Annotated in this window: 80 protein-coding genes and 3 tRNA genes (1 of these 83 running past the window's edge); 1 reads left to right on the forward strand and 82 read right to left on the reverse strand. The window is 63.2% G+C overall.

The window, feature by feature from the left end:
• The 5 genes from QP045_RS01715 to QP045_RS01735 form a co-directional block, all read right to left on the reverse strand.
• Positions 1-1,484: the start of a MobA/MobL family protein gene (locus QP045_RS01715; RefSeq protein WP_422513224.1), read on the reverse strand. 1,966 nt of this gene lie to the left of the window's left edge; the window shows 1,484 of its 3,450 coding nt (coding positions 1-1,484); the start codon lies at positions 1,482-1,484; the stop codon falls past the left edge of the window.
• 186 nt (positions 1,485-1,670) lie between these two features.
• Positions 1,671-2,624, reverse strand: coding sequence for a hypothetical protein (locus tag QP045_RS01720; RefSeq protein ID WP_422513225.1), 954 nt, complete (start codon positions 2,622-2,624; stop codon positions 1,671-1,673).
• Between the two features lie 159 nt (positions 2,625-2,783).
• Positions 2,784-4,637, reverse strand: coding sequence for an RNB domain-containing ribonuclease (locus tag QP045_RS01725; protein ID WP_422513226.1), 1,854 nt, complete (start codon positions 4,635-4,637; stop codon positions 2,784-2,786).
• 1,300 nt (positions 4,638-5,937) lie between these two features.
• A complete protein-coding gene (locus tag QP045_RS01730; RefSeq protein WP_422513227.1) occupies positions 5,938-6,435 on the reverse strand; it encodes a DUF2726 domain-containing protein in 498 nt (165 codons plus the stop codon).
• Entirely contained in the window at positions 6,435-6,827 is a 393-nt protein-coding gene (locus QP045_RS01735) for a hypothetical protein (protein ID WP_422513228.1), read from the reverse strand. The genes QP045_RS01730 and QP045_RS01735 overlap by 1 nt, the downstream gene beginning before the upstream one ends.
• Before the next feature lie 979 nt (positions 6,828-7,806).
• Here QP045_RS01735 and QP045_RS01740 point away from each other — a divergent pair.
• Positions 7,807-8,985 carry a hypothetical protein gene (locus tag QP045_RS01740; protein ID WP_422513229.1) on the forward strand — a complete coding sequence of 393 codons (1,179 nt, stop codon included), beginning with the start codon at positions 7,807-7,809 and terminating at the stop codon, positions 8,983-8,985.
• Between the two features lie 77 nt (positions 8,986-9,062).
• Here the strand turns inward: QP045_RS01740 and QP045_RS01745 are convergent, their stop codons facing one another.
• From QP045_RS01745 to QP045_RS02125, 77 genes are all read right to left on the reverse strand, one after another.
• Positions 9,063-9,344: a hypothetical protein gene (locus QP045_RS01745; protein WP_422513230.1), complete on the reverse strand. Its 282-nt coding sequence runs from the start codon at positions 9,342-9,344 to the stop codon at positions 9,063-9,065.
• A gap of 81 nt (positions 9,345-9,425) precedes the next feature.
• Positions 9,426-9,731 (reverse strand): hypothetical protein, encoded by a 306-nt coding sequence (locus QP045_RS01750; protein WP_422513231.1) that lies wholly within the window; start codon positions 9,729-9,731, stop codon positions 9,426-9,428.
• A 238-nt stretch (positions 9,732-9,969) separates the two neighbouring features.
• Complete coding sequence (locus tag QP045_RS01755) at positions 9,970-10,461, reverse strand: hypothetical protein (RefSeq protein ID WP_422513232.1); 492 nt, start codon at positions 10,459-10,461, stop codon at positions 9,970-9,972.
• Positions 10,462-10,500: 39 nt separating this feature from the next.
• Entirely contained in the window at positions 10,501-10,983 is a 483-nt protein-coding gene (locus tag QP045_RS01760) for a hypothetical protein (RefSeq protein WP_422513233.1), read from the reverse strand.
• Between the two features lie 54 nt (positions 10,984-11,037).
• On the reverse strand, positions 11,038-11,430 hold the full coding sequence (locus QP045_RS01765) for a hypothetical protein (protein WP_422513234.1): 393 nt from the start codon (positions 11,428-11,430) through the stop codon (positions 11,038-11,040).
• A 50-nt stretch (positions 11,431-11,480) separates the two neighbouring features.
• On the reverse strand, positions 11,481-11,780 hold the full coding sequence (locus QP045_RS01770; protein WP_422513235.1) for a hypothetical protein: 300 nt from the start codon (positions 11,778-11,780) through the stop codon (positions 11,481-11,483).
• Between the two features lie 197 nt (positions 11,781-11,977).
• Positions 11,978-12,289 carry a hypothetical protein gene (locus tag QP045_RS01775; RefSeq protein ID WP_422513236.1) on the reverse strand — a complete coding sequence of 104 codons (312 nt, stop codon included), beginning with the start codon at positions 12,287-12,289 and terminating at the stop codon, positions 11,978-11,980.
• A gap of 168 nt (positions 12,290-12,457) precedes the next feature.
• Positions 12,458-13,252 carry a hypothetical protein gene (locus tag QP045_RS01780; RefSeq protein WP_422513237.1) on the reverse strand — a complete coding sequence of 265 codons (795 nt, stop codon included), beginning with the start codon at positions 13,250-13,252 and terminating at the stop codon, positions 12,458-12,460.
• Positions 13,253-13,362: 110 nt separating this feature from the next.
• Positions 13,363-13,761 (reverse strand): hypothetical protein, encoded by a 399-nt coding sequence (locus QP045_RS01785; protein ID WP_422513238.1) that lies wholly within the window; start codon positions 13,759-13,761, stop codon positions 13,363-13,365.
• Positions 13,762-13,804: 43 nt separating this feature from the next.
• Positions 13,805-14,656 carry a metallophosphoesterase gene (locus QP045_RS01790; protein ID WP_422513239.1) on the reverse strand — a complete coding sequence of 284 codons (852 nt, stop codon included), beginning with the start codon at positions 14,654-14,656 and terminating at the stop codon, positions 13,805-13,807.
• 32 nt (positions 14,657-14,688) lie between these two features.
• Positions 14,689-14,952, reverse strand: a complete 264-nt coding sequence (locus QP045_RS01795; RefSeq protein ID WP_422513240.1) for a hypothetical protein — start codon at positions 14,950-14,952, stop codon at positions 14,689-14,691.
• A gap of 247 nt (positions 14,953-15,199) precedes the next feature.
• Positions 15,200-15,622 carry a hypothetical protein gene (locus QP045_RS01800; protein ID WP_422513241.1) on the reverse strand — a complete coding sequence of 141 codons (423 nt, stop codon included), beginning with the start codon at positions 15,620-15,622 and terminating at the stop codon, positions 15,200-15,202.
• A gap of 92 nt (positions 15,623-15,714) precedes the next feature.
• Positions 15,715-16,056: a hypothetical protein gene (locus QP045_RS01805; protein WP_422513242.1), complete on the reverse strand. Its 342-nt coding sequence runs from the start codon at positions 16,054-16,056 to the stop codon at positions 15,715-15,717.
• A gap of 295 nt (positions 16,057-16,351) precedes the next feature.
• Complete coding sequence (locus QP045_RS01810) at positions 16,352-16,621, reverse strand: hypothetical protein (protein WP_422513243.1); 270 nt, start codon at positions 16,619-16,621, stop codon at positions 16,352-16,354.
• A gap of 229 nt (positions 16,622-16,850) precedes the next feature.
• Positions 16,851-17,201, reverse strand: coding sequence for a hypothetical protein (locus QP045_RS01815; RefSeq protein WP_422513244.1), 351 nt, complete (start codon positions 17,199-17,201; stop codon positions 16,851-16,853).
• A gap of 44 nt (positions 17,202-17,245) precedes the next feature.
• Complete coding sequence (locus tag QP045_RS01820) at positions 17,246-17,428, reverse strand: hypothetical protein (protein WP_422513245.1); 183 nt, start codon at positions 17,426-17,428, stop codon at positions 17,246-17,248.
• Between the two features lie 15 nt (positions 17,429-17,443).
• The gene (locus tag QP045_RS01825) at positions 17,444-17,614 is read right to left on the reverse strand and encodes a hypothetical protein (RefSeq protein WP_422513246.1); all 171 of its coding nucleotides are present in this window, start codon (positions 17,612-17,614) and stop codon (positions 17,444-17,446) included.
• Position 17,615: 1 nt separating this feature from the next.
• Positions 17,616-17,867, reverse strand: a complete 252-nt coding sequence (locus QP045_RS01830) for a hypothetical protein (RefSeq protein ID WP_422513247.1) — start codon at positions 17,865-17,867, stop codon at positions 17,616-17,618.
• 62 nt (positions 17,868-17,929) lie between these two features.
• Positions 17,930-18,202: a hypothetical protein gene (locus QP045_RS01835; protein ID WP_422513248.1), complete on the reverse strand. Its 273-nt coding sequence runs from the start codon at positions 18,200-18,202 to the stop codon at positions 17,930-17,932.
• 128 nt (positions 18,203-18,330) lie between these two features.
• Entirely contained in the window at positions 18,331-18,495 is a 165-nt protein-coding gene (locus QP045_RS01840) for a hypothetical protein (protein WP_422513249.1), read from the reverse strand.
• A gap of 29 nt (positions 18,496-18,524) precedes the next feature.
• Positions 18,525-18,785, reverse strand: coding sequence for a hypothetical protein (locus QP045_RS01845; protein ID WP_422513250.1), 261 nt, complete (start codon positions 18,783-18,785; stop codon positions 18,525-18,527).
• Between the two features lie 112 nt (positions 18,786-18,897).
• The gene (locus tag QP045_RS01850) at positions 18,898-19,488 is read right to left on the reverse strand and encodes a hypothetical protein (RefSeq protein ID WP_422513251.1); all 591 of its coding nucleotides are present in this window, start codon (positions 19,486-19,488) and stop codon (positions 18,898-18,900) included.
• Positions 19,489-19,585: 97 nt separating this feature from the next.
• Positions 19,586-20,053, reverse strand: coding sequence for a hypothetical protein (locus QP045_RS01855; protein ID WP_422513252.1), 468 nt, complete (start codon positions 20,051-20,053; stop codon positions 19,586-19,588).
• A 46-nt stretch (positions 20,054-20,099) separates the two neighbouring features.
• Positions 20,100-20,546: a thermonuclease family protein gene (locus QP045_RS01860; RefSeq protein WP_422513253.1), complete on the reverse strand. Its 447-nt coding sequence runs from the start codon at positions 20,544-20,546 to the stop codon at positions 20,100-20,102.
• Between the two features lie 133 nt (positions 20,547-20,679).
• Positions 20,680-20,757, reverse strand: a tRNA-Ile gene (locus QP045_RS01865).
• Positions 20,758-20,765: 8 nt separating this feature from the next.
• Positions 20,766-21,086, reverse strand: a complete 321-nt coding sequence (locus QP045_RS01870; RefSeq protein WP_422513254.1) for a hypothetical protein — start codon at positions 21,084-21,086, stop codon at positions 20,766-20,768.
• Positions 21,087-21,143: 57 nt separating this feature from the next.
• Positions 21,144-21,299 carry a hypothetical protein gene (locus tag QP045_RS01875; protein ID WP_422513255.1) on the reverse strand — a complete coding sequence of 52 codons (156 nt, stop codon included), beginning with the start codon at positions 21,297-21,299 and terminating at the stop codon, positions 21,144-21,146.
• A 53-nt stretch (positions 21,300-21,352) separates the two neighbouring features.
• Positions 21,353-21,574, reverse strand: coding sequence for a hypothetical protein (locus QP045_RS01880; RefSeq protein ID WP_422513256.1), 222 nt, complete (start codon positions 21,572-21,574; stop codon positions 21,353-21,355).
• 23 nt (positions 21,575-21,597) lie between these two features.
• Positions 21,598-22,008, reverse strand: a complete 411-nt coding sequence (locus tag QP045_RS01885) for a hypothetical protein (RefSeq protein WP_422513257.1) — start codon at positions 22,006-22,008, stop codon at positions 21,598-21,600.
• Positions 22,005-22,394, reverse strand: a complete 390-nt coding sequence (locus tag QP045_RS01890) for a hypothetical protein (protein WP_422513258.1) — start codon at positions 22,392-22,394, stop codon at positions 22,005-22,007. Before QP045_RS01890 ends, QP045_RS01885 begins: the two co-directional genes overlap by 4 nt.
• Before the next feature lie 49 nt (positions 22,395-22,443).
• Positions 22,444-23,091: a hypothetical protein gene (locus QP045_RS01895; protein ID WP_422513259.1), complete on the reverse strand. Its 648-nt coding sequence runs from the start codon at positions 23,089-23,091 to the stop codon at positions 22,444-22,446.
• 50 nt (positions 23,092-23,141) lie between these two features.
• Positions 23,142-23,381: a hypothetical protein gene (locus tag QP045_RS01900; protein WP_422513260.1), complete on the reverse strand. Its 240-nt coding sequence runs from the start codon at positions 23,379-23,381 to the stop codon at positions 23,142-23,144.
• Positions 23,382-23,393: 12 nt separating this feature from the next.
• Positions 23,394-23,696: a hypothetical protein gene (locus QP045_RS01905; protein WP_422513261.1), complete on the reverse strand. Its 303-nt coding sequence runs from the start codon at positions 23,694-23,696 to the stop codon at positions 23,394-23,396.
• 10 nt (positions 23,697-23,706) lie between these two features.
• Positions 23,707-24,156, reverse strand: a complete 450-nt coding sequence (locus QP045_RS01910; RefSeq protein ID WP_422513262.1) for a hypothetical protein — start codon at positions 24,154-24,156, stop codon at positions 23,707-23,709.
• Positions 24,157-24,195: 39 nt separating this feature from the next.
• Positions 24,196-24,486 (reverse strand): hypothetical protein, encoded by a 291-nt coding sequence (locus tag QP045_RS01915; RefSeq protein ID WP_422513263.1) that lies wholly within the window; start codon positions 24,484-24,486, stop codon positions 24,196-24,198.
• Positions 24,487-24,558: 72 nt separating this feature from the next.
• Positions 24,559-24,876, reverse strand: a complete 318-nt coding sequence (locus QP045_RS01920) for a hypothetical protein (RefSeq protein WP_422513264.1) — start codon at positions 24,874-24,876, stop codon at positions 24,559-24,561.
• 29 nt (positions 24,877-24,905) lie between these two features.
• Positions 24,906-25,931 (reverse strand): hypothetical protein, encoded by a 1,026-nt coding sequence (locus QP045_RS01925; protein WP_422513265.1) that lies wholly within the window; start codon positions 25,929-25,931, stop codon positions 24,906-24,908.
• 28 nt (positions 25,932-25,959) lie between these two features.
• Positions 25,960-26,343: a hypothetical protein gene (locus QP045_RS01930; RefSeq protein ID WP_422513266.1), complete on the reverse strand. Its 384-nt coding sequence runs from the start codon at positions 26,341-26,343 to the stop codon at positions 25,960-25,962.
• An 82-nt stretch (positions 26,344-26,425) separates the two neighbouring features.
• On the reverse strand, positions 26,426-27,310 hold the full coding sequence (locus QP045_RS01935) for a hypothetical protein (RefSeq protein WP_422513267.1): 885 nt from the start codon (positions 27,308-27,310) through the stop codon (positions 26,426-26,428).
• A 52-nt stretch (positions 27,311-27,362) separates the two neighbouring features.
• Positions 27,363-27,842 (reverse strand): hypothetical protein, encoded by a 480-nt coding sequence (locus QP045_RS01940; protein WP_422513268.1) that lies wholly within the window; start codon positions 27,840-27,842, stop codon positions 27,363-27,365.
• Positions 27,843-27,854: 12 nt separating this feature from the next.
• On the reverse strand, positions 27,855-28,319 hold the full coding sequence (locus QP045_RS01945) for a hypothetical protein (RefSeq protein WP_422513269.1): 465 nt from the start codon (positions 28,317-28,319) through the stop codon (positions 27,855-27,857).
• 356 nt (positions 28,320-28,675) lie between these two features.
• Complete coding sequence (locus QP045_RS01950) at positions 28,676-29,053, reverse strand: hypothetical protein (RefSeq protein ID WP_422513270.1); 378 nt, start codon at positions 29,051-29,053, stop codon at positions 28,676-28,678.
• Between the two features lie 187 nt (positions 29,054-29,240).
• Positions 29,241-29,618, reverse strand: coding sequence for a hypothetical protein (locus QP045_RS01955; RefSeq protein WP_422513271.1), 378 nt, complete (start codon positions 29,616-29,618; stop codon positions 29,241-29,243).
• A 109-nt stretch (positions 29,619-29,727) separates the two neighbouring features.
• A complete protein-coding gene (locus QP045_RS01960) occupies positions 29,728-30,087 on the reverse strand; it encodes a hypothetical protein (protein ID WP_422513272.1) in 360 nt (119 codons plus the stop codon).
• Positions 30,088-30,157: 70 nt separating this feature from the next.
• Positions 30,158-30,580: a hypothetical protein gene (locus QP045_RS01965; protein ID WP_422513273.1), complete on the reverse strand. Its 423-nt coding sequence runs from the start codon at positions 30,578-30,580 to the stop codon at positions 30,158-30,160.
• A gap of 44 nt (positions 30,581-30,624) precedes the next feature.
• Positions 30,625-31,047, reverse strand: coding sequence for a hypothetical protein (locus tag QP045_RS01970; RefSeq protein ID WP_422513273.1), 423 nt, complete (start codon positions 31,045-31,047; stop codon positions 30,625-30,627).
• A 52-nt stretch (positions 31,048-31,099) separates the two neighbouring features.
• Entirely contained in the window at positions 31,100-31,468 is a 369-nt protein-coding gene (locus tag QP045_RS01975; RefSeq protein ID WP_422513274.1) for a hypothetical protein, read from the reverse strand.
• A gap of 56 nt (positions 31,469-31,524) precedes the next feature.
• Positions 31,525-32,238: a hypothetical protein gene (locus tag QP045_RS01980; protein ID WP_422513275.1), complete on the reverse strand. Its 714-nt coding sequence runs from the start codon at positions 32,236-32,238 to the stop codon at positions 31,525-31,527.
• A gap of 87 nt (positions 32,239-32,325) precedes the next feature.
• The gene (locus QP045_RS01985; RefSeq protein WP_422513276.1) at positions 32,326-32,556 is read right to left on the reverse strand and encodes a hypothetical protein; all 231 of its coding nucleotides are present in this window, start codon (positions 32,554-32,556) and stop codon (positions 32,326-32,328) included.
• Complete coding sequence (locus QP045_RS01990; RefSeq protein ID WP_422513277.1) at positions 32,553-32,951, reverse strand: hypothetical protein; 399 nt, start codon at positions 32,949-32,951, stop codon at positions 32,553-32,555. The genes QP045_RS01985 and QP045_RS01990 overlap by 4 nt, the downstream gene beginning before the upstream one ends.
• A 403-nt stretch (positions 32,952-33,354) precedes the next feature.
• Positions 33,355-33,798 carry a hypothetical protein gene (locus QP045_RS01995; RefSeq protein WP_422513278.1) on the reverse strand — a complete coding sequence of 148 codons (444 nt, stop codon included), beginning with the start codon at positions 33,796-33,798 and terminating at the stop codon, positions 33,355-33,357.
• Complete coding sequence (locus QP045_RS02000; RefSeq protein WP_422513279.1) at positions 33,789-34,241, reverse strand: hypothetical protein; 453 nt, start codon at positions 34,239-34,241, stop codon at positions 33,789-33,791. Before QP045_RS02000 ends, QP045_RS01995 begins: the two co-directional genes overlap by 10 nt.
• Positions 34,242-34,346: 105 nt before the next feature.
• Complete coding sequence (gene arfA, locus QP045_RS02005) at positions 34,347-34,499, reverse strand: alternative ribosome rescue factor ArfA (protein ID WP_422513280.1); 153 nt, start codon at positions 34,497-34,499, stop codon at positions 34,347-34,349.
• Between the two features lie 275 nt (positions 34,500-34,774).
• Positions 34,775-35,038, reverse strand: coding sequence for a hypothetical protein (locus QP045_RS02010; protein WP_422513281.1), 264 nt, complete (start codon positions 35,036-35,038; stop codon positions 34,775-34,777).
• A 101-nt stretch (positions 35,039-35,139) separates the two neighbouring features.
• Positions 35,140-36,168 (reverse strand): ATP-grasp domain-containing protein, encoded by a 1,029-nt coding sequence (locus QP045_RS02015; RefSeq protein ID WP_422513282.1) that lies wholly within the window; start codon positions 36,166-36,168, stop codon positions 35,140-35,142.
• A gap of 109 nt (positions 36,169-36,277) precedes the next feature.
• Entirely contained in the window at positions 36,278-36,760 is a 483-nt protein-coding gene (locus tag QP045_RS02020; protein WP_422513283.1) for a hypothetical protein, read from the reverse strand.
• Positions 36,761-36,921: 161 nt separating this feature from the next.
• Complete coding sequence (locus QP045_RS02025; protein ID WP_422513284.1) at positions 36,922-37,332, reverse strand: hypothetical protein; 411 nt, start codon at positions 37,330-37,332, stop codon at positions 36,922-36,924.
• A gap of 120 nt (positions 37,333-37,452) precedes the next feature.
• Positions 37,453-39,015: a DNA cytosine methyltransferase gene (locus QP045_RS02030; RefSeq protein ID WP_422513285.1), complete on the reverse strand. Its 1,563-nt coding sequence runs from the start codon at positions 39,013-39,015 to the stop codon at positions 37,453-37,455.
• 279 nt (positions 39,016-39,294) lie between these two features.
• Positions 39,295-39,492, reverse strand: coding sequence for a hypothetical protein (locus tag QP045_RS02035; protein WP_422513286.1), 198 nt, complete (start codon positions 39,490-39,492; stop codon positions 39,295-39,297).
• A gap of 96 nt (positions 39,493-39,588) precedes the next feature.
• Positions 39,589-39,792, reverse strand: a complete 204-nt coding sequence (locus tag QP045_RS02040; RefSeq protein ID WP_422513287.1) for a hypothetical protein — start codon at positions 39,790-39,792, stop codon at positions 39,589-39,591.
• A gap of 85 nt (positions 39,793-39,877) precedes the next feature.
• Positions 39,878-40,396, reverse strand: a complete 519-nt coding sequence (locus QP045_RS02045) for a hypothetical protein (protein WP_422513288.1) — start codon at positions 40,394-40,396, stop codon at positions 39,878-39,880.
• Between the two features lie 78 nt (positions 40,397-40,474).
• Positions 40,475-41,272: a hypothetical protein gene (locus QP045_RS02050; protein ID WP_422513289.1), complete on the reverse strand. Its 798-nt coding sequence runs from the start codon at positions 41,270-41,272 to the stop codon at positions 40,475-40,477.
• A 113-nt stretch (positions 41,273-41,385) separates the two neighbouring features.
• A complete protein-coding gene (locus tag QP045_RS02055; protein WP_422513290.1) occupies positions 41,386-41,607 on the reverse strand; it encodes a hypothetical protein in 222 nt (73 codons plus the stop codon).
• Positions 41,604-41,900, reverse strand: coding sequence for a hypothetical protein (locus QP045_RS02060; RefSeq protein ID WP_422513291.1), 297 nt, complete (start codon positions 41,898-41,900; stop codon positions 41,604-41,606). Before QP045_RS02060 ends, QP045_RS02055 begins: the two co-directional genes overlap by 4 nt.
• Positions 41,901-42,610: 710 nt before the next feature.
• The gene (locus QP045_RS02065; protein WP_422513292.1) at positions 42,611-42,901 is read right to left on the reverse strand and encodes a hypothetical protein; all 291 of its coding nucleotides are present in this window, start codon (positions 42,899-42,901) and stop codon (positions 42,611-42,613) included.
• Positions 42,902-42,912: 11 nt separating this feature from the next.
• A complete protein-coding gene (locus QP045_RS02070; RefSeq protein WP_422513293.1) occupies positions 42,913-43,122 on the reverse strand; it encodes a hypothetical protein in 210 nt (69 codons plus the stop codon).
• A gap of 46 nt (positions 43,123-43,168) precedes the next feature.
• Complete coding sequence (locus QP045_RS02075) at positions 43,169-43,765, reverse strand: hypothetical protein (protein WP_422513294.1); 597 nt, start codon at positions 43,763-43,765, stop codon at positions 43,169-43,171.
• 56 nt (positions 43,766-43,821) lie between these two features.
• Positions 43,822-44,106, reverse strand: a complete 285-nt coding sequence (locus QP045_RS02080; RefSeq protein WP_422513295.1) for a hypothetical protein — start codon at positions 44,104-44,106, stop codon at positions 43,822-43,824.
• A gap of 44 nt (positions 44,107-44,150) precedes the next feature.
• Positions 44,151-44,576 (reverse strand): hypothetical protein, encoded by a 426-nt coding sequence (locus QP045_RS02085; RefSeq protein ID WP_422513296.1) that lies wholly within the window; start codon positions 44,574-44,576, stop codon positions 44,151-44,153.
• 86 nt (positions 44,577-44,662) lie between these two features.
• The gene (locus tag QP045_RS02090; RefSeq protein ID WP_422513297.1) at positions 44,663-45,046 is read right to left on the reverse strand and encodes a DUF4326 domain-containing protein; all 384 of its coding nucleotides are present in this window, start codon (positions 45,044-45,046) and stop codon (positions 44,663-44,665) included.
• 16 nt (positions 45,047-45,062) lie between these two features.
• Positions 45,063-45,302, reverse strand: a complete 240-nt coding sequence (locus QP045_RS02095; protein WP_422513298.1) for a hypothetical protein — start codon at positions 45,300-45,302, stop codon at positions 45,063-45,065.
• An 81-nt stretch (positions 45,303-45,383) separates the two neighbouring features.
• Entirely contained in the window at positions 45,384-45,848 is a 465-nt protein-coding gene (locus QP045_RS02100; RefSeq protein WP_422513299.1) for a hypothetical protein, read from the reverse strand.
• A 156-nt stretch (positions 45,849-46,004) separates the two neighbouring features.
• Complete coding sequence (locus QP045_RS02105; RefSeq protein WP_422513300.1) at positions 46,005-46,766, reverse strand: hypothetical protein; 762 nt, start codon at positions 46,764-46,766, stop codon at positions 46,005-46,007.
• 495 nt (positions 46,767-47,261) lie between these two features.
• Complete coding sequence (locus QP045_RS02110) at positions 47,262-47,609, reverse strand: hypothetical protein (RefSeq protein ID WP_422513301.1); 348 nt, start codon at positions 47,607-47,609, stop codon at positions 47,262-47,264.
• A gap of 249 nt (positions 47,610-47,858) precedes the next feature.
• Positions 47,859-48,230 (reverse strand): hypothetical protein, encoded by a 372-nt coding sequence (locus tag QP045_RS02115; RefSeq protein WP_422513302.1) that lies wholly within the window; start codon positions 48,228-48,230, stop codon positions 47,859-47,861.
• 130 nt (positions 48,231-48,360) lie between these two features.
• Positions 48,361-48,437, reverse strand: a tRNA-Arg gene (locus tag QP045_RS02120).
• A gap of 39 nt (positions 48,438-48,476) precedes the next feature.
• Positions 48,477-48,551: transfer RNA gene (locus QP045_RS02125), tRNA-Gly, on the reverse strand.
• Between the last annotated feature and the right edge of the window lie 275 nt (positions 48,552-48,826).

Here is a 48,826-nt window from a genome sequence, read left to right on the forward strand (position 1 = left end):
ATTGCGATGTTCTCGTTCGGATCGACGCTTTCGTTGCGATCGACCTTCCCGTGATAGCGTCGCGCCTGGGCGTCGGTCTTCTTCTGCTCGCCCTCACGGCGGCGATCGATTTCGGCGAAGACTGCGTCCCATTCCTTATTGGCGTTTCGGTACCCGACGGGTGTCGCGATCCCCATCGATTCCAGCGCAGAGGCGCGCGTACCCAGATGCTCCTGCGCCTCGCGATGTATGCCCATCTCGCTGTATCGCCGCGGGTCGACGCGCCGCGGGACACCCGCCATTTGCAGGTGGTCATTGGTGATCTCGGCAAGGCGCTTGCGCATCTTGGGGATCCAGTTCTTCTCGTTGACCTCCGTGAGCTTATCCTGACGGTGCGGGAAGTGGGTACGGAAGGTTCCGTTGGGCGCCTTGTAAGTTTCGTCGGCCTCAAAATCCCAGCGCCCGTCGACCATCTTCTCGATCGGGCGATCGTAGTAGATCAGATGGAAGTGCCAGTTGCGGTCGTCGTTGGTATGATCGGGTGCGTGCATCACTGCAACGTAGGGCAGCTTGCGGCGCTCAAACTCATGGGCGAACTCCGCGAGGATGGCGGTGCGTCCCTTGAGATCCAACTCATACGGGAGCTCCCCGATCATCCTGTACTGGATGCGGCCGCCCTCGCCCAGTTTCGCGCTGACCTGGGGGTTCTCCTTGTCCCAGTCCGGATGTTCGCGGAGCCAGCGCAAGCTCGATCGTGCGTCATCGGTTTGGAAGCGGTATGGATGATCCGGGTCGGCAAGCAGCAGTGCCTCTGCCAGCGGCTTGGGGAAGCCTGGCTCCTTGCTAACCTTGTCCCAAAACTCCGGATGCTTGGCGACATGGATGATGAGCTGGTCCGGCGAGGGGTTACGTTCAAATTCCTCGATCTTATCCCATACACGCGCACGCTCGAGCGGATCCGGAGAGATGTTGGTGAAGAGCACCTTCTCGCCGTCCGGCTGCGTCGCGAGCGCTTCCTGGCGCTCCACGTAATATCCGTGAAGCGCTGCTTCCTTGCGCCGCTCAAGCGTGAGGACGCCGTCAGCTGACTCTCCGGCCTCGAGTTCCGGGTGCTCCTCAAGCAGCTTCTTGAGGGCCTCCTCCTCCTTGTCGCTCATCTTTGCGATAGCACCATCGCGCTCGATGTACTTACCGTGTCTGCGCGCGGCGCCCGGTCCGATCTTGAGCCCGCTGTCCTTCTCCAGGTTGTTGCGCGTCTTGGAGACCGCCTCGTGCGAGAAATGGAACGACGTGCGTCCGTCAATGGTCTGCGGGCGCGGATTGCGGGCAGCAGGCAGGCGCAGGTCACCCATGCGCTTGGAGACACGGCCGCGCTCCCGGGCGAGGCGCTGAGCGAGTTCGTCCACGACGTGATTACGCCGTAGCTTCATCACGTCGTCCTCGCGGCCCTCATAGTCTTTCCCCTTGCGAAGAGAACTGAACTCTCGCACCCGGATCTTGTCCATTGCGTCGCGGTGCTGGTTCCGCGCGCTCTGGAGGCGGGGGCTGGGCTCAGGGTTTGCCTGGTATGAACGGGGTGCGCGTGCCATCTCGGAGTTAATTATTACCGAAACTACGGCCCGTTGCTAGTCGGACTATCCGGAAATCGACTTGAGCCTACCGAGTCCGCTTCGCGCGGTGCGCAGCCAGCTTCAGGCGTCCATTGAAGCGTCCCCGCATAGCGACTTCACGTCTGCTGGAGTGAGTTCGAAGAACAGCTTCGATCCCGGCGGCAGTTCGACCGTGAACGCAGGAACGGCCTCATAGCTGTCGGCAGCCGATGCCCGCAAGATTTGCAGCCTGTTTGTGGAGCAGTCGAGGCGTCCATCCATGCGGGCGAGAGGATGACTTTTGAGAGCCTCCGCTAACCCCGGAAATGGGCCACCGAAAGTGGGGCCACGCAAGCGACGTGCCGTTAGTCGCATGTCGACAACCACGAGACCAAGTTCGACACCGTGCGGCCCGCTCGAGAGACCAACAACCGGCAGGTATGAGTGCAACTGCTCTACCCATATCCGTTGCGTGTGATCTATCTCCGTTTGGAGAGACACCACGTCGTCCGGTGATGGGGAAGCAATCAGGATGGGAAGGTAAGCTGGTCCGAAACAAACCAGGCCGAGCGCGACGGCCGCATTGGTCGCCGCGTTGAGCCAAGCGAGCGCAAGCCTTCCTTGTGAGATACGATCGCGGCTGTACCACCACCGTGCGGAGAAAGTGGCCACAGCGACGAAGGCGAGGACGATCGACAGGCAGAGCAAGGCCGCGGCAAACGCCCCCATGATCCCGCCGCCGGTGCTGCCGTGTTCGTATGCCGAGAGGGACGGCGCAAAGGCGACGAGGGCGATGAGTATGATTACTCCAACGATCGTCAGCAGCGAGCAGCACTGCATCGCGTTGCGAAATCTGGTCTGCCAGGCGTCCTCGCCAGACGGGGTGGGACTAGGCAGATCCGGTATCGTGCAAGGATGGACTACGAACGCGGACCAGTCGTCTCTCCCGGCTGAGCGGGCCACTTCGTCGAGATGAGTCTGGTAAGGTCGACCATCATGGCGCGACAGCATGCGAGCACGCCTACGGGCGTCGGAAATCAAGCGTTGATCGTCCATTTTGGTATTCCTGGAGAGCGGCACGGGTCGGCCGCGCCGCGAATGCGACGGATATCGGGCTGGGATCGCGGTCCAGGGTTCGCCGCGAACGGCCGGCCTCCGCTAAAGGCCGCAACAGGTTTGTAGGATGAGCGGCGAGATCTGTCTATGGACAACCAGCTAGTCGGCGTACGCGCGAAGGTCCTTCAGGATCTTGGCACTGGCATCGTGGGCAGCATCCTTCTTGGTCCTGCCAACGCCAGTGGCGTGAACTTCAATGTCGCCGTGCCTGTAGAAGGCTGTCACGCTGAACCGCAGGTCATGCGGCGGCCCACTCGCCACTGTGTCGCCGAACTGCACGGTAGAACCGGTCCGAGCCTGAACGCACTCCATCAGGAGTGATTTAGCGGAGCGGTGTCCGATGTTCGGGGATGATCCGGTGCTCGGCCTTTGTGCGCACGCGTGGGAGGGCGTCACTGGTGCTCCTGCAGCGGTGAGCTTAAGCTTTCCGAGCAAATGCCGCGCGGCAACCTGCTGCGCCGATTTCACTGTTCTTTCGAGCCCCTCGGCCGTGGTGAGGACTCCCCGATCTTCCCACGAGGCGATCACGGTAAAGACTGGATTGTGTGGAGGTCCGCTCCGCGCCGCACGGCCGAAGCAGACGGTCGCACCGGCGACAGCTGCGTGGTCGTAGAGGCGGCTCTTGTGGTTGTGCCCGTCTGCTCGTTCCAAAGGGGCACCGGTCCCGTAAAATTCAGCCATCAGGATACGTCGGGAAGCGCTTGCGTCGATCCATGAGGTCACAAGTTCGTGCGCTTCTCGGCCGAACAGCGTGAGGCCGTCCTCGCTGAGCGTCGCAAGGTCTCGACCAGACAAGGCATCTTCTTCCATTCGAGCGAGGAGGTGGCGCATGGCTGCGTCCCTGTTGAAGGACCGAGCCTCACCTAGAGCACGAAGGATGGTGTGGAGGTCGTACGCGGCGATACCCTGGCTGTCGTTTGCGTTCAGGAGTTCGACGATAGCGCGACGGGCTGCGCGGGCGTGGTGCTCGGAGCTCTTTGCTTTTTCGATCCGATGGGCGGTCGTGAGATCACTCGCAAGCTGAGAGAGGTCGCATTCAGTCTCTTCGTTCAGCAAAGCCCGCAGGTTGACCACATCACAGTACCGTCGCAGCGGCGAGGTGAACCAAGCGTACGCCCCAAGATCCAGACCGTAATGCCCGAGTGGTCGAACCCCCATCTCGGCTGGAACGACCTCGTGCGCTTTGCTTCGCAAACGAAGGGCAGCAGTGGCGAGGTCAAGACCTTCCTGTTCGGCGAGTTCCAAGGTAGCCGCGGTCCGGCTGCCATGCGCGAAGCCCGCGAGGCGATGGTTGCGGTAAAGGACCGGGCTTCCGTATTCCTCCGCCCACGCGGCAAGTGCCGCATTGGTCAAGATCATGATCTCCATGACCGCCATGGTGCTACGATGTGCGGAGTGGCGGTCGAGACGGACGGTTTTTCCCTCCTCGTTGGTGTACCTCGACCGCGAGAGGTCGAACTTCGCTCCCGTCGCTGCAGCTCGTTCTTCGTGGAGGACTGCTGCCAGTTCCCAGATTGCGCTCAGGCGACCGTGGAGCGGGTGCGCGGCATCGAGGAGAGCCCGGTCAGCGTCGGCGTATGTCATGCCCGCTAACGTCCTGTGGTTGATCCGGCGCAAGAACCTCATTCGCGTGGAGAGGTTCCGGTCGAGGTCCACGCGAATGTGGATCATGGGACGGTCTTCTTCGTGCGAGAGGCTGAGTTGGTCGACGATGCGGCGAGGCAACATTCGCTCAACCCTGCCGTTGGTGAGATAGCGCGACAGCCCCGCAGTGCGGGCAGCGAGATCGTCGGGTGTGCCGATTTTAAGAATCCGGGGGACGTCCGGGAGACAGATGTCGACAAGCCATCCACCTAGGGGAGTGCGGCTCACCGAGATCGCGTCATCAATCTCACGGGCTCCGGGCGGATCAATGCTGATGACGGTAGGCAGGTCGAGCGTTGCTGAGGTCATGGATGAACTTCCTCTTGGGCCATCCTGTGTCGGTGGCCGGCGTGTCTGCGATGTTGGGGCGGAAGGTGGTCGGCGCGGGACCGTAATGGTATCGGCCTGCGGGCGGAGACCACCTTTCATGTGATGCAGCCTCGTCCCTGGGCGTTCTTCTTTTTACGCGTTCCGTTCTTCAGGACTTCGCGAGCAGGTGATTGTGGGAGGAGCCCGCATCCGAACCGAATATCGCCGAGACGGATCTTCTACCTTTGTGGGCTGCGGCGCAGCACGCGGAGGAAGTGGGCTCATAAAGGATCGGGTGCCGATGTGGCCACGTCCCGCGCTCGACCAGCGTGCCGCATTCGAGTGCCGGCGAGATGGCTCGTTATCGTGTGGCGAGCTGTATCCGGATGACTGGGTTCAGCGGTTCCACCGACGGTGCCTTGCTGGTGGTCTTGTCCCGCCGGGCCTGGTTACTCGTCATGGGATCCTACGGCGGCTGTGAGCACCTTATATTTCTCGCCTGGAGCATGCACCTCAGGCTTCTGTGGCGGCGTGTGCGATGACCACGTGCGCAGGAACCAGGCGCGCATCCATGTTCCTCATCGGGGCGTCAGATGAGAAGCTGACGGTTGTATCGAAGGACGCGTTCGCGGATCGGACGAAATCAGTTCACTCAACCGGTCCTGGCGTGAAATCAGGATCAAGCGAGCCATCGCCGCGAGCAGGACCAACTGGCCATCAGCTTTCCCGAAATGGTCCACCTCTCCACCGCCAGGTAGGGGCTCACATCTGCCGGCGCCGCTAACCACAGATATTGGTGCGAGGCTCGGGGCCGGTCAGTTGTGCTCGGTGTCCGCCGCAAGCGGCTGTCGGGCGCCACCGGCGCCTGCCGGGCGAGCATAGGATCTGATCTCTCCGTCGTGATCTGGGCGTTGCCCGAATATGCCCTGTTTACGTGCAAGCGCAGAGCGTTCCGTCGCCATCATGGATACCGGGGTCCGCAGGCATCTCTCAAGCGCTCTCACGCCGTTCGGACGCGGTTGGGCCCGGTGGACGTCCCAGACGCTCTGTGGACCTCTCTAGGCGGTTCTAGGGGCCAGGAGGACGGCGCGGCTGCGTGATGGGTGTGGTTGCCGCAATCGAGCATCGCCGCGAGGCGTCCATCGCTGCCCGGCTGTATGTCGTCATAGCGGTGGGCCAAGGGTGCAGAGCTCCATCTTCATGATCGTCGATTGCTGAGCATGCCAGGGAGCGCGAGCGGTGCCCGGCGCCCGTGTGCGATCAGCGGCCTTATCGCGGCCATGCGTGGGGGACAGGTGATCTATCCGCTCAGCGCTTCCTGCAGCCTCCGACGGATCTCATCGACGGTGACGTGGCGTCCGCTCACGAACCGGACCGTGCGGATACCGGCCGCACTGGTCAGTCGATCCCGGTTCGCGTCCTTCCGGGCATCATGGGTGGGGTCATCAAGTTCGATGATGAGCCGGACACGCCAAGATCTATCCACGAGCACAAAGTCAGGACGCCACTGGCTGAACTGGCGATAGGTCACGACTTGCTTCGCAGGCTTAAGGCGGGGGTCTGGCTGAATGAATGCGCCCATTGCCATTTGCGCGTGTATGGCGATGCCGTCCATCCTCGCAATCGCTTCGACCAGTTTCTCGTGAAAGATGGCCTCCGCTTTGGTGAGAACCGGACGTTGCACGACCGGGATCGAACGTTGGAAGAATTGCCCGGACAGGGCGATCAGGCCGAGCCCGACGGTCGCCACGATGGCGCCAGCGAACAGAGCAATCATGGGAGCGGGGAGGGTGTCCATCACCCCACGCTCGTGAGGTGGATGTGGAGTGCTGCAGCGAACGTCACTGCGATACATGCGAGCGCGATCACAACGAGGCCGAAGCGCAGCAGCGGACGAGGCTGAAGAGCGTGGATTGTCGCGGCGATCGCAAAGGCGGCAAGAACGCCGGCAATCGCGTCAACCGTGGGACCATAGCGATCAGCCAGGATGATCAGGAAAATTCCGGCCACTGCGAATGCGCCGGCGATCCGAAACGCGAGCTTGCGCTTAGGTCCGGACGGCGTTGTGGCTGGATATCTCGCCGCGGTAGTTTCGACATCCCGGCGGTCATGGTCCGAGTGCGAGGGAACTTGGTCCTTCATGTATGTTTCGGCTCGGGTGAAGTCGGGTCGTGTCTTCTTCTTCGTCATCGTGTTTTCCATTTCATCATGGAGTGTCCTTTCAGCCGTAGCCAGTGTCGCGACACGCATAGTTTACGGATGGGGCGATACTGCGGCGTTAGGGAATCCCTCTTAATGGCTTTTCCTGATGCTTCGGGGTGGCGTTTTTTTCATGGACCATGGTGCTGGGTGGCGGCCGTGGAGAGGCGCGCCTCAAGCGCGTGAGGTCTGTCGGGAGCGCGGACGAGGGGCTGTTGCAAAAGCCTCGGTGGCGCGAGCCATGGTTCGGTCAGAAGGGGCGTTGTCGTTGCCGCGGCAAGGGCTCGAGGCTGCGGGTTCTTAGGCCGGCGATTAGCGCGATCTCGAACGCGAGAAGAAGGCTGGTTCCGTAAGACCAGCGAGCAGAAACCTTCCGACCGGGCGGCGCGGATTAGCGGTATTCCGGGAAGCCTTTGGACGGGGCTGTAGGGATGCAGCATGGCTTCGGCGGAGTTGACCCGCGGAAACCCGCAAAGCAGCTTCTACGGGGCTCCTAGAGGCTCGTGGGCAGAAGATGTCGGGGTGGGATTTATGGCGGGCGCCGGTTTGAAAGAGGCGATCGCCGAAAACGAGGTGCAACGCACCTCGGAAGAGAAGCGGGTCCGAAGGGCCCGCGTCCCCCCGCCGATAGGCGCTTGGCAACCGTGAGGACGCCAAAAACTCGTGCTGAAGGCACGACCCATCCCCGAAGGGGCGCATACAGTTTTGGAGCTTGCTCCAAATTGTAGGTATTGCGCCTGAAAAACTTTTATTGGGTTCATAAATATGAAACCCGCGGAAATCCCCCTTTTATTGGGTGTGAAATGCAACCGGGGCAAGATTTCCCCTAAATTGGGATTGCGAATGCAGGATGGCATTGTGTATGCCGTCCGGGCCGGCCCCTGATGGGCGGCGCGGTCTAGGGCTCCCGAATTCTGTTCCCAATTCCGGGGCGCGAAAAAGGGGGTCCCCGAAATTGGGAATAGAAAGCGTGCAGCAACAAAAGCGTGGTCGCCGTTCGAAGGCTGAGAGATACGCGAAGGCGGCAAAAGTCATCGGTCCGCTAGGCGTGCAAGTTCTCTTTGAGGGGTTCCCTGGCGAGAAGGCGATGCCACTTGATGAGGAGTTCGAGGGGGACCTGGAGAACAGGTTTGGGACTCTCGGCAAGATGGTCAAAAAGAGGCTCGATGAGGTCGTTAAGAAGGAAGAAAAGAAGGAGATATTCGGTCAACGGATGCCGTGGCTCACCGCCGATACGCCGGAGCAAGAGCTGATCGATTTGTCTCAAAGGCGCCACTTAAATGAGCGTGTGTTGAATGAGCTGCTCTCCGAAGTAGCCATGCATATGCTTCTTTCGATGAAGATCGAAGCGGATATGAAGCAGGCTAGGCGGACCGCGCTCGATGAAGCTTTGAGGGTCCCGAAAGGGTTGCAGGAGTTCATCCTGAGACTGCATCTGGCGGGGCTAAAGGCGACAGCGGTGAAGGATCTATCGACCGGTGCAATCGATGCATTGGTGGCCTTGTTGAACGGGGACGCTGACCCGGATTTGCTCGATGCGGTGGGTCTTCGCGGGAAGGGCAGCAGGATCACAGACGAGGAGGTACAGCAGGCTCTGGCGGACGCCGAACGCGCGCGTGCCGAGTATCACCGAGCGAGGGAGGAAGCGTTCTCGGAAAGCCTTCCCCCCGTCATCGAACCCGTCATCCCGGAGGGCTTCAGCGAGGAATGGGACTACTCGAAAGGCCCGCTTCCACCGGAGTATTGGTCGACGGTGCAGACTTTCCCGATACCCTATGAGTGGGAGTATCGGATGGCCTTGCCGGAGGAGGAAGAAAGCGTCTTGGGCATGCCGCTCCCGGAGGCGCACAGCTGGAACGCACTGTTCAAATGGGACCGCGACTTCGAGGACCTGGCTCTCGATCCGATCATAAGCAAGCGGGGCTCTGGGACCAACATCAGGGAGTACACGGCGTTGAGGCGTGACATCGATCCGGATGACGTTGACGCCAACCTGGTGAAGACGTGGCATCTGTTGTTGGCCGGGCGTCTGATGACGCAGGAGGAGTGCGACGACTTATTCCAGCCGGGGTATTTCGAGGGCGTGGTAATGCCCTGCCCGGCGACCGGTCCTGGCGTTGTTCGACAGCTGGTACGAAAGGGGGAGTGATCCCCTTTTCCATGCTGCAAATACAATAAAGTGAACGGCGTCTCCGACGGTTCGGGGACGCCGTTCTGGCATCTGGATCAGGCTGCCCCGGCGCACACGCGGGTCAGGTTTCTCAGCCCCGGCAGGCCGTCGCCGGTGTCGCCGGTCAGCACGGTTTTGACGGTGACGGATGAGTAATCCGTGTAGTGAATCGTCAGCTCGGCTTCGGCAGAAACGATGTTTCCGGCGATGCTGATCGTCGCCGGATTCGGAATGCATTCCACACGCGATACTAGGCTCAGATCCGAGACCAGCGCGTCGATGGACGGGTCACCGACATTGGCGAGATCGCGGACAGTCATGCCGGAAACCATGCCCATGAGAGCGGCGACTTCTGCGGCCTTATCGCGTGGGCGTGGAAGCATATTCGATCCCTTCGAATGTACAGGGATTGTGGCGCTTCAGCGAAGCGGCTGGGACCGCGTGCGGTGGCGGGCCCATGGTGCAAAAGTGCGGACGATTGAGACCGCAAGCGCGATGCTGGCGGCGATTACGAGCATCGCTCCGTAGAAGGCTGCGAGCACCATGGCGGTGAAGATGATGATGGCGATCGGCGCGCCGAGTTCGTTGGCATACGAGACGAACGCGTCCCCGAGTTGGCCGGTGTGGGCGCCGTAGGCGATCGCGAATAGCGACGCGAGCGAGCCCCCTCGTAGGCCGTGCTGGCTCAGGCGTACGAGAAACTCGTGGGCATGGATGAGAGCCATATTCTTTTCCTTTCCCCGCGGGAATTGCGCCTCTCGGAACCGGCCGAGTGCGCTGTGCCGGAAGGCATTTTCGGCAACCGGTTCGGTGTCGGATGATACCCTCTGCGAGCGGGGCACTTCGGATTGTGCGAGGTGCAAAATGGGCGAGCACGGCGGGCCGACTGCGAGGCCGAGCCGGTGTCGATCAGGGTATCAGGCCGGGTCCGTTGAACGGATCATGGGCTTCGGTAGCCTGGGCTCATGAGAGACGTGCGAGGCGATCCACGATCTCTTGAGGATCGTCTTGCGCGCGGCGCCAGGCCGACTGGTGGGCGGCCAGGCCGGCTGGCGTATAGGCCGGGGTGTCGAGGTTCCATACCGGCAGACTGCCATCGCGCAGGGCGCGTTCGGTAACGAGTTCACGGCCGAGGCCGAAGCCTTGGAGCGCAGGCTTCAGGGTGAGATCGGCGCCTGCATACGCGCCCACGATCCGGTTGCGATCGTCTATCAGCAGCACGCCGGAGAAGATGCCGACGAAGCGGAAGCCGGGGCGGCATAGCGAGGCTGATCCGCTCGCCAGTTGGCGGTCGGAGAGCTGGAGAGCTTCCGGGTCGTCTTCCGCGATATCGAAGAGAACGGCGGGCAGGCGCTTTGCGAATACCCGGTCGACATCGAGGTCGGCGTCTTCGTTGCTTGGCCCCTTCAGGAACGCGTCGAGCGTGAGATGGAACGGCTCTGGTAGACGGGTCATCTCATGTTTCCTGTATCCCGAAGGGGCACCTTTCTCTGATCACTGCAACGGCGTGAGGATGATGCTCGCCGTCTCGCCGAACTGAGGCGACTGGCCGAACAGAGGATCGAGCGCGATGTCGCCGTCCTCGCGGCCGATGCGTGCGACTTCGATGCCGGATGGAAATTCCATCACAACGCCCTGCTCCGTGAACTCGCGGAGGCGTTCCGCTTGAGCGTCGTCTTCCACAGGGTAAATCGTGAGGCCCTGGGCAGTCGTACGGATGGTGACGGGCGCGGCGGAATCGTCGTTGAAGACCGTCATGGCATAGGTGGCTTCCGGCCATAGCGAGAGGCAGAAGGCACCAGCGACGACGCCGTTCTTGATATAGATGCCGTCGCGATAGTGGTCGTCGACGGTGGCGTGCACGGTCTCGGTGTTGAAGCCGAGTGGGACGAAGTCTCCGACCCAATATCGGCCGGCCGGCAGGCCGATGAGGTGGCCGTGGTAGTGCGCGAAGATCGGTTCTGCGATGGTGGACACGGGCTGCGCTCCTGATGCGATGCGGGGATAGAGGGGCGGTTTCACGCGCCCCGATTATTCGAAGTCGCCGCTGCCGCCGCCAGCTGGGCGGATCTGGACTGTGTCGAGCTCGCGGCGGAAATCCCAGGCGTCATGCGGCGCGTGCGGCGGTTCGCCGCGGCTGCGCGCGTGGTGCTGGATTGTGACGTCGCAGAGGTCTTCAAGAAGGCCCATGTCCAAGCCGCCGGCTGGAACCTCGACGGTGAGGATTGGGGTCTCGAAGTTCGTGTCACCGTGGGCGAACAGGGCAACACGTGAGACCATGTCGACCTTGATTGCGCGGCGCTCTAGCATGCGCTCATGCATACCGCGCTCCTCGCCGAGAGCGCCGAAAGCGATGGCGAGGCGATCGACACCTTCGAGCTCCACTGAGGGAACGGTGATAATGTCGCCGGGCTGCTGGGTCATTCTTTTTTCCCCTCCCGAATGAGATCTTCGGCCGAGCTTAGGGACCAGAGTCAGCCTGCGAGGGCTGCGTCGACCAGGCGGCTGGTCTCATCGCCGATCGGCGCGGCGAGGGTGGTCGCGATGTCGAGAAACGCGAGCGTCATCTCGTTGTCCGGGCCGAAGCCGCGATCGGCGGCAGCCGCGTAGCGCGAGTAATAGGAGAGGGCGACGGCGATCTTCAGATGCGTCGCGCGCTCGCCGTAGACGGTGTCCGCGAGAGCAGATGCATCCGGATAGGCAGTGGAGATCGCGCCCGTGACGATGCGGTCCGCGGCGGCGAGTGCGTCTACGGATACTGGCGTGCTCTTCATCTCATTTTCCCTTCGCATTGATGCTTCAATCCCCGTCCCGGGAGATAATGTCGCCGGGCTGCTGGGTCCTTCTTTTTTCCTTCCTCGAAAGGGATTTTGACCAAGCGTGCGAAGCAGAAAGCCTGCGGGTCTTGTCCGCATCGCGGAAAAGGAAACGCCCTGAACCGCACGATGCGGAGGGCGTCCTATTCGCTTGATCAGCCTGCGCGGGCTGCGTGGAACGGACGGCTGCGGAGACCAGTCGGTTGGTCACCGATCGACGAGGAAAGGCTGGCCGCGATCTCAAGAAACGCGAGCGTCATCTCGTGATCCGGGCCGTAGCCGAGGTCCGTGGCACGCATATACTGCGAGTAATAGGAGCTGGCGACCGTCATCCTGAGATACGCCGCGCGCGCGCCGTCGGCGGTACCGGCGGGAACAAGTGCATCAGGATAGGCAGCGGTAACCGCGTCGGTGACCATGCGGTCCGCCAAGGCGCGTGCGTCCGCGGAAACTGTTGCGTCCTTCATCTGATTTTCCCTTCCCGATGGCGCTTTAATCCACGTTTCAGGTGAAAGGTATGACAACCGGTGACCTGGCTGCTTCGAAGGTTCGAGTGATGTGAAGCAGACCCTGTTCACACGGGAGAGACGCCCCGGTTCGCGTCAGGCGAATGGGGCGCCTCCCTGTGCAGATCGTCAGGCGGCGACGACTTTCTTGAGGGTCATGTATCCAAGCTGCAGGCTTCCGCTGACAAGCACCCGGTGGCTGGTATCAACAGTGTCGCGAGTGGAAACGGCCCTGACTTCCATCGTCCATTCTTCCGCAGATCCGCTCATTGTCGCTCGGACCGGGTAGAGGCACAGATCGTCGAATTCGCTGGACCGAACACCGAAGATCGCCTCGAAGGACGGATCGCAAATTTCGTCGAAGACATCGCTGCAGCTGTCCTCAAGAAGGATGGCGACCGTCTCGGTGTATGGGTGCGAGGATACGTGATTGTAGCGCGCACCTTTCCAGAGAGGATCCGCCGATACAGCCTCAACCTGGACCACCCGGTGCCCGTTGACGTGCGCCAGCGCGGCGCTCTGGACGGAATGGATCGTGCGGGCCGCGTAGAGGTCTTGCTCGATGGCGCATTCGTCTGCGCCGTAGCCGAAGCAGTACTGGAAGGTGGTCTCGACGCCATCGGCGCGGAACACCTTCCAGCGCCGGTCGACGAACTCGACGTACGAGCGATTGCCGTGATGATCGTCGAACCGGAGACGCATGCTGTCACGGTCGAAGGCCAGTGCATCGCGGGCGATCTTGCGGATCTCCTCTAACGTCGTTTCGCCATCTTCGGCGATGTCGAGGATATCAGAGAGTGCCAGCGCGAGCCGGTTCGTGAGCGGCGTGGTCTGAGCCAGCAGGCCGGTGCAGTCCGGCGAAACGAGCGACGCAGATTGTGTCTGGGCGACGTCGGAGGACGTTGGGGTATCGAGTTCGATCATGGGTCGGTCCTTGGCGGGAGCCAGCGGCGGGTGGAGCCCGCGCGGGGACGCCGGCGGCTGGAGATCCGGCCGCGGGCGGGCTTGTTGGGGATGGAAAAATGGGGCCAGCCTCAGTGGCCGACCGGACGCCGATAGGCGGTGACAGTGGGAGCGAGGACGCCGCGGACGGTCTTGTTGCGGGACTCGTCAAGCAGCAGGACGTGGACGGCACGTCCCTCTTCGCGCTCGATCTCCTCGGCGAGAAGCCCGGTCTGGGTGAGCATCGTCTCGAGCCGCTGCATGCGGCTGGGCGCGCCGCTGGCCGGCGTCGCCGCGAACGTCTTCGCGGTGATCCGCGAGGCCTCATCTGCGAGATCGCGGGCGACGACCAGATCTGCATCACGGCGCAGTTTGTCGAGCGCGTGAAGGACGAAGATGCCGATCTCGTCATGGTCGAGTTGGGGATGTTGGCGAGCAACGAGGGTGGCGGCGACGGCGACTTCCATCGCTTGCGTGCGGGTCATCATCATGGGCTTTTCCTTCCCCTGGAATGCGTGGCTTCAGGCAGGCGGATCAGAGGGCGGCGACCCACTCGTCGATGTCGACGAGGGTGAGGCGGCCCGTCTTGTAGGCGCCCGTATCGATCCACGAGCAGTTCGAGTGGGTGATGGGTTCGGCCGACTTGGTGTGGCCAAAGAATACGTGATCGACACCCTCGACCGTGCAGTCGAACTCGGCGAGCGCGCCATGCGTTTTGTGACGGCGGTAGTCTGCGATGCGGTCCCGCGACCACATGCAGCGCGAAGCCATGCGGCCACGCGTTTCTACGTCGTCGGAGAGGAGCGCGCGGGCCATCGTTGCCCAGTCATCGGCGGGCACATCGGCGTGCACGAGGCCGATGATCCGGCCACCCGGCGTGCGCACGCGCACTGCAACGGGAGCGGCTCCCAGGGTTCGAGCGAAGTCGAGGATTTCCTCGGACACGAACGACGAATTGCCGCCGCAGAGTTCGGCCATGACAGAGCCGAAATCCATGTCGGCCGGCACGTGGTTCATGAGCCAGTCGCCGCCGTTGCGCAGGAGCGTGAAGCCGTTCGCTTCGTCCGTGCGGTGCGCCTCGAACAGCGCGCCCTGCAGGATCTGTTCGTGGTTGCCGCGAAGCCAGAGAACATGGGGGTTCTCGTCGAGGAAGTCCCGAGTTTCGAGAACCGCGGGGCCGCGATCGAGAAGGTCGCCGATCATGATGAGCCAGTCGCCGGCGTCGGCGTCGAAGCCAACGCGAGCGAGCTCTGCGATGAGCAGATCGAGGCGACCATGCAGGTCGCCGCAGGTGAAAACGCGGCGTGCCTTGGAAAGGTCGACGGAGACATAATCCCGCACAGCAGGGTCAACATAGGCCGGAGCCGGCGAGGTCTTGGTGCCCATCTTCTTTTCCCTTCCCAAGGATATCCCGGCCATTACGCCAGGCGAGTTACCACGCGCACGGGCTCGTCCTGAACGGCGCTCGGCTGGACCTCGAAAGGAGCTGCGAGGATGATGTCTGCAGCAACGCGCGGCCAGCACATAATGGCGATTGGCGTATCGCGCAGATGATCGATCGGCACATCATAGGTGTGCTCGGCGACGCGAAGAAGGACCGGGCCGCTGACGATACCGACGGCCAGGTAAGCAGCGAGAGCGGGGAGGATGAGCGCGGTGACGGCGAGGATCGCGAAGATCATCTATTTTTCCTTTCTCTAAGGAGATCTACCGCTCAGGCACCTCCGGTTTTCTCGGCCTCGCCCACGAAAAAAGGCCCGCCGGTCCATCAGGACGGGCGGGCGGATCGGTGTTGAAACGGATCTCTGGCAGGCGGGCATGCGGCGCCTGGCGCGGAGCCGCTTGGCGGCTTCGAGCGCCTTGTTCATGGACGAAGGGGGACGTCCTGATTGCCGCCTTGGGCAGCAGCAATCAGGACGACGATGATCGTCAGGCGACCTTGAGGTTCGCCGTTGCAGAGGCGATGCCGAGTGCGTCGACGAGCGCCTGCTCGTGCGGATCACGCTGGTCCGGCTGGAAGTAGTATTTCGCCGAGAAGCGAATGAGGTGGTCGACGATGGCGTTGAGCGGCGCGTCCTGGCCCAGGCGCGCCTCGCCGATCATGTAGCACAGGGAGATCTTGGCGAGGTCCGACAGGTCGCGGCCGGAGGCTTCGAGGATCTGTGCGATCACATCGATCTCGACGGTGTCGAAATCAGTCGCGGTGGCGTCGACAATCACGTCAACGTCGTAGAACTCCTGCCCGTGCTCGAAGGTCAGGATGACCTCGACATTCACCGTTTCGGCTCGGCCGAAGTCTCGGGAATCGAGGAGTGGGAAGCCCTTGTTGGGGGATACAATGGTTGGGGTCATCGCGGTTCCTTCATCGGAAAGTGGGGCGGGATATGGAGGGGTGGCGCGAGCGATTTGCCGCGCCCTGGGGGCGTGCCTGCGACGGGTCTCGCTCAGAAGGGGGCGATCGCGAACGGTGCGGTGGGATCGACAGGCGCAGGGATCTTTCCGTGGCGATCCCAGATCTCGAACCGATCGTCGGAGCAGCTCTGCTCCTCTTGATCGTAGAGTTCGGAGAGCAGCGAGAGCGCATGATCGGCGTCGTCGGCGGTCGTCTCGATGCGACGCGACGGGCTCGGAAGCGTGGCGTCCGTGAGGGGGCAATAGTCCAGGGTGAGGCGGACGATTACGACGCGTCCCTGGTCTGCGACCCAGTCGAGGAGGCCCTGACTGACGACGGCTGGACGATGGGTGGACTGGCCGACCTCGAACAGCGCGCGAAGTGCGTGGCTCATCTTGTTTTCCTCTCTACCTCAGACAATCACTTCGCTCAGGCTGAGGGGGAGGAGGCCCTGCGCGGCTCGTCTGTTTTCCTGGCGGGCGCTAAAAAGCGAGTGCTCCCCGCGGCGCCGCGGGAGCAGATGTGCGGATCAGGCAGGCGCTAGGTGCGACGGCCTGTCCAAAGAAACTGGAGTGCCCCCCGCGGACAGGATCTGAATCCTGGAATGGCTCGGTCGGTCGGGCGGTGCGCACGCCTGCGCCCGGAAACTGGAGTGCCCCCGTTACGTGCGGCGCGGGCCGCACTTTGCATCAGTTTGGGAGGCCGGCCGCCTTGGCTTCCTGCATGTAGAACTCGGCATCGCGTTCGAGATCGACCTCACGAAGTGCAAAGCAGGCGGTGCCAGCCGGCTCGATATCGCCGTCGTCGAGCGCGATCTCGAGCAGGTGCTTCGCGCATCCGGCGAGCGCTTCCTCAGCCGTGAGGTAGGCGGGTATCGAGATCATCCAGGAGCAGCAGGTGACGCCGGTATCATCGGACAGCGTCACCACCACGTCGCGCTGGGGGAGGATATCGGTCATGCGGGTAATCCCAGTGGGTGAGGTGGTGGTTCAATAACCCATGCGCGCTTCCAGGTACGCCCGACCGATACCAGTCACAGCTTCGAATGCGAACGCGAGAGCGAGTACGGCGCCGACAGTTTCCATCTTATTTTCCTTTCTTCCATGCAATCTACACGTCCTTCATCCGAAGAAAAAAGACAGCGCTGGCGAATGCTGGCGAGAAAGGGGTTCGGGCTTCGGGCTCCGGTCAGGAGGCCTTGCGCTTGGGGGTCCGGAAGTCGACGGTGTGCACGTTCGCCGGCTGGCGGCGGGCGGCCGGGCCTTCTTCCGACAGGCGGATGCGCTCGCCCCACGTCAGACGCGGAGGGTCCACGCGCACCACCTTGGTGACGAGGACGCGAGGGCGGCGCTGCGCGGCAGCCTGACGAACTTCCGAGAGTGCGAGGAAGAAGCCGGCGGCACCCAGTGCGGCGAACAGGATGGCCGTGAACGGGCTCACGTAGCCACCGACGCCAGCGATCGCGATCGCTGCAACGCAGGGGGGCATGATGCCCGTGCACAGGAGCATGACACCCTGCTCGAAGCGGTTGTCGGTCATCTTATTTTCCTTCCCAAAGGGGTCTATGCTCATCCGGGCCGGCATCACATTCTCGCGAGCAACTGCCAGTGGCCGGTGCTCTTGAGGATGAGGCCGAGGATCAGCAGCGCGCAGCCCTGGATTTCCAGACCGGTCTTCGGCCACCCTGCCTGGGGGCCGAGTTCAACACCCGCCCAGAGGAACGCGAACGAGAGCGCATAGAGCGCCACAATGTTGAACGTGCGCATGGTCGGAGGTCCTCGTCAGATGGTGAGCCAGCTGGTGCTGCCCTTGGGGTGCAGCTTGCGGAAGCGCTTGTAGGCGCGCTTGCGCGCGCGCTTCATCTTGCTCGGCTTGGCGGCGAGCATCGCCCGCAGGACGAAGAGCCCGCGGGCAGCCTTTCGGCTGCGCGGAGCCCGGGCGGCGATGCCCACGTCAAATGTCCCAGCGGCGTGTGGCAAGCTCTTCGTCCAGCTCGGCCGCGCTGGGTTCCAGCAGCAGGACACGCAGGTCCTGGAGTTCTTCGGTGTACGGATCGATAGCCGCGTGGAGCGGAAAGCCCGCATCGGAAGCGGCCTTGATACCGCTGAAGTCAGCCGGCGACAGGGGCTGCAGCGAGAAGTGCGCGACGATTGCGTCGGCATCCGGAAACTCACGCAGTTCCCCGAAATCGAACAGCTTCACCATCTCTTTTCCTCCCCTTGAAAGTCACTCCTTCGAGGACCGTGGTGCAGGAAGTCGCGTCGGCGTTACCCGCGCTGATCAAAGAGCAGGCGATGATATTCTTCTTCCTGCTCGGCGAGGAATTCGCTGATCGCGGGCACCCGCGAGGCGAGATCGGAATCGCCGCGACACAGTTCGAGGTACTCGCTCAGATAGCCGCTATAATCGTTGCTGTAGCGTTCCGCGATCGACGCGGCGCGAGCCTGGAAGGCGGCAATACGCTGCTGAACTTCGCGCTCCGCCTTATCGGCCTCGTAGTTCCGAAGCGCTTCGGGGCTCCATCCGTGAGATGCAGGCATGTGTGGTCCTTTCGATGAGCTTTCCGGAAAACAGGCCGGTGGGACAGGGAACGTCAAAAGACGATGACGAAGGTCGGGACGGCGGCAGATCGCCGCACTGAGTTTCGGGATGGGGCGGTATCCGCCCATCAGACACGAAGCGCTTTGGTGATCCACCATTCAGCTTCGTCAGCGGTGTCGAACGGTCCGGCTACCAGGCCGTTCATGTCCGTGGCGTACCACGCCGGGCGGCTATATGCCTCGTCTGCGGCGAGTTCGTGGGCGTCATCGACGTAGTCGGGATGCGTGAGCATGGGAGACTCCGAAACACCCTTGGTGAACCTTAGCCGGCGAGGCTCTCGCCAGCCGCCGGCGGCTTCATGCCCGCGGCGTCCCAGCCCTTCTGGGTAAGACGCCAGATGTTGTAGCGGTGGGTGCTGTACGCACCTTCGCGACTGAGTTCGACCAGCCCGCGGCGACGCAAAGGGAGGAAGATCCGAGAGGGCGGGAAGCCACGATAGTCGGCGGTCATGCTGCCGCCGCGCTTCGCCATCGCGGTGAGAAGCGAGCCCGTCCTGCCGGTCTTCTTGATGGGGCTTGGCATTGTTTTCCCTCCCGACCCATGTCGCGTGAAACCGCCCGTGAAGTGTTCCTCCCGGCGCGCGGCCGGGAGGAAGGTGGATGCCGTCAGGAGCCCCGAACCGGCGTCCCGGCGGTTATCCAGGCAGGGGGACGCTGGTCATGACCAGGCGGCCGTTCTGCATCGTCAGGCCGGCGATGAAATCCTGGCCGAGGACCATATCGGTAATGGCCTCCTCGGAGAACCGCTCCGGCACCAGCAGGTCAATGAACGAGGTGGCGTGACCGGGCACGTCAAAGCCGACGCCGGAAACGACGTAGTCGCCGCGGTTCGTGGAGATGTCCGCCAATTGGGTCTGATGGGCGGCGGTGAACGAAATGTCGCCCGCCCACGGGTCGAGCATACCGGTGACCTCCTGCCCCTCGACAGGGACGAAGGCTGGAGGGTAAGTCGCGACGCCGCGGGGCGGGAGGCCCTCAGCCTGCTCGGATGTTGCCTCCGACAGGGCGGTGATGCCGGTCTCGTCGCGCGTGAGCATCAGCACAACTTCGCCTCCCTTGCGGAAGCGGTTGCCCAGCGCTCCCCGGACGGCCGTCGGCACGAAGATGGTTTCGAGTGTGGCTTCGCCGCTGCTGGTGGCGACCGTCATCTCGCATCCCGGCGAGACAAAGCCGTTTGCGGTGGCGGTCAGTTTGCCGAGGACGATGATTGCTGCGAACTGGGTCATGCTGGTGTCTCTGCTTCTGGAGCGGTGGACGGTTGGAACGCGGACCAGGTGAAACATCGAGCGCGGTGCTTGGGCGCGCGGTAGGACCAGGCTCCCGTCATTCGATCCCGAGCGCGTCACGCACGAGATTGACCGCCTCTGCCTGCTCGGCAGGCAGCGTCTCGGCATCCACGCCTTCGTGGGCGGACGCGAAGGCCTGCATGCGTCTGGTGCCGAACATGCCCCTGCGCAGACCATCGACGCTGATGTCGACGGGCGTCAACAAGACGGCAATACGAAGCACATCCGGGCGGTCGGACGGGAGGACGCGGCTGCTCTCCAGATACTGGCGGTCCGGATTTGAGGCGACTGCTGAGCCGAGCCGGCGGATAGCGGAGCCGAGGGTCGGTGCGTCCTCGACCCTGAGGATCGTTTCGCCGATGCAGACGAACTCGACCGTGACCGTCGACGCGAGCGGAAATGCGGATACCGCATCGTCCGGCCGGGTGAGGTCGACATCGCTCAGGATCATGCTGATCATGTCGAGGTCAGCCTCGACGGTGGCTGCGCTGCGCGGATCGGTCATCTGATTTTCCCCTTCCAATGTATACTCGTCCCCAGGAAAGTGAAGTTCAGGGCCGCAGCCCCGAGCGCCACTCACGCGGATGAACGACAGGGTTGCGGCCTCGCTGGCGCCACAGGCCGCGGCGGAAGGTCCAGGCCCAGCCGGTGAGGAACTTGCCGACGATGCCCTCGCCCCAGCCGTGACCGCGGGCGCTCATCCGCCAGGAGAGCGGCCCGCGCAGGGTGATAATGGTCGCAAGCGGTCGGCCATAGTGATCGCGCTTGCGCAGGATCGCGATCGCGAACTCGCGGCGCACGATGCGACGCAGGGCTGCGGTGGCGGCGCGGCCGCCAGGCTGGTTCCACTCCGGCGCGTCAAAGCCGGAGAGACGCCAGGCGACGCCGCGCACCTTGATGGTGTCGCCATCGACCACGGTCGCCTTCCTCGGCACAATGCGGACAAAGATCAGGACGAGCAGGACGGGGATCGCGGCGAGGACGAGCTGGAACGTCATCTTCTTTTCCCTTCCCTGACGAAATTCGTCCTGTCCGGGCATTGCTCGTGCACTGCCTGTTTTCCGGGCCTCGGCCACGAAAAAAGCCCCCGCCGCTTTCGCGGTGGGGGCTCTGCAGAGATCTTACGATGGATGGTGGCCCCGGCGAGGATCGAACTCGCGGCCTCCCGGGTCATTACTCCGGGGCTCTGACCAACTGAGCTACAGGGCCTGATTCTGTTAGGCGGCGTCGAGCGATGCCGCTGCCGAAGTTGCGGCGCGGAATGTATCCAGTGCCTTGGTGTCGACGATAGTCACGGCGCCGGATCCGGTCCAGCGGACCGGTACGCGCAGCTTGTGACCGGGCACCAGCCGCTCGCGGTGGAACTGGTAGTTCGATCCCTGCACCATGAAGGTGACACCCTTGATGTCGCCGTTCGCCTTGCGGAGCAGGGCTTCACCTCTTGCGTAGGCCATCGAGCCCGACCCACAGTGGAGCACGGAGGTGATCTCCAGCTCGTTCATGCTCACGGGGCCGGCTTTGCCCTTGGAGTATTTCATCCGAATACCTCCTGAGGTTGTGGTGATCGGAAGCGAATTTCCGATCGAAGGGGTGACTTAGAGGTCGAGAAGCTCCTCGACCTCGATTTGGACCGTGGTGGGGTCGACGCCAGCCGCTGCTGCGAGACGGTGGACCAGGTAGCGGGTGTCTTCACCCTTTCCCTGAAGGTCTGCGATGTTCAGAAGGCCATGCCGGTAAGCGCTTGCTGGCATCTTGTTTTCCCTTCCCTCATCCTGTTCGAAATGAGCGCAAGGGAATTTCAGGGCTAAAGCGACGCGAGGCTGTGACAGCCGATGCGGCGATGAACGGGCACGTAAAGGAAGCACCAGCGTTCCTGGAGAACGTGGTTGGGCAGGTAGATGTCGCGCCTGCCGAGGAAACACAGGCCGCGGTCGTGCATCGCGAGATGGAAGAGCAGACCGAGTGCGAGAACTGGCAGAGCGGCGAGGACGCAAAGACTGATCAGCGCCCACAGAGGAACGAACATGGGTGGTTCCTTTGACGGAGGGGTCAGGTCAAAAGCTGCTCCGTGCGTTCGCAGCGACCCGGAAGCGGTACAGGACGTGCGCCGACGGCGACTGCAAGCCTGCGGCGCGCGACGGCGTCCAGATACACCCGCTGCTGAGATGCGGCCGCGTCACGGATCTGGCGAGCCTCGCCTCGCGTGACATATCCGTCTTCCATCGCCGAACGGACGTCTGGCTGTACGCTGGGACAGACCCTGATCAGCGTCTCAAGGTCGCTATACAGCGAAGGCTCAACCGGCGTCCTGTTGGAGTGGCGCTGATACTCGATCTTGCCGAAGATGGCGGCGACGAAGACCGAGGCGACGATCGACCCGGTGATGACGTACTCCAGCACCCGGTTCCGCTCAGGGAGGAGCGGGCGCGTCGAGATGAACGACTGTGCTGCTTGTCTCATACGTACCCCAGGTAGGAAACAGGTGCGACGGCCGAGAAGTCTCGGCCACGGCAGGTGGGGCAACGTTGAGGAGCCGCGAAGACGTCGTGGACGACGTGCTTGCAGTGATGGCAGCGGAAATCACCGACCAAAGGCGAGGCAGCACCGGCTGCAGGTCGAAGCGGGACTGGATGCAGAGCAGCGAACGCTGCCATCGCGCGGATTGCCGTCACGTCCTGGCCGTCGGACGGGAGGACCTCTTCGCCACGCAGGAACTCCGCATGTTCCAGCCGGCCGACCCGTTCATGCTCGTCCGCCAGGATGAGGCGAGCAGCGCGTGTGACGTCCGGCGCGGGATGTGGCTGCGGGGCAAGCATGCTGGCAGGCTTGAGTGGTTCGGCGTTCATGGAGCGCTCCCTTTTGGTCTCGTGGTGGGGAGGGGGCTTGGCCCCCTCCTCAAGCGGCTTCCGCCTCGATGTGGCGAGGCATGGTCTCCATCTCGCGATCGATCATCGCGAGGGTGCGGAAGCCGCTGGGGCGATAGTTGAAGGCCTCGCGGTGCCATTCGTACCAGAACGAGGAGCGCTCCGGATCGATGATCGATGCCTCCACGTTGGGGTTGATCGCCAGGCTTTCGGCCTTGGCTGCCTCGTAGCTTGCGAGGACCTCACGGTAGGGGGCGAAGTCCTTCACGAAGCGGCGGCGCGCTTCGCAGTCGGCTTCGGTGTGTGGCTCGCCATGCTCGGTAGCGAAGGCCTGCTCGCCTTCGTCCATGGTGCGAAAGATGGCGGAGATCAGCCTCTCCATCTCTTCGCAAAGGGCGAGCTGACGCGGGGTCGGCGTCGTATTGACCAGTGGCTGGAGGTCGCGCAGTTCGTCCCAGTCCAGGCAGACCAGGACGAGCCCGTCCTTGACGAAAGCCACGCGCTGGGCCTCGGCTTCGTCCATCGAGACGAGGATCTCGGTGCCGACCGGCAGGGCATCCTGATAGCGCAGGCGGTAGCGGATCTTCTCGACCAGGAGCCGGGTCTTGGCGGACGAAACGCCCTGGCGGCGCAGGGCCTTGAAGGTGTTGCGGCGGAAGGTTGCGGTGTTCGTACGCATGCTCATTCTCCTTTTCCCTTCCGCGATGCGGATCATCTACCTCGCTGGTATCAAGGCTCGCTCGGCTCTACGCGTCCCGGCGGTGTGGCTGACCTCGTCCTCAGTCGCGACGACGTTGTCGTCGACTCGGGTGGGATGGTTGCGAGATAGGCGAGATGATCCCCGTAGGCCGGGACGAGCGTGCAGCCGTCTCCAAAGTCGAAGCCATGCGACGGGTCGACGGGGTTGATAAGTGGTTTGTAGCGCTCGCTCCACGTGTCTTCATCGAGCGTTTCGGGTGCGATGCTCATCGGGTTGATCCTTCAGGGTTCAAGTGGGGGAGCGGGACGCGCCTTCGCCGTTGAGGCAAGCTCCCGCCGGCGGCGGCTGGACTGAACCAGGGAGAGGAAGGCCAGCGTGACGAGCACGCCGTAGAGCATGCCAGCAACGGCGCCTGGATCCGGACTCCTGGTGTCAGGCCGGGCCGAGGAGAAGTAGGTGAGCACGGCTGCGAACAGACACAGGAGGTTCACCAGCACGGGCCGGCCCTGCCGGATTGTTGCGAGCAGCGCGACGCCCAGGAGGAGGACCGCCATGAGGAGCGCGATCGTCTGGAGAGGGTGCATGGATGCCCTTTCAGTTTGTCAGGCGCGTGGCAGAGCCGGGCGGAGAAGCCGAGCGACGGCTCTGAAAGGCGAGCGGGTTGTTGCGCTCGATAAGCGGGCCCCAGGGGTTGAACTCCCACATGCCTGTGCGGCAGTCCGTATCCAGATAATCCGCCAGCATCATATCGCGCTCGCTAGGGCTGAGTGCGTCCCAGCTTTCCTGGGTCGGCTGGACGGCGCCGTGCTCGTAGAAGAGGTGATCGAGTTGGTCGACCAGCAGGTCGAGCTGGTGCTCGCCGACGAGCATGCGGTCCCTCATCAGGTCGATGAGCACCGCATCCTGGCACGCAAGTGGCGTGCTCGCGAACTCGGCGCGGCGACCCGCAAGCAGCTCGTCTCTGGCAATCCGCGCCTGCAAGCGGACCATTGCGGCGGTGTTGTCGATAACCGGTACGGTAACGGAGAGACTGGCGGTGATCATCGAACGAATTCCTGGCGTTGTGGGCAGATGCTCTCTCGGTCAGTTAAGAGGATAGCCCATGCAGAAGGGCATCGACGGGTCGTAGGGGACCTGGTCGAGGCAGCTGGAGTACCCGAGCGCCTCCATCTGGTGGAGATAGGCCAGCCACCGCTGAGCCGATGCGAGGTCATGCCCGATGCTGGTCCCGAGCTCGAGGGCATCGAGGGCCTCGCTGCCGGTCATCTGCTGCCAGTCGATGGCGGACATGAAGCGCTCATGGCGGTTCGCGCAGCGCGCAATCGCCTGGGAGTGGCGCTCGGCGGCGGCGATCTGCTGGTGGATGGCAGCCATTTCATTTTCCCTTCGTGGAAGATCTCGTCTTCCTTTCCGACAGGGAGCCCCTTGGCCGCCGGACGGCCCGACTTACGCTGCCCGGTCTTCGCGCTGAGCGGCGTAGATTTCGAGCGGTAGCTCGGGCTCGTACAGCACACCGTCCTCGTAGAACGGTGTTACCTCGATCTGCATGAAGTCAGCCCAGTGAGCGGCCATGGTGAGGGCGCGATCGCGGGCTTCCGAGATTGGAAGACCTTGGCGGCCGTCGAGATCGTCGTAGACGCAGTGGCTCGCGAAGGAAGCCGGTTCCAGCGTGAAGCCTTCGTCCGTGGTGAGGCGGACAAAGTAGGTGATGCGACCACAGCTCTCCGTCAGGCGAGTGACGTCCACCTTGGTGATACGGCGCATAAGCTTCTCCTTTTCACCCCGAGGGGCATTCAAGGCAGGCATCCGAAAGCGAGCACCGGGGTCGACTTCTCGATCGGTGCCGCCGGATCGTGCAGGCTTTCCCATGCGAAGGTCGCGCCTGCCGGCGCAGGCGCGCAGCGGATCACCACCTTGTTGCAGGTAATCGACAGAAGTGCCTCCCCGGCGTGGACGTGGTTCGAGACGTCCTGGATGGTCAGGTGCTCAGCGGCTGGTCGCAGAACGGGATCTTGAAGCAACGTGGAGAGCGGACGTCCCATCGCACGGGCCATCATAGTCTCGGGAAGGCTGAGCCCACGGATTGCAACAAATACCCGATCATGGTGCGGGGCGGACTCGATCCGGACCCTGTGGGAGCCCTCTCCTCCAAGGCGGAACTCAAGTCCGTCGGTCGCGACGTCGCCGGCTCCCGGCGTCAAGTGGCAGTAAAAGAGGGTCGGGGCTTCTGGACCCTGAGCTTGCCAGGTGCGCGACACGCTCGCGCGGCGGAGTGCGTCCGCGTCTTCCGAAGCAGCCGGCGTTTCCGAAACAAACGCCGCAACTTCTGCTTCCGGTAGGAAGTGGGAGAGGACGGACCAGGTCAGGACGTCGACGGTGCAGGCCCATGGAGGATTGACCGAACCCGGGGACACGCGTGCGATTTCCGCGTCACGCTGTCGTCCGCGGATCTGGCGGAGGACAGCCCTTCGCACGCTGGCATCGATCAGCGAATTCCGGCGATTTGCCGAAGCGAGGACGTACGGCAGGTAGTCGAACGCAAGAGCGCCTTCGCCCGCGCCCGGCAACTCGCCTTGAGCTTCAGGCCGGCTAAAGACCAGCATGGCGGTCAGGGTCTGCGGCTGAAGGCTCAAAGTGTACGCGTGCTCACGCCAGAGGTGTGCCGCAGCTGGATCGCCCAGATCATTGGCGGCGAATTCGAGAGAAATTCGCGCGGCCTGGCGCATTGCGAACAACCACATGGATTCGAGCGATTGCGACATCAGCGGGTCCTGTTTTCGAGGCACTCGAAACAAAAAAACGGGGCCATCTGAGTACAAGATGGCCCCGTTTGGGGAATAGCGTGGCTCAGGCGGCGAGGCTTTCAGCAGACCGCCTGAGGTAAGAAACGTCGACAATTTCGCTGGCCGCCTGGCGTACGTCAATAACATCGAGAACGCGCGTCCGCTCGCTGGCGAACAACTGCTCCTCGTTCATGGTGACGTCGGCGATGCGGCCGGCCTGGTAGGCGGCTTGAGCGAGCGATACGAGTTGAGACGCGTAGGTCGCGATCAGGCCGTCCTGCATCGCCTCGATCTTGGACTGACCGATCTGGACGGAGACCGAAAGCGCGCGCTCGAGGCCCAGCAGGGCGTTCCACTCTGCGAGGTTCTGCCGCCAACGGTGGAAATCGACAGTCTGGCGGACGGTGCGCGCGATCAGCATCGCGTAATCGCGATCGTACTTCTTCATTTTCCATCTCCCTGGGGATCCGCTGCTCCCTTTCAGGAATAGTGCCAGCGGCTGGTGGCCACCGCCGCTGGGGGCAACTGCTTCAGAAGGCCGAGATGGCCGCGACCGAAGGCTTGAAGCGGGGATTGCTCGGCTGACGGATGTTCAGGTGGGCGCGGCGACCGGCGGCTGCGCGTACCTCGTCCTGAAGAGCCCCGGCCCAAACCACGACGCCACGCGCGATGTTGTTCTGACCTTCGATGTCGATGACGAGGGCGTCGCCGGTGGAAGCGGAAAAGCTACCGGAGACGGTAACGATGCCGGTGATGGAGGTGGGAACTGCGGCACCCTCGATCACTCGCTTGGCGGCGGTGGGCAACGGGGTAGTTTCGACGCAGCGGCGGCCAAGGATCGCCCGTGCGGCTGGCCGGGGCGCGATCTCGCGTGCCTCAACGGGCGGAGCGGACGCCAGCGGCACCGACGTCGCGGGTTCAGATGCGGCGCGCCGCGCCTTGCGAGCGTTGGGATCGCGCAGTTTGCGCGGCTTGCGTGCGATGGGCTTGTCCGCCCCGCATGCGCGCGCCTTGCGCGCTTTGCCTTCCGGGACGGGGTCGATAGCTTCGACCGGCTCCGCAACCTTCGCGTGCTGGGCGGCCTTGGGCGCACGTGGTTTGCGGGGCTTGGAAGCCTTGGCCTGCTCAGTGATCTCATCGAGCACGTGCTGGGGGTGGCGATACGGGCCTTCCGGACCGGGATCGAACACGGAGATACCCGCAACCTTGCGCGCGTGAACCTCTGCGGCAAGGCCAGGCCAGAGATCTTCAAGGCTGTCGTTCAGGGCACCACGCACCCGCATGGCCACGATCGCGCCGTGGGTTGCGGCGCCTAGCGAAGCGATGGCCCCCGCGAGATCGCTCGTCGGCTGACTGTCGGTGACCCGGGGCGACTGAAGATGCGCGAGGTTCGCGGTGCGTCGGACTGTGCGCATCTTCTTTTCCCTTCCCTTACAGAACTCCTGCAACCTCCAGAGGCAGGCTCGCTTACTTGCGGCGCGTGTTTCCACGGGTGAGCGCGTTGCGCCGGCGTTTCTCCTCCTCTTCGCGAGAGCGGCGCACGTTCGCATCCGCTTCGTCGAAACGGGCCGCGATGCGTGCTTTCCGGCGCTCTTCCGCATTGTCCTCGCGCGAGAGCTGCTCCTCGCGACGCACCTTCTCAGACCAGCTCACGCTGCCGGTGGGCTTGGGGGCTTTGACCACGTGCTGCGTCGGCTGGGATGTTCGCTTCGGCTGTGGAACGGCCGCGGCGGTGCGGCGCAGGCGGAGGAGGATCCGCACGATGACCGTCATGCGAAAGATGCAGATGAGCGCGGTAAAGGTGCCGATGGAGAGGATCAGCGCAGGCATGTCGCTGGTCGGATGGGTGGACCACAACCAGATCAGCAAGGTCAGGTTGCCGATGAGGAAAAGCGCCAGGCCGCCCAATTCGACGAATTCCCCGAGGTAGTACTTTTTGACGTTCATCTCTGCTTCCGATCAGGCGCGTCGGCCAAGGCGTGCCCGGCCGACGGGCGAAGGAGGTGCGGCATAGAGCTGGCTCAGGGAAAAGCGCTCGGAGGCCGAGTGGGTTTCCTCAAGCCGTCGACGGGGCAAGGCGGCCAATCGACGAACATCGATATCTCCGACGAGTTCGTCGAGGTGGTGTTCGGGAAGTTCTTCCAGGCGATCTACGATCGTGAAGGACACGCCTGCCTTCTTGGCGGCCGCCCGACTGTCGAAATAGGCGTCGGAAGTCATGACGGTGTAGAAGGCCGGCGTGCCGTCCATGCTCAGAAGCGTGAGGCCGTGGTCGCCCCAGTCGACCCACCGAGTGACGGCCAAGCCGTCGTTATAGGTGAACGTCGCGTTGGTCTTCGCGCGGCGGGTTTCGTCTGCGGGCGACCGGGTCATCTTTACCGAGGTGAGGGAGGCGCCCAGGGCGGTCTCTATCGGGATGGCCATCATTTTCTGTCTGATCGCCGCCATAAGGATAGCCGCGGGACTGCCGGGAGCCGGACGCAGGAGATAGGACGTCGCTGCGCGGACCTTGGCCGCGATCCCCACTTCGAGTCTCTGGAAGCGGAATTCATCATGATCCATGAGCCCGTACGGCTGGACGAAGTCTCGGAGAGCTGCCGGCGGAATGAGACCCGCGCGGATTGAGTGGCTCGTGATCTCCATGTTTTTCCCTTCCCTTTGTTTCTGTTCATCGATCCCCAGCAGCGGGAATGTGTCGCAAGGTCTGAAGGGAAGCTGCTTTTCTTCAGTGACGGCAAAAAAGGGGAGCCGCCCTTCCGGGCGGCTCCTGCCTTAGCCGCTTACGCGGCCGCGACTTCCTTCTTCATCGACGCATTGCGGTCGTTGTGAGCAGCGACGCGGGCAGCCTTGCGCTCAGCGGCCTCGACCGACATCTGCGCGTTGCGCGCTGCCGCGGCGTCGATGCGCTCCTGGCGGGCCTGAGCCTTCAGCGGAGCGTTGGCGACGCCGACCGCCTTCTGCTTCTCGATCAGCTGAGCGTGCGAGATGGCGCGCTGCTCGCGATTGGAGAGGCCGAGCGCCTTCTGGCTGGCGATCAGATCGGCGTGCTTCTGGGCGCGGGCTGCCTTGTTGGCAGCGCCCAGCTCGCGGAACATTGCGCGGTTCGCCTCGACCGAGGCGGGGATCGGCTTGCTGGTCTTGGTCTTGGTATTGGTCATTCTGAATTCCTTCTCTGTTTTCCCTTCCCCCTAGGGGGACACATTTCTGCTTGTTGAAGCACCTTGGCACTCCACAGGAACGCACGTCCGCAGTGCGGATGGTGATGCGTACGAGCGCGCCTCCGGCTGGCGGCGACGTGCGCTCCTGAGGAGTGCCGCCCCCGAGAGGGCGGCACCGGCCGATCGCTTAAGCGGCGGCAACTTCCTTCTTCATCGACGCATTGCGGTCGTTGTGAGCAGCGACGCGGGCAGCCTTGCGCTCAGCGGCCTCGACCGACATCTGCGCGTTGCGCGCTGCCGCGGCGTCGATGCGCTCCTGCCGGGCCTGCGCCTTCAGCGGCGCGTTGGCGACGCCGACCGCCTTCTGCTTCTCGATCAGCTGAGCGTGCGAGATGGCGCGCTGCTCGCGATTGGCCAGGCCGAGCGCCTTCTGGCTGGCGATCAGATCGGCGTGCTTCTGGGCGCGGGCTGCCTTGTTGGCAGCGCCCAGATCGCGGAACATTGCGCGGTTCGCTTCGACCGAGGCGGGGATCGGCTTGCTGGTCTTGGTGTTGGTGTTCGTCATGTCGAATTCCTTCTCTATTTTCCCTTCCCCGAAACGGGGCATTTCACCTTCTCTCGAAGGCACCTTCTCGGCGGGCTGATGCCCGCCGTGTGACGTTGAGCCGCCTCGATCAGGCAGCGATGAGCGTGGAACCGCGCGTGGTGAGGCAGCCGAGATTGGTAAGGCGGGCCGCCGATGCACGACGACGGCTGGCAGCGAGATAGATCGCCTGCATGCGCGACATCGCGTCGGCATTGCCGGTGACGACCAGTTCCTCGACCGTTCCCAGCCGACCGATGTTCATGCACTCGGTGCCGAGGCGAGCGCGACTGTCCTCGACCCGACGGTTGCGGGGCAGCCCAGCGTCCAGGCGACGATCACGACGACCGTAGAGTTCCTGGACGCGCGATATTGCGGCGTTGCTTCCGTAGATGCGAAGATCATCGCCGATGCTGCAGGAACAGGTCACGTCCAGTGCGCTGTTGCTCATATCATTTTTCCTTCCCTGGAATGCTCTGCATACGCCCGCTCAGACGCGGATCTTCTCGTTCGATGAACGCTCAGCTGTGTGCGCGCTGTTTCAGCGTCTGCATTGCAATGATGATTGCATCCGCCATGCTGAGATCGAACCTTACCTCTTGGCCGTAGCTGTCGAAGATCGACATGAATTCGCCGGGGATCGACATCTCAACGGTGATCGAGCGTCCGTCCATGGTGACTTCCATCTTGTCTTCACCGTTATCCACGACGACGGCGATTGCTGGGATGACGCCGGTGTGAACCCCGCCGGAAGTGCGCTCGCCGATCTCCAGCACCGGCTTCGCCGGATGGTTGCGCGCGGTGGCCAGCAACTCATCGACATAGTCGCTCGTGATATGACCGATCAGCTTGCCCTCGCACATGACGGGCATCGTCTCGGAGCTCAGGAACGACGGAACCGTGTGAACGATTGCGATTGCGGCGTGCTGCGCAGGGGTGAACATTTCTCTTTTCCCTTCCCTAGGATCTTACATCTTTCGATGAACGCTCAGCTGTGTGCGCGCTGTTTCAGCGTCTGCATTGCAATGATGATTGCATCCGCCATGCTGAGATCGAACCTTACCTCTTGGCCGTAGCTGTCGAAGATCGACATGAATTCGCCGGGGATCGACATCTCAACGGTGATCGAGCGTCCGTCCATGGTGACTTCCATCTTGTCTTCACCGTTATCCACGACGACGGCGATTGCTGGGATGACGCCGGTGTGAACCCCGCCGGAAGTGCGCTCGCCGATCTCCAGCACCGGCTTCGCCGGATGGTTGCGCGCGGTGGCCAGCAACTCATCGACATAGTCGCTCGTGATATGACCGATCAGCTTGCCCTCGCACATGACGGGCATCGTCTCGGAGCTCAGGAACGACGGAACCGTGTGAACGATTGCGATTGCGGCGTGCTGCGCAGGGGTGAACATTTCTCTTTTCCCTTCCCTAGGATCTTACATCTTCAATCCCGGGTCCCGGACTTCAGGCGCGTTGCGCACGCCAGATGAGATCCACCGCAAGCGTGTGAGCTTCATCTGCCTGAGCCTGCTCAGCATCCTGCGCCTGCTGGGACGCATACGCCCGATCTTCCGCGTGCTGGCGGCGGTGACGGTCGACCAATCGGTAGCGGTCGTCGGCGATCTCCACATCGGCCTCGACGATGTCGCCGGCGCGGAGGAGCGGACCGAAATGGTCGCAGTCGATGCCGGTAACGATCACGTCTGCCCGGAAGGGGACGGTGCCCTTGCCAAGGTAAAGCGTGGCCTGGCGCAGATCGAGGTAGCGACGAAGCTGTTGATCGCAGCGTTGCTCGACGACGGGCGCGTCGATGCAGCAGCGCTGAAGGCGCATGGTCCTGTTCCTTTAGATTGCGGAGCGTCGTGGTGGGGAGTCCCGCCGAGACGGGTTCAGGCGGCCTGGAGCATTGTCGCCCAGGACCGCACAAGGCGAGCCTGAGTGGTGAGCATGTGCTTGAGAAGTTCGTATGCCGCTTCCTGATCCGGGAAGCGCCTACGAGCCAGCTTCAGCATCGGCAGAATGCGGGCGTCGGTGAAATCGACGTAGCTCAGCTGCTTCTCGCGGCTGAATACGCCGCCCATGGTCCGCTGGTTGTTGCACCGGTCGATCGCCTTCGCGAGGCTGGCGAGGGGGTTGAGGCCCATGCGTATGAAGAGCTCGTCTTCGTCGTACTCGATCGCACCAACCTTGGTGCCGTCCAGCCGGATCACGAGGTGGGAGCCGTCCTTGGAGAGGTACGAGATATCGATTTCGACCCCGCCCTGAAGGACCGGCATCTTCTTGGTGACGCAGGCGACGGCCTCGGAAACGACGTTGCCGAAAAGGAGAGCGATGGTCTGCTCTGACAGCGCGTAATCCTCGACTGTGTCGTGGAGCAGGATCACGATGATCAGACGCTCCATGTCACGCACGCCAGGCAGACGGGATGCGTGAAGCGCCATTTCGATCTGGTGGTCGCTCTCCGGGGTGGTCCCGTCCTTGCGTGTCCCGCGGTGGATGAGCTTCATCAGATCGAGTGCGCGCAGAGCGTCATGGTAGCCGCGGCCGTGGAGCCAGTACCGAAGGGATGCCTCGCGCTTAGCGAAGACGGTCTGCTCGGTCATTTTCCTCTCCTTCAGGCTGCACGCATCTTCAGCAGGTCGCTGCAAAGAAAGACCCTCCCGCGCCGGCCGGCGGGGAAGGTCGCTGGGTCAGTCGAGCCGGAAGAGCGCGCGGCGCTCCCAGCCATGCCCGTCGGCGTCAGGGTCCGTATCGAAGCCTTCGTCTTCGAGGCCGGCTTCGAAGCCACAGAGCCAGGCACCCCGCAAGTTCAGCGGGATACCGATGGAGCTCATGTGGCCGGTGAGATCGTGGAGTGGCACCGCCTCCCGAGCGGCGGCGCGCCCCGCGGCGATCGCCTCTTCCCGGTTGGACGGGATCATGCGGCGAGGCTGAACGCAGCGCTTTCGCTGAGCGAGCGCGCCTTGCCGAGGAAGCTGCGGACGTGGGTGCCACGGCTGGCTGCCCACGCAGGGACTTCGATGTCCCGGAGCGACGCAGGCAGCGTCGGCCGGATGGCAATGACCGTGTCGGCCACCGATCCCGCCGACAGGCTCTCTTCGAACGTCAACGTGGGGATGTAGGAGATTGCGACCGCGACGCGCTTATCCTTGCCCTTGATCACGGCCGGATAGGACCAGCGGATCTCCACGTGTTCGACGTCACCTTCACGCGCGGGGTGACGGATCACGTCGACGAGATCTGCGACTGCGGGATGAAAGCCGTGGGCCAGAACAGCGGCGCGGGCGGTCTGGGTGAGCGCGAGGTCGGTCTTCATCATTATTTTCCCTTCCCTAGGAATTCTCGTCTTCCCGTCTTTCGATCTGGAAGGTCTCCGGCCGGGCCTGGGGCTCCGGTCAAAGGGGAAGGGGATTGGACTTCACTGGCGTCGCAGAGAGCGTCGCCTGTGGTTCAGCGGGACCCGGCGAGCCACCGTCCAACAAGCAGGTCGGTCAGTGCGGTGTTTCCAGGGTGCCCCGAGGTGTCCCATAGGTGGCGCAATTTCTTGGGCCGAAGGCACGCACGAGCGCAGCATTGATGCGGTCGTACTCGGCTTTCCCGGTGCCTAGGGGATAGCTGTACCAGCTACGGAGCGAGCGTCCGTCAGGCATTCGGGCAACCGTCTCGATGCGCGAGAAGCGCATATGCGCATGGGGATCCGCAGGCATAAGGAGTTCCTGTCAGGCAAGGACTGTGTTGTGGGCCAGCTCGTCGAGCGCGTCCCAGTCGGCATCGACTTCGACCAATGTCTCACGCTGGTTGTAAGCCGTCGCGACGGCCTCAGCGTTGATCATGATGATCGTTGTATCGGTCAACTCGTCTGGGGGTTCGCCCGCGACGATCTCGATGAGCGTGTCACCGACGACGTGGGAGACATCCTCCTCGCTCCCCTGGAGCTGATCGTCGAAGCCGCGGGCGATGCGGACTGCCTCTTCCGCATCGGCGCCGGCAAAGGCGAAAAGCTGCGCAATCCCGCCTACCAGGTTGCGACGTGGCAGGCCGAAGTTGGCGTCCACCGCCTGCCGGATCATGCTGATGCGGCAAACCAGGCGTTCGTCGAGTGCAGCCCGCGAGGCGTCATAAACGAAGTCCGGATCGAGGGCAGACCTCTGCATCAGGTGCATGGAGTGTCGCCGTCAGTACGGGCGGCTCCCCGTGCGGGGAGGATATCGTCGGTTGTGCAGACGAGATGACCGCCCTCGTTTCGCGCGGTGATCGAGACCGGCACCTGGATGCGCCGTTCGAGTTCTTCGTAGAACGTGTCCTCGGTCTGATCTGGCTTGCCGACGATCTGAATCGACGCTTCGTGTGCGTAAGGCTCGCTGGCAAAAACGGTGGCGTAGCGCAGCATGCGCTTTGAATGTTCGAGTTCTACGAGGCCGACGATCTGCACGGTTTTGTCAGCCGACGATGCCATGTCAGCGGCTTCCGACAGGAACTGCAGCATGTCAGGGCCGGAAAGAGCGACGTCGTCCTTGATCTGCCCCGATCGGATCAGGAAGTCCGCAACTGCGGTGGCGAGTGCCATGACCTGGTCCGGAGTAGCCTCGTCCAGGTCGTCGAGCACGATCTGGCGCCCATCGGAAATCGTGACTGATTTTAGCATGCTGCTATCCCTTCGGTGTGCATGGATGGGGGAGTTTTGGGGACGCGGGACCGCTCCCGGTCGCGCTCACGCGAAGGCACGGGCCTTGTGCTTCTCCGCACGGCGGAACGAGCCACGGCCCTTCTTCGTGGCGACGGTACGCGGCCGGTTCGCGCCATGAGCGAGGAGCGCAGCCATGGGATTACGCATGGCCTCGACCTGACGAAGTTTGGTCTTCATCGTCTTTTCCCTTCCTCAACCCTGGTCGCGTTGCCGCCATTCAGATGTAGGCCTTCGCCCCTCGACTATCTGTCGATAAGGTGGCGTAAGGCTGGACAAGTTCGGAGGGGCTTACCGCCCTTCGGAGAATATCAGGATTGCGCTCAGCCCGCCAAGAATTTCCGGATGCATCCGAAGGGCGTGGTCGTGCTTGGTGTGTTCGGTATCGCTCATGGTAGCCTCCTGGTCAGCGACCTCCACTGCGGAAGTCTACTCGGCCAGGACGACCGATGCCGTCAGGCTGCCTCGGCGGTGGCGCTCGTTCGTGAGGGATGATGAGCAGCCGCGCCCTCCCCCGGGCGCGAGGCGAACTCGCGAGCGACCTTGCGAGCCTTGCGCTTCTTGGCCGGGCGCCCGTGAATCACCACGACGGCCGGACCATGCTGTACCCGAACGCCCGCGCCGCCGCAGGGTGGGCAGGGCCAGTATTCGAGGCCGCTAGAGAAGGTGACCAGATTTCCCGAACCATGGCAGATCGGGCAGAGATTGGAGGTCGTCATGTGCGTTCCTTCAAAGAAGAAGGGCTGATCAGGTTGCAGGCGGTGCGGGTGTGCTGCGGCTGGATATCTCCAGCCGCAGGCCAATGAGGGCGTAGACTACGTCAGGCAGCAGCCTCGGTGCGGGCGATGACTGCGTCCATCCAGGCGCCCACGTCGCTTGCATATCGGCCGCAGTTGAGTGGCGGGTTCAGTTCGATGACGAAGGTGCGTCCTTGGTCATCAAGTGCAACATCGAGACAGTAATCGAGATGGCGTCCGTGCTCGGCCGCGAACTCCTCGACGAATTTTTCCGCGAAGGCGAGGTGCTGGTCGCGGACATCGGCGTAGGTATCGACTGAGGACCGGTTCCGACGCGGCTCCATCTGGGGGTCGAACACCTCCAGGTTGTCGAGCGGCGTATGATGTTCGACGCAGCCAGCGCCCGTGACGAGTTTGCCATCGACCACGAAGAGCCGGTACTCATAGCCGCAGTGAATGACGTCCTGCGCGAGCAGCATGCGACGGTTGCCCTCGTAATGCATGAAGTCCAGGTCCAGACCGTCGAGCTGATCGAATACCTGCCTGGACAGCGAGGACCCGGCCGTGATGTGGACGATGTCCGAGAACCCCTTCTTGACTGACTTCAGAAAGACGTCGGTCTCAGTGCGATTGCCGAGGATTTCGGCAAGGACATGCTCTAGGTGGTCCGCGGTCGCATCGACATAGATGGTGCGACGTCCAGCGTGGCGCTGGAACACAGGGCTCGCAGCGTATTCCGAAGCGGCGCCGGCGGCATGAGCGTCCTGGCCGACGAGGGAGATCGGAACGGGTAAGCCATTGATGAAATCGGCCCCGCTCCAGTGGCCGAACATCGCGCCGACCGGGGCGCCAGGCTCAGATCGCGGCGTTTCGAAGGCGGTCGACGAGATCCAGAGCATCTGCGCCGAGGGTAGGATCTGAAGGTCGATCTCGCGCTGCCGCGCCTCATGCAGGAGAACCGCGTTCTCAGCCCAGTCCTCGAAATCGCAGTTCGTAGGCTGGGAGTCCGGGAACGCCTCGAGCCACGTCGCGAGATACGCCGGCGCCTTGAGCGCTGCCGTTGCCGGATGGCGATCGCGGTTCAGCGGCCGGTAGAGATAGATGCCTCGCACGGGGTCTCCAATTCTGTTTTTCCGCCATTCAGGCGATCACAGGCACGTCAAAGCCGGTCGCCGTGGCAACCGGGCATCTGCCCAACGGTGAGATCGCGTAGCGAAAGGTTCAGCGGACCTGACGACGAACGCCGATGGGTTTCGCGGTGGGAGCGGGCTCCCCTGGGGATTGGGCCTCGATGCCGCGGAGGTGGGCGAAGCAGCGATCAATGAATTCGCGGATACGCGGCGAGCGCTGGGCAAGCTGGGCGCGGTCCGTGCCGATGCCGGCGGAGGGGAGCACGACCGTGCCGCCCGCGCGGAGGTGATCGGCCAGCCGCCGGAACTCAGCCTGGATGATCGGCTGGACGCGATCAAAGTCTGCGTCGGTGAAGAAGGCGTCCTCCTTCATCGAAGGAGCGCGCTTCGTGGGGATGCCGACAGCGTTCGGCTCGTTCCGGCACGCGGCGGCCTGGCCCGCCTTGGGATTGGACCAGCCGTTGGCGTCCGGAGCGCCACCCGCACGGGCGAGATTGTCGCCGAAGACGTAGAGGTGCTCGCGGTGGGCACGGATCTCGGAGCGCGTGTAGCGCTCGACTGTGACGATAGGCATCTTCGTTTTCCCTTCCCGGAGACGAATATGGCAGTGCCTCGCAACGTTCAGGCGCTCATATCCCCGGGGTCTCGCAACGGAGTGTCCCCGGTTTTCGAGGCTTCGGCCACGAAAAAATGGGCCGGGATTGGTAATCCCGGCCTTTCCGGCTTTTCCGGCCTTCAGGCTGTCGTCAGACCTCCAAGAGAGGGAAAGCTACCCAGCGTGCCGCGGGTAAGCTCGTCCTTCGGCTTGGCGGCGTCACGAGGCGCGGATTTGAAATCGGCGATGCCCCGTGCGCCCTGGTTGGTCGAGATCTGGCGACGATCGACGACAACAAGGCCGGTAATTGTAGACAGGGTGAGCGCGTGCATCGTGCAATGCGCATTGCCGGCGTCGTCGTCGAGCTGCGACATAACTGTGGTCGAGCCGCGGCGCGAGGTAATGCTGACGTGGACCGAGGGACGCTGCGTACGCCAGGCACTCTGCTTGATCTCGATGATCGGTGCACGCTCGTGGATCGTCAACAGCCGCATGGCCGAACGGAAGTTCAGCCGGGCGAGTGCGGCAAATGTGGCGCGAAGCTTCTTCATGTCTTTTCCCTTCCCTGGAACGGTATGTCTCCGAGATCCGTAGGTGCCGGCTGGCGGCGATGTGAACGGTCGACGTCCTTTCCCTCGAACGTCGCTTCGAAGGCTTCCTGCGAGGCGCTATCAGGCGGCCTGGGCGACGCCGAGCATCAGGTCAGCTCGGTGCTGTCCGATATGTGCCTTCAGTGAGCGCAGGATGGACGCGTGGTGTGGGCGGTCGATCGACTGACCGATGATCTCGGAGGCAAGGGTTGAGCTGACTGCTTCGAGATCGACATCCTCAATGCCGAGAAATCGCTTCAGCTGGTCCTCGGTCGGCCACAGGAAGACGCCGTCCTGAGGCTCGATAACGATGGAGTCCTTGGCCATGTGGGCCTGCGACTTCACGGGCGTTGGGATAGACGTCGAAGCAGGGGTGATACGGCGGAGACGGCCGCAGGCCTTGCCGTCCTGGAGCGACTTCGAGTGCGAGACGTCACGGCATTGGTCGAGATCGTTCGCAACCACGCTCCAGGCATTCTTCTGCCGTGGACTGAACGGCTCCTCGAAGGCGAAAGGGGCGTCGAGTTGGGAGAACACGACGTAGGCGCGCCGGCGCGAGGTCAGCCCGCCGTAGTCGCGTGCGTCGCCTACATGCTCAAAGCGCCGGTATCCCCAGCGGCACAGTCTCAGCGACGCCACCTGGTAGGCTGCAGAATTGAGCATGCCGGGGACGTTTTCGAAGAGAACGACTGGTGGCGCCAGGCGCTCGATGATGTTGAGCAGGTCGATGATCATGTCCTCGGTCGAGGTGCCGTCGGCATGATCTCGCTCCTTGAGCGCCTTCGCCTTCAGCGTCGAGTGATCGTCGCACTGGGGTGATGCGTGGAACAGCATGATCGGGTGGCGCACCATCGCAGCTTCGATTTCAGCGAGGACGGCGCAGGTGACGTCTTCGTTGAAGAGCGCCCGCACCGGGCCGGAGTTCGCAAGCGCGGCGAGTGCGCCGGTCTCGGTCAAGTTCGCCTTGTCGCGTGCTTCCTGCGGCCGCCACTCGAGGATAGCGGAGATCGTGAAGTCTTCGGCGCGCAGGGAGGCAAGGTCGACCCCGGAGGTGAGGGCGGCGAAGGTGGCTCCGGGTGAAGCGATCTCGGCATTGGCGAGGGCGCGCTCGGAGACGGTCTGGAGCGGCGTAACGACGATCCGGCCGGGCTCGAACCGGACGTGAACCCGGGTGCACCCTTCTGGGAAGGATGCGTCCAGGAGCCTCTGCGAAGAGACCTCCACCTGGTGCTCTAGGGGGTTGTTGCGCCGACTGCGATAGGTGCGCGCGTAGACGCGCTTTACACGCACCTGGTTAAATAGGTCGTGGACGCGCTCGATGACCATACCCTTGCCGGCGCCGCGGCTCGTTTCGACGACAGCATCGCCCTTCGTGAACCCGAAGAGTTCGAGAAGGTTGGAGGAGATCGTGAGGATCCGGCGATGGCCGACATAGCGGAACCGGAGCTGCTTGGTGGCAAGCTCAGGTACGTTGACGCAGACGCGCGCAAGGGTGGTCATGACATTTCCCTCAAAATTTGGGGCAGGCGAAGCACTCGAACCGGTGCAGAGTCCGGCGGACTGCCCATTGTCCTGGGGCGAGCCGGCGAAGGACGGGCCTGCTGAGACTATCCGAAAATCATCCAGGCGATGAAGCAAGCCCACGGGACTATGATGCAGAGGATCACTAGGCGGCCCCGTACGTGGATCGGCCACTTGTCGACCTTTGGCTGGCAGCCGACGGTCGGGATGAGTTTGAAAGTGTCGCGATCATCGATGTACAAGGCAATTTCTCCGGGAATCGGAAAGCGAAATGCGCACTAGCGAAGGGGTCGGGCAACCCTATCCTAAAACCGGAAGAAGGTCAGCTGCCGACTGGCCGGTGCGCTCGAAATCACAGACAGCGATCGGGCTGCGTGTTGCAGACCCGATCGCTGACTGGTCTTAGGCGGCCTGCTTCGGCTGCGCGGTGACGTAGGTGTCGATGATCATCGGATAATCACCGCTCCCGGTGATCGCACCATCGTCGAGGTCCGCGATGAGGTCTTCGACGCTGAAGGTGTCGGCGACGCTTGCATAGCGGGTGCGGCTCGAACGTCGCGCGCGCACGGCCGCCAGCGAAAAGACGTTATGCTGAGGCATTTCTTGTTTTCCTTCCCCGAGGTGGATCCCCTCTCTCGTCCGAGAAAAGACGGACTGTGGGTGGGAGGGGCCGCCCTGCCTGGCGACCCCGGAGGTTCAGGCGGCGTGCCGCGAGCCGCGGCGTCCGCCGTTGAATGTCACGGCCTCGCCAGATCCGAGGATACCCTGAGCGTAGGAGGTGCTGTTGGCGCCCTGACCATCCAGGTCGCGCAGGAGGGCGTCGACGTCGAAGGTGTCAGCGGCAGTCGCGAAGCTCGAGCGGCGGCGCATGGAGACGACGTTGGATTTCGTCTGGGTCATCTTATTTTCCCTTCCCTGGGTGGTTACACCCTCCCTTTTCTTGGACCGGGAAAGGACTGGAGGCGGTGGCTCGCCTCCTCGGTCGTCAGAAGCGCGGCTTCGTGAAAAGGATGCTCTCCGCCCGGGAGATGCGCGCACCGAACTTGAGACCGACGCGGTTCGTCGGGTTGTCCATCGCCTCCCGATCGAGCAGATCCTCAAGCGCCTTCAGGAGGTCGCTCGGCGTCTCTTTGACGTCTAAACCGATGAACAGGTCGGCCATGTAGCGGATGCGGGCGACCGACCCACGTTCGTTCAAGACGGCAAGGGCTCGTTCTTGGCGAACCTCCGCGTCCGGATCGACCGGAACCGGTGAGAAGGCGCGCACGAGCCGCTCCGCGGCCTCCAGATGCTGCTTCTCTTCCTCGCGTGCGGCTGCGAATTCCCGGTCAGCGATCGCATCGAGGCGCTCGGCGAAAGCGGTTTCGATGTTACAGGGCCCGACATCGAGCGTCTGAGCGACTGCACGCACGGATGCGGCTTCGGCGCGCAGTTGCTCCGCAAAGGAGCGACGGCGCTTCACGGATTTCGCGAGGCGTTTCGCCTCTTTATGACCCTTGGCCATATGCGCTCCTTGGAGTGATGGTGTTCAAAAACGAAGCGAGGCAAGCGAGCGGCCCCTGTGAAGGGGCCGCTGCGCGGTTCAGCCGCGGGCGAGCAGACGGGCGAGGGGCACGGGGGCGTCGTCGCCGAACCATTCCATCCGGAACCCGAAGACGTCGCAGACCGCCTGGCGATGTTCGAGGATCTTCAGGTTCACCACGGGGACGCCCTTATGCCAGCCGCAGCGGATCGCCTGGCCGGTTCCGCCCGTATCGGCGCCGTCTTTCGTCCACGCGATGATGAACCGGGAGGGGCTATCCAGACGCACGCCAAGCACCTGGTGCATGTTTCGCGTGTGCATCTGGCGCGCATAGTCGCCGCACGCCGCCCACTTCGGATGGAGGAGCGACGCGAGCTTTTCAGCCTCGGCGGTGATGTGGGCGTTCTCCGGACGCGGGTACAGCGGAGAGCGCGAGCCCCGAATGCCGCGCCGGATGATGAAGACCTCTGAGCGCTCCGGAGAACTGCCCGCCTCGAACGCTTCGTCCGCGCCTTCCGCCCCACCTGAGCGAAGCGTCAGGCCAGATGCGTGGAGGCGCTGCGCGATGACCCGCATCGACCCACAGACCCGCCCTGGGTACTTAGCGCTGACACCCGGCGTCTCACGCGAGCCGATGCCGGCGTACGGCACGTACTGACCGGCCTCGGCGTCTGCGATAGCCTGGCGAAGCAGGGCGACGACCTCGTCGTAGGACCGGAAGCGCCGCGTGACCGGTACAGAGGACGCGGAAAAGACGAGGTCGGAGACGGGGCTGGCCCCTTCCTCCAGGACCGCAGCACGCTCTACTGCCGCACCCACGACCGCGGATTTCCGGACGAAATTCTGACGCATCGACATCTCAATTTTCCCTTCCCAGAGACAGACCGGTTTTCCACGCGTCATGGAAAAATTGACGGCCGCCCGGATTGGCGGCCGTCTTTGGTCCTCAAAGAGAAGCGGATCACTTCCTTCTACCTGGTAATGACCAGATACTGGCACCAGTCGGCGCCGTCGTACAGATCGTAACCGAAGTTGCGGATCTGGATGTTCTCTGAATCGATCGCCAGGTCACTGACATCGTCCACGCCGAAATGCTCCTTTGCCTTCTCGAGGACGTATCCCAGCGTTTGACCCGAGATGACGTACAACGTTTCCGGGGTGTTTTCCGGATGCTTCACGTCGCCGGCGCTCACGCGGCGGCTCCGTCGGTCTGAGCGAAATAGCCGCTGGTCTCCAGCTGCCAGTAGTTAGCCAGTTCCTCGACCCCCTCGTCGATGGTGAAGTCGTAGAGGAAGAAGGCGGGCAAAAGGTCCCGCCGCGCGGTCCGCGTTATGACATAGCCACTCGCGTACAGCAGGCAGGGGAAGCGTTCAGGCGTGCCTGAAAATTCCTCACGAGGCAGGAGGTCGGCCGCGAGCTGATCAAAGTCGGCCTGGTGCCGGAGGAGGTAGATCTCTCCGGAATCGATCTCGGCTGTAATCTTCATCTTTGACGTCCTCGGTTTCCGGCTGGCGCCTTGGCGAAGCGCGGGTCTGCGCGAGCCTCGGCGTGAACCACTGCGGGCTGAGAGGATGGCAACGCCTTCAGCGGCATGCGCCATCCTCTGGGTCCGATGTGGACATGTGTTTGGGACGTCTCATGCGTCCCGCGGGCCTTGGCCATCATGCGTGCTATCCGCTTCTCGCGGGCACGGTGCGTGGGGATTTCCCTGATCTCAAGCGTGGTCGCGTATCGGTTTGACTGCTGGAGCTAACGCATGGCGGCTCTCCCTGAGGTGACGAGGTTACGGACAGGAACACGCGCCGGCTCCTGGCCCTTATGGCCCACCTGGCGGCCTGCTGCCGCGCGCACGTGGAGCATCGCTGAAGGTAGCGAGGCGGCACGGTCGAAGATGGTGGGCCGCCCGGTCCTTACCCAGCGCGCGAGGTCTCGCGCGCGATGCACGCGCAAGGGTGAATAGCCCCAGATCGCATGCCGTGGGACCGGAATTCGGTCTGGCTGTCGAAGTGTAGAAAGCTCCCCTCGCGCGGGGTGCGGCCGTTCCTGCTACATGGTTGCCTCCTGAGATCGTCGAAGCGGAAGCGAGGAAGCTTTGATTTTCCCCTCTTTCCATTTTGACGTCTTCGCCCCCTCCGGAGAGGACGCAGGAAGCCTGGATGGTTGAGAACGTAAGCGCCTGGACGAGTGGGCCGCCTTTCAGGCGGCCCTGCGACCCGGAGCAGGAAGGCTTCGGAAGCTGACCACCTCGCCTTGCAGAGGCGAAAGGTCGATCGGCGAGAGCCGGTAGCGAGGAGCGCTGGTGCGCTTGCGGGCAACGATCCGGCCAAAGAGGGCGGTACCAGCCGAGAAGCCGAGCACGGCTGCCGACGCGATAACCAGCAGGTAGATGGTTCCTCGCAGCGCGCTGTGTGAGAGCGCAATGCCTGATATGGCGACGATCGCCATCAGCGCGAGCGCGGCGACGAGCGAAATGCTGCGGATGCGCATTGGAATGTACCTCAGGCTACGAAGCGATCGTTCTGTTCGTAGCCACCAGCGCCGACGCACATCGCGAGCAGGCGAGGGTGCATAGCGTTCTTGGCTGCGGGAGCGTCGGAGACGATCCCGGGGAGGGCGCCCTGGGCGGCCTTGTCTGCCGCTGCCCGCTTGATGCAGGCGCGGATTGCGATGGCGCGGATGGCCTGGCGGCTGAGCGGCTTCTTGGTCATGTTTTTCCCTTCCCTTGGAAACTTCGTTCGATCCGGGACCGGATTGTTACGCGGCTTCCCGCGCAGCCTCGGGCTCCACAGGGTCAAGCCGTCCCAGCGAGTACAGTCCTCGCAGCGTGCAGTTGGGGACTTTGCTCACGGTCCCGGTGCCGCGGCGCGTCACCCAGGTGTAGCCGAGCCGACTGCGACCAATGTCGTAAGTCGCGCCATCGACGAGCGGCGCTTCGTAGACGCCCACGGGCACCTGTTCATACCCGCTGCCGGCAAGGTTTAGGCGAGCCGACAGCGGCAGGAACAAGTCGCTGTCCAGGCAACCTGGTTTGCCGACCGAGCGCGGATTGAAGAGTTCAGGCGAGGACGTGCGGCTTGGAAGCGACGCGATCCGTTCTCGAGCGGCGGCGGCGATAGCAGTCAAGCGCTGCCAGCCGGCCTTCCATTCTTTCGCAGCAGAAGGGATGCCCGATGTCTTGCAGCGGCGAGCGAGGCACAGGAGCTGGAAGGCAAGCGCGTCGATCTGGTCTGGATTGGCTGCGTCTTTGAGCCAGTGCTCGATGAAAGCGGCGCGAGACATGGCGCCCATTTCGCGCTGAAGATTCTGGTCATTCTTGGCGGAGAGCCGGCGGCAGAAATGTCCTTCGAACATCGGAGGCCTCGCGTGAGAATTGGCGGCGTCCCGCCGGGGGGGAGGTGTTTCGGAAATCAGGCCGCGTACTTGCGGCTGACGGTGATCTGTCCGTCTGCAAAGTCGAAGACGGCCGATACGTCGTTCCCGGGGCGCGCTTCGCAGCTGTTGAAGGCTTCGTCGAACGCCCGGCCGAGACCGGCGCGGTCGCTGATGCGGATAGAGGCGCCGCCGATGAGCAGGACCCGATTGCGGAGGGTCTCGACCGTCTCGGTATCGGAGCAGAGATCGGCGGTGGCGACGAGGTAGCGAGAGGAGCCCTGCGTGATCTCGACGCTGTGGCGTTCAGTGATCTGGAACATCTGCTTTTCCCTTTCCTGTCGGTACGCAGATCCTTTCAGGATGCTCAGGCGACGGCGCTCTTCGGCGAGGAGGCAAGGCGGATTGCCTTTGCCAGGCGGTCGCTCAGCGCACGACGCGTCGCGTGAGGCTCATCGGCCACGTGAACGTGCAGAACCGAAGTGCAGTTTGCCACCGTGAGCTGGATGGCCCGCACGGGCATGTATCCAGTGCGAGACGGCATGGAGATGGTGAGTTCGAGGGTGCCGTCCTTATGCAGGAGGACGCCGAGCCTGCGTCCAGCGGAGCGGAATCCGTACAGGACGACAGCGTTTGCCCGATCGTCCGCGTCGGATCCGAGCCAGGCATGCATGTTCGTGCAACCGCTCGCGGCGGTCAGCTGCCGGTTCGCGTGCGATAGAACCGAAATCAGAGCGCGGTCCGCAGCATTCAGCGCGGCTGCGATGGCGAGCCCTGCGGCGTAGGCCGTCATTTCGTTTTCCCTTCCAGAGCCTGATTTCTTCAAGCCCAGGGGGAAACGAGAGCATCCGGACACCGTCCGGATGCTCTCGGTCCTTGTTAGCGCAGCTGCCTGCGAACACCGCGCGCGATGCCCCCAAAAGCCGGCTGGTCCGGCTTTGGTGCCGCTTCTGCTGCCGCGATGGTGCGCAGCGCCCACACGAGCCGTTGTTCAAACGGCATTGCCGCGAGCGATACGAGCGTGTCGCCATGACACCGCGCCGGCGCGCAAAAGCACACCACATCGCACCCAGCGAGCTCGTCGAGCTTCTTGAGCTTCGCGCGATCGCGAGCGAGGTCGAGATCGTGCTGCTCGCATACCGCGTCGCGATCGCCATGTTGGCCGATCACGAACTTGTTTCCATGGGGCGATCCTCGCCCGATGTACTTCGCTCCTGCCGGCACCCCGTGCACCCGCTTGTTCAGCACCTTGCCGATCTTCATTTTTCCGTCCTCCGATCTACCCGGCGACCGCCAAAATAACGAGGTCGGCGAAGTCGCCGATGGTCGAGATCGTCGTCCGCTCGCAACAGCTGATCTGCACGTCGTACCGGTCTTCGACGAGCGCGGTGAGTTCGAGGCACTGCAGGCTGTCCAAGGGCAGGTCCGCAAGCGGGAATCCCTCAGTTACAGGATGCGAAAGCCCGGAAATCTTGACGACCTCACCGGTAACGAACGAAATAATACCGACACGATCCACGAAGAAACCCCTGCTGCGACTAGAGCGTCAGCTTGTCAGAAGCAGCAGGAGGTTGTCGAGACGGTTTTAGGATGAGATGGGTCAGTAGCGGTAGCCCTGCTGCTGAGCGTACATCTGCCGCGTCATGTCGCTCGCGCGACGGCACGAATAGTCGTCGCCCGCGTCGCAGGCCTGACGTAGCGCCTGCTGGATCTGGACCTGCTTGGGGTCGGCGGACGGTCCTGCGCGGTTGCAGGATTCCCGATCGCCCAGCTTGCAGGCGCGGATCAGTGCCTGGTTGACGCGCTGGACGCGCTGTTCGGCCTGGCGCTGGCGGGTCTGCATTTGCCGGCGCTGGGAATCGATCTGGCGCGAGATAGAATCCACGCGCTGAACCTGGCAGGACACCTGCGAGATACCGCCGTACGCGCAGTTGCGGTTGAGCGAGTTGCTGATGTTGCGACCGCCGCTGAGGACGCGGAGAAGGCCGTCGGCCGACTGAGCTGAAGCGGGCACGGAGAGCGAGGCAGCGAGGACCACCGCGGCGAGAGCCAGAAACTTGCGCATCTTCATTTTCCCTTCCCTGAAGGAGCTATATCTCTCATCCCTCCAGGGTGAGTTCAGCTTCCGCGCGAGCGATTTCGGTTGCGACGCCCCCCGAAGCGCAGAGCGGTTGAAGCCACCATGTTTCTCTTCGCTCCGGGGATCCCAAGTTGTGCGGGATCAGGCCGCTGTGCGGAGGGATTCCCGGAGGGTGGCGCCTTCGATCAGCTCAGCGACCGACGCGATGTCTTCTGGACGCTTGAAGCGGGCTGGCAGGAAGAAATCAGCGATCATCTCGTCTTCCATCGCCGCGGTGCGCACAGAGCCGATCTCGTAGTCGGCGCAGAACTCCGGCGCTCGGACCCAGAGGATGCGAAGGCGCTTACCCACTTTCTCACGAGCGAACTCGAGCGTCTGCATCGCGCTGTTATTCATGATGGGGATCACAGCGAGGACATAGGTCTCGCCTTCGTCGCTTAGCACGTCGATGCGCACGCAGCCGTCGTCCATCGGATGCGGCTCGCACGCCCAGATCGTGCCCGTGATCTCGCCCGAGCGGCCGGCGGCCTCCCGCTCGCGATGCTGCGCCGTATAATCGACCTTCGAAGGCGGGCCCGTGATTTCGTCACGGAGGACCAGTTCCATCGCCTCGTCGATAAAGTGGGCGCGACGGGTTGCCACGGAACCGGTGCGGAAAGCGCCCTTCCACTTATCGTTGAGGAAGAGGTCGAAGCAGGCATCACGCGTGCCGACGGACGTGCCCTTACGAACGCGAGCTTCGATGCCGCGCAAGTCCTCGCCCTTCTCGATGAAGGGGAGGTGATGCATGGTGTCAAAGATAAACTTGGCGTCAGTAGCGTTTACGCCCAAACCTTCGCGGACCGCTTGGACGATGTGCTTGCCTGCAGTAGCGGTGAGCTGGCTGGTGGTCATCGAAGTCATCTTTGTTTTCCCTTCCCTGAGAATCTTCGTATCCCTTCCTGCGGGGATACTCTTGAACACCGTTCGACTGGCGGGGGGAGCGAAGTGCTTGTGCCGGGGTTTTTCTGGCTTCCGCCAAAAAAAGTGGCCGGTGATTTCGGCCGGGTGACGGTCAGCTTAGCCAACATTTCCAATTCGGAGATGTGGGAAGGCGTCCTGATTGAACCCACGCCACGGGAGGGGGAAGGGTCGGCGTGGGCTCAATGAGGACGTCTCTCCGGTGGTGCCTGCTCTTGCGAGCAGGCACCTGGGAAGGGGCAGAGACAGGATCGCACTTGGCGTCCTGGTAGAACCCACGCCCCGGGGGGCGAGGGAGTGGGTTCAACGAGGACGTCATCGCGACGGTGGCAGCGACAGCCAGCACGGCCCGATGAGGGATCAAAGGCGCCGCACCCGTATGAGGGAGCGGCGTCTCCGATCCTGAAGAGGACCTCCTTTGCGGAGGTCCCGGTCGCCTTAGGCGGCCTTCTTCATCGATGCGTTGCGGTCGTTGTGGGCGGCGATGCGGCCAGCCTTGCGCTCAGCGGCCTCGACCGACATCTGCGCGTTGCGCGCCGCGGCGGCGTCGACGCGCTCCTGCCGAGCCTGTGCCTTCAGCGGCGCGTTGGCGACGCCGACCGCCTTCTGCTTCTCGATCAGCTCGGCGTGCGAGACGGCGCGCTGCTCGCGATTGGCCAGGCCGAGCGCCTTCTGGCTGGCGATCAGATCGGCGTGCTTCTGCGCGCGGGCAGCCTTGTTGGCGACGCCCATCTCGCGGAACTTCGCACGGTTGGCTTCGACGGATGCGGGGATCGGCTTGCTCATGTCATTTCCTTGTTTTCCCCTCCCAGCGAGGGGCCTACTGTTGATGTTCGTATTCGAGTGCTGGGCGCCTCGCGGCGACCCCGTGCCGACCCGGACCACCTGTTCGCCCTGGTGCACCGCGGGGGGAAGGGATGGATGCACTGAAGCGGACCTGGTGTCCGGGTCGCCGGCGGGGCCGGCGAGAAGCGTCCTTAGGGACGGATCAGGAGCAGAAGGGGCAGGCCGCCCTGGGGGCGGCCTGCCAACCGCTTATGCGGCCGCGACTTCCTTCTTCATCGACGCGTTGCGGTCGTTGTGGGCGGCGACGCGGCCAGCCTTGCGCTCAGCGGCCTCGACCGACATCTGCGCGTTGCGCGCTGCCGCGGCGTCGATGCGCTCCTGGCGGACCTGAGCCTTCAGCGGAGCGTTCGCGATGCCGATCGCCTTCTGCTTCTCGATCAGCTCGGCGTGCGAGACGGCGCGACGCTCGCGGTTGGCCTTGCCGAGCGCCTTCTGGCTGGCGATCAGATCGGCGTGCTTCTGCGCGCGGGCTGCCTTGTTGATGGCGCCCAGTTCACGGAACTTCGCACGGTTCTCTTCGACCGAGGCGGGAATCGGCTTGCTGTTCTTGGTGTTGGTCATCATGAAGTCCTTCTCTGTTTTCCCTTCCCCCTAGGGGGACGCATTTCTGCTTGTTGAAGCACCTTGGCACTCCACCTCGCAGCAGTTGGTCTGCGGCGAGATGGCGGGTCATGGGCGGAGGGGGACATGCTGGCGCCCCGGAAGGGATTTGAACCCCTGGCCTTCTCGGTAGGAACGAGACGCTCTATCCAGCTGAGCTACCGAGGCGCGTGCATGATCAGCGACACGGTTGTGCCGGCTGAGGAATGGAGCGGACGATGGGGTTCGAACCCACGACACCGGGGGTGGAATCCCCGTGCTCTACCACTGAGCTACGTCCGCGTGGATCCGATTGATCCCACAGGGAGATCCGGTATCTCCTGCCGCTCGGAAAACACGGCATGGAATTCTAAATGAGCGGGGGCGCTCGGCTGGAGCCAAGTGCGTCCTCTCCGCTGCTCAGTAGTCCGAGACCATGCTCGGAATATCAATCTGACCGCGCAGATCGTCGTCGAACGCCTCGTTGAGGTCGTCGCTGGTCGGAAGAACGTCGAAGTCTTCGATGCCCATCATCTCTGTCCTGATCTTCTTTATTTTCCGTCCCCTTTCTGGGAACA

It is taken from the genome of Sphingomonas sp. 3-13AW (assembly GCF_049311085.1).
GTDB lineage: Bacteria > Pseudomonadota > Alphaproteobacteria > Sphingomonadales > Sphingomonadaceae > Sphingomonas.

What these genes read in the sequence shown, in the direction of transcription:
- QP045_RS01900 (WP_422513260.1), bottom strand. Translation starts at nt 23,381, where the DNA reads ATGAGCATCGCACCCGAAACGCTCGATGAAGACACGTGGAGCGAGCGC.
- QP045_RS01745 (WP_422513230.1), bottom strand. Translation starts at nt 9,344, where the DNA reads ATGGGCATGGTTTCCGGCATGACTGTCCGCGATCTCGCCAATGTCGGT.
- QP045_RS02025 (WP_422513284.1), bottom strand. Translation starts at nt 37,332, where the DNA reads ATGAAGAAGCTTCGCGCCACATTTGCCGCACTCGCCCGGCTGAACTTC.
- QP045_RS02020 (WP_422513283.1), bottom strand. Translation starts at nt 36,760, where the DNA reads ATGCCTATCGTCACAGTCGAGCGCTACACGCGCTCCGAGATCCGTGCC.
- QP045_RS02075 (WP_422513294.1), bottom strand. Translation starts at nt 43,765, where the DNA reads ATGTTCGAAGGACATTTCTGCCGCCGGCTCTCCGCCAAGAATGACCAG.
- QP045_RS01950 (WP_422513270.1), bottom strand. Translation starts at nt 29,053, where the DNA reads ATGACCAATACCAAGACCAAGACCAGCAAGCCGATCCCCGCCTCGGTC.
- QP045_RS01920 (WP_422513264.1), bottom strand. Translation starts at nt 24,876, where the DNA reads ATGCGCCGTATCACCAAGGTGGACGTCACTCGCCTGACGGAGAGCTGT.
- QP045_RS01960 (WP_422513272.1), bottom strand. Translation starts at nt 30,087, where the DNA reads ATGAGCAACAGCGCACTGGACGTGACCTGTTCCTGCAGCATCGGCGAT.
- QP045_RS02105 (WP_422513300.1), bottom strand. Translation starts at nt 46,766, where the DNA reads ATGACTTCGATGACCACCAGCCAGCTCACCGCTACTGCAGGCAAGCAC.
- QP045_RS01955 (WP_422513271.1), bottom strand. Translation starts at nt 29,618, where the DNA reads ATGACGAACACCAACACCAAGACCAGCAAGCCGATCCCCGCCTCGGTC.
- QP045_RS01990 (WP_422513277.1), bottom strand. Translation starts at nt 32,951, where the DNA reads ATGAAGACCGACCTCGCGCTCACCCAGACCGCCCGCGCCGCTGTTCTG.
- QP045_RS02110 (WP_422513301.1), bottom strand. Translation starts at nt 47,609, where the DNA reads ATGAGCAAGCCGATCCCCGCATCCGTCGAAGCCAACCGTGCGAAGTTC.
- QP045_RS02060 (WP_422513291.1), bottom strand. Translation starts at nt 41,900, where the DNA reads ATGAAGATTACAGCCGAGATCGATTCCGGAGAGATCTACCTCCTCCGG.
- QP045_RS02040 (WP_422513287.1), bottom strand. Translation starts at nt 39,792, where the DNA reads ATGACCCAGACGAAATCCAACGTCGTCTCCATGCGCCGCCGCTCGAGC.
- QP045_RS01845 (WP_422513250.1), bottom strand. Translation starts at nt 18,785, where the DNA reads ATGCCAAGCCCCATCAAGAAGACCGGCAGGACGGGCTCGCTTCTCACC.
- QP045_RS01970 (WP_422513273.1), bottom strand. Translation starts at nt 31,047, where the DNA reads ATGTTCACCCCTGCGCAGCACGCCGCAATCGCAATCGTTCACACGGTT.
- QP045_RS01840 (WP_422513249.1), bottom strand. Translation starts at nt 18,495, where the DNA reads ATGCTCACGCATCCCGACTACGTCGATGACGCCCACGAACTCGCCGCA.
- QP045_RS01835 (WP_422513248.1), bottom strand. Translation starts at nt 18,202, where the DNA reads ATGCCTGCATCTCACGGATGGAGCCCCGAAGCGCTTCGGAACTACGAG.
- QP045_RS01735 (WP_422513228.1), bottom strand. Translation starts at nt 6,827, where the DNA reads ATGACGAAGAAGAAGACACGACCCGACTTCACCCGAGCCGAAACATAC.
- QP045_RS02065 (WP_422513292.1), bottom strand. Translation starts at nt 42,901, where the DNA reads ATGCGCATCCGCAGCATTTCGCTCGTCGCCGCGCTCGCGCTGATGGCG.
- QP045_RS01765 (WP_422513234.1), bottom strand. Translation starts at nt 11,430, where the DNA reads ATGACCCAGCAGCCCGGCGACATTATCACCGTTCCCTCAGTGGAGCTC.
- QP045_RS01725 (WP_422513226.1), bottom strand. Translation starts at nt 4,637, where the DNA reads ATGACCTCAGCAACGCTCGACCTGCCTACCGTCATCAGCATTGATCCG.
- QP045_RS01805 (WP_422513242.1), bottom strand. Translation starts at nt 16,056, where the DNA reads ATGAGCCACGCACTTCGCGCGCTGTTCGAGGTCGGCCAGTCCACCCAT.
- QP045_RS02090 (WP_422513297.1), bottom strand. Translation starts at nt 45,046, where the DNA reads ATGAAGATCGGCAAGGTGCTGAACAAGCGGGTGCACGGGGTGCCGGCA.
- QP045_RS01750 (WP_422513231.1), bottom strand. Translation starts at nt 9,731, where the DNA reads ATGGCTCTCATCCATGCCCACGAGTTTCTCGTACGCCTGAGCCAGCAC.
- QP045_RS01775 (WP_422513236.1), bottom strand. Translation starts at nt 12,289, where the DNA reads ATGAAGGACGCAACAGTTTCCGCGGACGCACGCGCCTTGGCGGACCGC.
- QP045_RS02070 (WP_422513293.1), bottom strand. Translation starts at nt 43,122, where the DNA reads ATGACCAAGAAGCCGCTCAGCCGCCAGGCCATCCGCGCCATCGCAATC.
- QP045_RS02085 (WP_422513296.1), bottom strand. Translation starts at nt 44,576, where the DNA reads ATGACGGCCTACGCCGCAGGGCTCGCCATCGCAGCCGCGCTGAATGCT.
- QP045_RS01880 (WP_422513256.1), bottom strand. Translation starts at nt 21,574, where the DNA reads ATGTTCGTTCCTCTGTGGGCGCTGATCAGTCTTTGCGTCCTCGCCGCT.
- QP045_RS01940 (WP_422513268.1), bottom strand. Translation starts at nt 27,842, where the DNA reads ATGAACGTCAAAAAGTACTACCTCGGGGAATTCGTCGAATTGGGCGGC.
- QP045_RS01875 (WP_422513255.1), bottom strand. Translation starts at nt 21,299, where the DNA reads ATGCCAGCAAGCGCTTACCGGCATGGCCTTCTGAACATCGCAGACCTT.
- QP045_RS01995 (WP_422513278.1), bottom strand. Translation starts at nt 33,798, where the DNA reads ATGCACCTGATGCAGAGGTCTGCCCTCGATCCGGACTTCGTTTATGAC.
- QP045_RS01720 (WP_422513225.1), bottom strand. Translation starts at nt 2,624, where the DNA reads ATGGACGATCAACGCTTGATTTCCGACGCCCGTAGGCGTGCTCGCATG.
- QP045_RS01770 (WP_422513235.1), bottom strand. Translation starts at nt 11,780, where the DNA reads ATGAAGAGCACGCCAGTATCCGTAGACGCACTCGCCGCCGCGGACCGC.
- QP045_RS02050 (WP_422513289.1), bottom strand. Translation starts at nt 41,272, where the DNA reads ATGTCGATGCGTCAGAATTTCGTCCGGAAATCCGCGGTCGTGGGTGCG.
- QP045_RS01820 (WP_422513245.1), bottom strand. Translation starts at nt 17,428, where the DNA reads ATGCGCACGTTCAACATTGTGGCGCTCTATGCGCTCTCGTTCGCGTTC.
- QP045_RS01965 (WP_422513273.1), bottom strand. Translation starts at nt 30,580, where the DNA reads ATGTTCACCCCTGCGCAGCACGCCGCAATCGCAATCGTTCACACGGTT.
- QP045_RS01885 (WP_422513257.1), bottom strand. Translation starts at nt 22,008, where the DNA reads ATGAGACAAGCAGCACAGTCGTTCATCTCGACGCGCCCGCTCCTCCCT.
- QP045_RS01935 (WP_422513267.1), bottom strand. Translation starts at nt 27,310, where the DNA reads ATGCGCACAGTCCGACGCACCGCGAACCTCGCGCATCTTCAGTCGCCC.
- QP045_RS01910 (WP_422513262.1), bottom strand. Translation starts at nt 24,156, where the DNA reads ATGATCACCGCCAGTCTCTCCGTTACCGTACCGGTTATCGACAACACC.
- QP045_RS01915 (WP_422513263.1), bottom strand. Translation starts at nt 24,486, where the DNA reads ATGGCTGCCATCCACCAGCAGATCGCCGCCGCCGAGCGCCACTCCCAG.
- QP045_RS01790 (WP_422513239.1), bottom strand. Translation starts at nt 14,656, where the DNA reads ATGGGCACCAAGACCTCGCCGGCTCCGGCCTATGTTGACCCTGCTGTG.
- QP045_RS01755 (WP_422513232.1), bottom strand. Translation starts at nt 10,461, where the DNA reads ATGACCCGTCTACCAGAGCCGTTCCATCTCACGCTCGACGCGTTCCTG.
- QP045_RS01980 (WP_422513275.1), bottom strand. Translation starts at nt 32,238, where the DNA reads ATGACCGAGCAGACCGTCTTCGCTAAGCGCGAGGCATCCCTTCGGTAC.
- QP045_RS01810 (WP_422513243.1), bottom strand. Translation starts at nt 16,621, where the DNA reads ATGACCGATATCCTCCCCCAGCGCGACGTGGTGGTGACGCTGTCCGAT.
- QP045_RS02035 (WP_422513286.1), bottom strand. Translation starts at nt 39,492, where the DNA reads ATGCCTCAGCATAACGTCTTTTCGCTGGCGGCCGTGCGCGCGCGACGT.
- QP045_RS01985 (WP_422513276.1), bottom strand. Translation starts at nt 32,556, where the DNA reads ATGATCCCGTCCAACCGGGAAGAGGCGATCGCCGCGGGGCGCGCCGCC.
- QP045_RS01785 (WP_422513238.1), bottom strand. Translation starts at nt 13,761, where the DNA reads ATGATGATGACCCGCACGCAAGCGATGGAAGTCGCCGTCGCCGCCACC.
- QP045_RS01800 (WP_422513241.1), bottom strand. Translation starts at nt 15,622, where the DNA reads ATGACCCCAACCATTGTATCCCCCAACAAGGGCTTCCCACTCCTCGAT.
- QP045_RS02115 (WP_422513302.1), bottom strand. Translation starts at nt 48,230, where the DNA reads ATGACCAACACCAAGAACAGCAAGCCGATTCCCGCCTCGGTCGAAGAG.
- QP045_RS01890 (WP_422513258.1), bottom strand. Translation starts at nt 22,394, where the DNA reads ATGAACGCCGAACCACTCAAGCCTGCCAGCATGCTTGCCCCGCAGCCA.
- QP045_RS01855 (WP_422513252.1), bottom strand. Translation starts at nt 20,053, where the DNA reads ATGACCGATCCGCGCAGCGCAGCCACCGTCGAGGCTGACCTCGACATG.
- QP045_RS01795 (WP_422513240.1), bottom strand. Translation starts at nt 14,952, where the DNA reads ATGATCTTCGCGATCCTCGCCGTCACCGCGCTCATCCTCCCCGCTCTC.
- QP045_RS01870 (WP_422513254.1), bottom strand. Translation starts at nt 21,086, where the DNA reads ATGAAATACTCCAAGGGCAAAGCCGGCCCCGTGAGCATGAACGAGCTG.
- QP045_RS01930 (WP_422513266.1), bottom strand. Translation starts at nt 26,343, where the DNA reads ATGAAGAAGTACGATCGCGATTACGCGATGCTGATCGCGCGCACCGTC.
- QP045_RS01860 (WP_422513253.1), bottom strand. Translation starts at nt 20,546, where the DNA reads ATGACGTTCCAGCTCGTCCTCGCCGCGATCCCCGTCCTGCTCGTCCTG.
- QP045_RS02045 (WP_422513288.1), bottom strand. Translation starts at nt 40,396, where the DNA reads ATGGCCAAGGGTCATAAAGAGGCGAAACGCCTCGCGAAATCCGTGAAG.
- QP045_RS02100 (WP_422513299.1), bottom strand. Translation starts at nt 45,848, where the DNA reads ATGCGCAAGTTTCTGGCTCTCGCCGCGGTGGTCCTCGCTGCCTCGCTC.
- QP045_RS01850 (WP_422513251.1), bottom strand. Translation starts at nt 19,488, where the DNA reads ATGACCCAGTTCGCAGCAATCATCGTCCTCGGCAAACTGACCGCCACC.
- QP045_RS02010 (WP_422513281.1), bottom strand. Translation starts at nt 35,038, where the DNA reads ATGACGACCTCCAATCTCTGCCCGATCTGCCATGGTTCGGGAAATCTG.
- QP045_RS01815 (WP_422513244.1), bottom strand. Translation starts at nt 17,201, where the DNA reads ATGACCGACAACCGCTTCGAGCAGGGTGTCATGCTCCTGTGCACGGGC.
- QP045_RS01945 (WP_422513269.1), bottom strand. Translation starts at nt 28,319, where the DNA reads ATGGCCATCCCGATAGAGACCGCCCTGGGCGCCTCCCTCACCTCGGTA.
- QP045_RS01975 (WP_422513274.1), bottom strand. Translation starts at nt 31,468, where the DNA reads ATGCGCCTTCAGCGCTGCTGCATCGACGCGCCCGTCGTCGAGCAACGC.
- QP045_RS02080 (WP_422513295.1), bottom strand. Translation starts at nt 44,106, where the DNA reads ATGTTCCAGATCACTGAACGCCACAGCGTCGAGATCACGCAGGGCTCC.
- QP045_RS01905 (WP_422513261.1), bottom strand. Translation starts at nt 23,696, where the DNA reads ATGCACCCTCTCCAGACGATCGCGCTCCTCATGGCGGTCCTCCTCCTG.
- arfA (WP_422513280.1), bottom strand. Translation starts at nt 34,499, where the DNA reads ATGAAGACCAAACTTCGTCAGGTCGAGGCCATGCGTAATCCCATGGCT.
- QP045_RS01895 (WP_422513259.1), bottom strand. Translation starts at nt 23,091, where the DNA reads ATGCGTACGAACACCGCAACCTTCCGCCGCAACACCTTCAAGGCCCTG.
- QP045_RS01830 (WP_422513247.1), bottom strand. Translation starts at nt 17,867, where the DNA reads ATGGTGAAGCTGTTCGATTTCGGGGAACTGCGTGAGTTTCCGGATGCC.
- QP045_RS01780 (WP_422513237.1), bottom strand. Translation starts at nt 13,252, where the DNA reads ATGATCGAACTCGATACCCCAACGTCCTCCGACGTCGCCCAGACACAA.
- QP045_RS01730 (WP_422513227.1), bottom strand. Translation starts at nt 6,435, where the DNA reads ATGGACACCCTCCCCGCTCCCATGATTGCTCTGTTCGCTGGCGCCATC.